This is a genomic window from Blautia sp. MCC283 (assembly GCF_018785565.1).
Classification (GTDB): Bacteria; Bacillota; Clostridia; order Lachnospirales; family Lachnospiraceae; genus Blautia_A.
Window position 1 is genome coordinate 1 of the sequence record NZ_WQQB01000013.1, and the last position, 57,671, is coordinate 57,671.

Consider the following 57,671-nt stretch of genomic DNA (forward strand, 5'->3'; position numbering starts at 1 on the left):
CCCGGTCACGCCGCTGCTTCTGATGCTTCAGGGAAAGTGGAAAACACAGATTCTCTATGAGCTGTGCATCCATGATACGGCCCGTTTCGGCACCTTAAAAAAGGAACTTCCGGGCATCACCAATACCATGCTGACCAACTCCCTGCGGGAACTGGAACGGGACGGTTTCATCAACCGGGTACAGTTCAATGAAATCCCGCCTCATGTAGAGTATTCGTTCACCGAGCGGGGCCGTGACCTGATGCCGATTTTTTATCAGATCATGCTTTGGGGGTTCAAACACGAAAAAGACAATGGTCGAAGTTTTCCATTGCTTTTAGGGATATATACCCTAATTGATGGCTGTGGTTTGTATGATTTTCTTTTCAATCTTTCTACCAAGTCATCTATGTTTTGTTCCAGATTCCTCTCGTATTCTCTCTTCGTAATCTCATCCATACCAACTGCCTTACTTCCGTCTAATTCTTTGTGACATTGCAGAAGCATTTCTTTATTGATTAGATGATACAACGATGTGAACTCTGGTCTCGGCGAACTTGCCGATATTTCTGCTATTCTTTCCAATTTTGTTTCCATCAATACCTCCGTCCCTGAGTACGGTTGATGTGTCCTCAGAAAGACCATTATTATGTAGCTTCCTTCCCTCCATTGGCATTACCCAACTTCTTCAGTACTATGAAGCTATCCGACTGCCTGCTGTTCTTTTGGCATTCTCCCTTTTGCAGTTGTTTGCCATACTTGCAATGACAAGAAACAACAGGCTCTCCCCAGTTGACTGAATAGTCACAATGTAAAACATAAAGTGCTCTTTGACCCCGCAGAAGCAAACCATTTCTTACCATGACGATTTGGTTTGTGTTGCTTTCCGCTGGAATTAAAACGTCAGCCTTCTAGATATCAAAATTTCGAGGCTCAATCACACTCTCTATTTTCTCGCTGTCTACGCTTAGCAACTACCATTACTGGCAGTCACCCAGGACTCGCTACTGGCGGTTGGTTAGACCTTACCAGACAGGCATTCCACCTGCTAGACTACTCGCCCTTGTCTGGGCGCACAATTCCGATTTGTTAAATTCATATCCGCATTATAGCATAAAAATAACGACACTGTATATCACTTTCGTAACATACAATGCCGTTACTTTTATTTTCTTCGATACACCAAACAAAACATATTCCTGTATACGATAATATCATATACAGAGTTCGACTTGTTCAGCTTTAGTGGGGAAAATGTAAAGTGAACTCCGCCTTTTGGCATAGGAATTGTTTTGTTAAATTAAATAATGAAAAAGAAAATAGTCATTTTGATAGAACATATTAACTATAAATAATCAGAATTTGAATAGTGAACTTTTTACACTGAAATATGTACGATTCTAATAATGACATGAACTTATGGGAACGTATTGCGGATACTTTGTGAACTTTATCCTGATACAATGATTATGCTGATGAAAGAAGGCATCCCTTGGAATATCAATCTCCATATCTCCGTAACTGGTATGTAACGTTTTCTGGGAATGTCCATTCCTGGAATTATCGGTTTCTTTATTTCGATAATCATATTTGGAATATCCCAGTTCTTCATCCAGTTCCTGATCAATGGCGCCTTCCAAAATGATAGACATCATATCCCGCATAATGGAATTAACATCTGTTCCATGAGATGGAATTTTCTATAAGGACACAGGAATCTGGCAGTTCTTAGTGTTACCAAATCCTTCTGTCGTACAGGCTTCATAAAAGGAATCAATATGCGACACTATTGCAATCGAGGTAATATTGACATAGAATTCCATGTATTATAGAATGGTATCTGTAAAAAGAAGGCATGAAGAAAGCAGCTTTAAACGGGCTGCTTTTTTTGTGTCTTCTTTTGTCTTTCCTGAGTACCGGAGGAAAAGGAGTTTTCTGGATGGAGCAGAGAAGACAAAAAATAAATAAGAACAGGAGGAAGTATATGGAGGATACCAAAAAAACAGTTTTGGCGGGAAACGGGGAAAAAGATGTTCCGCGTGCAGTCTACGATGGTGTTTTGACAATCGATGTAGACGCGCAGGTTGAAAGCATGGAGGAACAGGAAGAAGCCAGATGGCATCAGCTTTTGAATGCACATCGTACCAGAAAGATCCTGACGGGCCAGCTCGGGGGCATTGAAAAACTGGAGAGTGGATGGATGGTTGCTGTTACATACTTTAATGGCTTTCGGATCATTATCCCAATGAATGAAATGATGATCAACCTTCAGGGAGACGGGCGTGAAAACGCGGATACCTTAAACCGTCAGGTCCGTATTGCTAACAACATGCTCGGCTGTGATATTGATTTCATCATCAAAGATCTGGATAACAAGAGCCGGAGCGTTGTAGCATCCAGAAAAGATGCAATGCTTAAAAAGAGACAGACTTTTTACCTTGGGGAAGATACAGAAAAACCAATGCTCTATGAAGGCAGGATCGTAGAAGCAAGGGTGATCGCGGTAGCTCCCAAAGCAGTCCGCCTGGAAGTCTTTGGTGTAGAAGTATCTGTCCGGGCCAGGGACATGGCCTGGGAGTGGATGGTAGATGCCGGAGAAAAATTCCAGGTAGGTGATCTGGTGCTGGTCATGGTCAATAAGGTGGAAGCAAGCTCTGTTGACCAGATCATTATAGAAGTGGATGCAAAGAGTCCGACAGCCAATATCAATAAAGATAACCTCCGGAAATGCCATAAACAGGGAAAATATACAGGGATCATTACGGAAGTCTATAAGGGAACCTATTTTATCCGCCTTGATATCGGAGTCAATGCCGTGGCACATTCCTGCAATATGTCCGCACTTCCGGGAAAGAAAGATAAGATTGGATTTGTGGTGACCCGCATCAACGACAACTATGAAGTGGCAGAAGGCATTATCACAAGGCTTATCAAAAGAGCTTCCTGAAAATGTTTTTATGATTTTCAAAGAATTCTGTTGACACAGAAAAAGGAATTTCTTTAACATCGGAGATAAAGATGGAAAGGAGTGACGTCAGATGGCAAAAAAGAAGAAAAAACAGATGCGGGAAACCTTGTACTGTCCATATTGCAAAAGACCCGGGGTACTTAGGCCTGCAGCTTATGTCTATGGGGATAACAACCTGGATCCGGAGAAATACCTGTATGTATGCAGCGGCTATCCTTCCTGTGATTCATACATTGGGGCACACAAAAAAAGTATGCGTCCCATGGGAACCATGGCTGACAGCAATCTGCGTAATAAGCGGATCGAAGCACACAGAGCTTTGGATGCAATCTGGAAAAATGGTTATATGACCAAACACAGCACATATATCTGGCTTCAGAACCGTTTGAATCTCCGGGAAAAGGACACACATATCGGGAAATTTTCTTATTACCTGTGTGAACAGACCATCCGGGAATGTACAGACTATATAAAAAGCCGAGAGGAGAAAAAGAAATCCCCGGATAAAATAAGCGTGGCATGACGGAAAGGATGGATGCCCTTGAGACTACAGGCGACAGAAGATGATGTATATCATCTGATGGACCTTAAAGAACAGTATTTTATTATGACAGCAATATGCAGTGTGGCAGAGGGAATCAGCGCATACTTTTTCATATACCAGAAAAGATGCTGGGATCTTGTATATTTGTGTACTGCACTGGCACTTGCGATAATCCTGCTTCTTCGTCAGGCCATAAAAATCAGCCGGAGGATCATGGAGGCAGAAAACTGTTATATGGCACTTGAAGAGGACAGCCTGGCAGTCTGCCAGCCGGAAAAAAACGGAAAATATGAGTCCTGCAGGATCTTTTACGATGAGATGGATAAGATCGTAGAAGGAACCAGACGGGGAATTCCGGAATTTTATATCGTGATCCGAAAAGAAGGGAAAGAACAGAAAAGCTTTTTCCTTTTGGATGAAGAAGAACAGGAACGGGATGTTTTCTGTGTACGATCATTTGGCTTTGACAATCAGGGATTCATGGAGTTTTATCGGAAACTCAGGTGGATCGTACCGGGAAGAACAAGGATTATCGGGACCAAAACACAGGAAGTATGGAAACTGCGGCGGCCGAATATCGGAATCTGTACGGCAGCAGGCATGCTTTTGGGGTATGTACTTCCAAAACTCCTGGAAATGATGTATGGGTAACAAGTTATATGAAAGAAAACAGATCAGAAGCAGAGATTAGAAAGAGTGAAAATGACAAGGAGGAAATGTCATGAGATGGTATACAGCAATCGGAATGAAAAAAGATGATGCAGATGGAAGGTTTTGTGTCTGGGTAGATGGGGAAGAAAAAGTACTTACAGAAATGGAAACTATTTTGTGGGCTGCGCTCACCTGGTCTTTCTGTGAAGAGGATAAGGTCCACTCCCAGATGCATCGTCTTCTTGTATTTAGCCTTGGAGAAAAACAGGCACAGGAATGGGCGGACAAAGAGGATTTTCAGTTTTGTCTGAACCGTCTGGTAAAGCGGGGCCTGGTTGTGCTGACAGAAGGATGTACCAGAGAGGAAGCTGTATACAGCATTATCAGCCGGTCAGTCATGGCTCCCATGGCCTTTTCACGGACAGAACGCATGAAGCATTTTATGGAAGCCCTTTCCATGGGAAAAGGACTGAAGTTTTCACTGAGGGCTTTTAAAAAGCCGCTGCTTACAGAAGAGGAATACCAGCTACTTTCCTATCTTCAAAGAGAAGGGGATGTTTCCTGCCACCTGAAATGTTTAAAAGAAGAGGCAAAAAGCAGGGAACCCAATTTAACAGATTCCCTCCAGGAACAGATACAACGGGAATTTATAAGCCGTGTAGCGCAGCTTTACTATAAGAAACAGCTTGTGATCGACAACATAAGAAGGGAGGACTGCCTTGAAGCAAACGGAACATCCGTATTGGCACAGGCTGTATAGATGCTTGGAAGATTTTGGAACACGTTATCAGAATATACCGGATTTTTTTAAGGACAGGATCCAGCGATATGGTATCCTGTCTCTTTTTATCCTGCTTTTCGGATCATTTATGGGAACATGGATGAAAGACAAAACTTTTATTTTCTGGTCTTTCCTGCTTGGGATTATCGGGTTTATAAGAACATATCTTATTTTCCGCACCGCGGATAAAAAGACCTATGAAATCGTGGAAGGGCTGGTAACCGGGATAGACGGGAAAAATCCCTTTGCAAGATTACGGAAAATCCGGGTGAGTGATCCGGCCGGACGGCAGAGTGAACTTTTGCTGGATAAAAATGTAAAAGTTTTGGAGGGAAAACGCTATCGGTTTTATTTTGGCATAAATGAAAAGAAGCTGGTAGGAATCCGCCGGGTGGATGCAGCACTCAATAACGGGACTTTTTGGGGAAACGAAGAAATATAAGAGGAAGAGATCCATTGACAGTTTTGCTGATCTCTATTGTAGTTCTTCTCATGCCGCTTTTTGCTTATGTGGCGGTGGGAGCAACATGGCTCTCTACCATACTTCCATCTGCCGGAATTGGTATGCAGAACAATTTCCTTTATCAGTTTGCAAATTTCAATTATCTGAATATCGGTGGAATGAGTTTCCGGACACCGCATGGATTTCGGCAGGAATTGAATTATTTGTGTTTACATTCTTGGCGATTCATTCCTATTGCAGACATCAGGTAGCATAAAAGAAGTTCAAAATAGAATGAATTGATTATCTGCCGCACGACGGCAAAAGAAAAAGCAGACAATTTAGAACGGCGACTTTGATTTTCAGAGCCGCCGTTTCTTTGTGGCAACACAAACCTATGATGGATTTTCCAGAAATATTGTAGCTAATAGCATTGTTTATGCGTTGAAAATATCTGAAAAATTGATGATAGTAGAAATATAATATTAAAATAAAAAATAATATAAAAAATTGTTTTACTATAGAGAAATATATAGTATAATACAACCATAAGAAGTGATAAAAAAATAACAAGTTGACCTAGCCAAACATAATAAGTTTTACTGTTGTGTTTGGCTTTTTTTATTTGATAGCCAGAGTGGGAAGTGAGGTGTCTACAATGATAATCTGTGTTATCTTTGATTTGGGAATGGCAGTGATTATGTTTTTATTTGGAATCAGTTTTGTAAAATCAAATGGAAAGGCCGCTGCATTTTTGTCTGGCTATAATATGAAATCTACGGAAGAACGAAAACAGTATGATGAAAAAGAAATGTGCAGAGTATATGGAAATCGGATGATGTGGATGGCACTGCCATTTGTAGCCGGTGCAGCCATAGATTTATTATACAGTGGAATCGGATGTTTTGCAGCGTGTGTAATATGGACCGTTCAATTTGTTTTATTGATGAAAGAACGTATGAAACGAGAAAAAATAGAAAAGAACATTTAGGCAAAAATTATATTCGAAAGAAGATATACAAGCTATCCAGGAACAGGATAATTCTCGGGAACAAGAGGAACTTTAATTACTTAAAGGAGATGACGTGAATATGAGATGTCCATATTGTGAAGGAAAAATGCGAAAGGGTCAGTTGCATGCGGTTGGTCCAGGGGCAGGACTGGAGTGGAAAGAAGGCTCTGAGAGTTTGCGGTTAAATACGGATCCAGAGTTGGCAGCAAGGATATCTGGAGACCGCATAGCTGCCTATAATTGTGATTTTTGCAGAAAGATTATTGTCTCTTACGAATATTGAGATTTTCAATTCTTTGAAAAATATGCTTTAAGTAGAGATGGGAACCAATTGAATTCGAATACGATTAATTGCGAGGAATCAGGCGATGAAGATAAAACGTGGAGATATTTACTATATAGAGTTGTATCTGGAACCTGGAAAAATTTCTGACCACAATAAAAGAAGCAATGGAACATTGTCATTTACCGGAGTGGAACTAATGGATGCTATTGTGTCAGCTGGGATGCCAGATATATATTTGAACAAGGCGAACAAAAGAAATCGTAAAGAGGAGATATATTTCAAAATTAAACTGTTTGAAACATATGTTGCTTTATTGCCAAACGGAGAACTTTTATTCGATCCTGCAAGAAAAGTCTATTTGGATAGTACAGAAATTGGTGCAATTAATTATTGGATTGGAATGATACTTATCACTGTACTGGGAAAGAAAAAATATGGTTATGAGTATATGGTTCACTTATCGATGGTATTAAAACTCAGTTCACAGCCGCCCATAGAAAAATATCAATTTCTTTCAGCTAATGGTAAAACTACATACAAATCACCGGATCTAATAGCAATAAACAATTCGAACCGTTATTATGGTGTTTTCGAATCAAAAGGTTATAGCGCTTATGATTCAAATGCTATGGAACGTGGTTATATTCAAGCAAAATCAATAGATAAGATAAATGGAAAACCTCCAAAAAATTCTTTAGTTGTAATGACCGTAACAGGAAAGAGAATAGAGATAACGGAAAAAGACCCAGAGGGTGGAATGGAACAGATTGAAGTCAATTTAAGTTTCCTGCAAATATATCATTATTTGCCGATTGTTGAGTTGATTGTGGAATTAGGCCCAGAGGAACAGGAATACTGGACATTTGGTTCTCTCGTATATGAGGAAGAAAAGTATTCTATTGGAATTCCTACGGTTTTGTATAAGGAACTTCTGCCAATAGCAGAAGGTAAGGAAGAAAATTTACTGGATGAGTTTCTTGAAAAAATTTCTTCTAAGGAAACATATTTATTAGATATCGTTCCGGATGAGGCAAGGCAGCATATTCTTCATGTAAAATAGAAATATGGAACCTTAAATCTTTATCAACAAATTAATGTAGATGTGGGAGGAAAGGGATATGAAAAAAGAATATAAGGTACTTATTTGTATTCTGGCTTTGATATTCAGCATAGGTGCGACTTGCATAGGTTTTGGATTGATTGGGAGCTCTTCTATGAAATTTGGAATGAAATATGTGTGTGATTTCGTTTTTCTGATGCAAACAATAGCTACATGCTGGGTTGTTATAGAATTGCTCAAAAAGTAAGCTTATTAGAGGGCTTTGAGTAAGTACCAATATCTGACATATGAGAGGAAGGCACTGTTATGGATGGTATAAGCAGCAGGAAATTAACATGGGGAATTTGCATCGCTGGCATTGCGATTGCGATAATAAGCTTCTTTTTCTTACCGGAGATTATTCCCGTTCACTTTGCTGGGAATGGAGTCGCAGATGACTTTGGTAATAAGATAGAAATTTTTTTAATGCCGATACTCCTTCTGGCTGTTACAATCTTGAGTGGTATAAAAAGTGTAAAGTATGTTCTGATGCATTCGAAAACTTGGCTAACAGTTGGTCAATATAACCTGATGATTGATTGTGTTTTAGGAATTATTTTGATTGCAGAAATTTTTATGATTTATGCTTCGTTTGTTTAAAGGCTGATCTATAAATAAAGAAGCAAATATATGGCAGTTTCTGGTTCATTGGGCAGGCTGTTTTATATCAAAGTGTGAAGAGGAGCTGGTTTATGATGAAAAAAGTAATTCCAATTATTTTATTTACGGTATCAGCAATATTGCTTTCTGCATGTGGCAGAAAAGAAGAACTGTACGAGATTCCTGACCTGTCACAGTACAAGACAGATTATGTAGGAGATTCTTCGAATGTTATAAATATTGTAAGTGGGCAAGAGTATCCGGAAGGATATTCTTATGATAGCATACAGATACAGTCTGAAACGAAGCCTTATGGATTAACAGTATTTCTAAAAGTTGAGCCGTCTGCAGTTAAGATTGAAGATGAATTGCAAGCTAATGCGGATATGACATTTGATTTGATTGGTAATTTGGAAACGCTTGATTATAAAATAGCGGATAGTAAGGAAATCATTGCATCGTATGAACGGTAGATCATTCAGTGGTTAATATTTTGTCTGCTATTATATAGTAAGAAAAATAGGAAAGCGAAACATATATTTGGAGGACAGCAATGAGAAAATGTGAAAAGTGTGGAACAGTCATGAGAGCGGATTTAAGACTTAAAGTTAATAGCGGTGGCTATGGGATCGTTGTAGATGTAGATGAAAAACAAAAAACGACAACTATAGATGATGTTAAAGTTGCAGTCTGTCCAGAGTGTGGACATACAGAAATGTATTTAGAGGATTTAACTAAATTGAAGTAAAATTAGATATGATTGAAACAGGATAAAAAATTTTGATGGAATGCTTGTGGAGAAAATAAATATGAAAAAACTTAACTATACAGAAGATTTATTGAGAGTTATCTTCTTTTGGATAGGAATATTCTTTCTTGTTTCCGGTGTCTTAAGTTTTCTTGGGATATTAAAACCAGCAGTAAACTCAGGCATTCAGAATCCAGACATGTTGGGAACTGTGTTTTCTATAACGGGAGTGCTTTTGTGTATAATAAGTGCTGCTCTGGGAATTTATACTGCAAAGCTTGATAAATTACATTTACAATTAATCGAAAATGGTACAAAAGTGAAGGGCTTGGTAGAAAAAGTATATTTGCAAAAATACACAAGATATAGAAGACAGATTCCATACAGGATTTTATATAGTTTTACATATCATGATAAAGTGTATTATCACAAAAGCCGTTTGGTATGGGAAAATCCGGATCTTAAAAAAGGTGACTTGATTACCGTATATGTAAATAATCTTGGTAAATCAACAGTTTATAATTGCAATGAAGCGGTCTGATATCTAGCCTCTATATTTCGGAAAATACTGCACGATCTGTGGTTTACAGAAGAGCAGCTTCAAAGAATGCTGAGGATGAAAAATGCAAATCCATCAGATGTATGGAAATTCAGAGATTATTAATGGACAAATTGAAAGCTGAAAGGAAAACGGCCTATCCGTTTTCAGCATTGGCGGATCCGTCTGCTAATAAGTGGTTTACAAATCAAAAAAGTGGTAAGAGTATTTTCATAATTCTGTTCAATTTTGTCTATGTTTTCGATAATCCTGTTCATGTACAAATGCAACTAAATTAGAGTATAATAAGGGAAACCATTGAAACTGGGTTTCCGTATTGGACATTCCTGTGATGGCAGGAATGTCCTTTACATATAGCGGTAAATTCTGAAGTAGTTGGCATAGAAGTTCATGAGGTAGTTGACGTATGCTTTAAATCTTTTCATTTCGTTTTCCTCCTTTCTTTATCTTACAAGCACATTATAATATCAGAAGACGTATATTACTTGCCAAATGGGAAGAAAAAGTAGACAAAACTTGCAGGAGATTAATTGGAATGTACTGGTAAGAGCATCACAGACATTTGCCTGGATGCAGGAGTTGAGAGCCAAAGGACATTTAACAGGGTATTTCGTGAAAGATATAAAGTAACGTCAAGGGAATACCGGAATCTTTATCATGAACAATATATAAGTCAGACCCAGGATGAAATATCTGGAATGGAGAAATAGGATGGCATTTATAATCTGTATAGCAGCACTCATAATCATGATGTTTGTATTTACCAAAATGTTGTTAAGTTTTGGCAATAACAGCAGTGCGGCAGTTGAATCTGTTGATGCGACTGTAGTTGAAAAGAAGCAAGGAATCTATACCCATATGCAGTCTGAATCACATGTACCTTGGTTTCGCGTTGTATTTGAGATGACAGATGGAAGTTTGATGGAATTTCAAATGCAACAGGGAGATTTTCGTGAATTGGAAAAAGGCGATCGAGGTATGCTGACTTATCAGGGAAATCGGTATATATGTTACCAAAAATATAAATTTAAAAGTGAAGCACAGGAGGAAGAAAAATGTTAAGTGAAAGCATTGCAAAACTGGTACAGTATGGGATTACAACAGGTCTGACACCAGAATGTGAAAGAAATTACACAACAAATCTTCTGCTGGACGTTTTTCATGAGGATGACTATGAGAAACCGGACAGCATTGAGGAACCTGTTAATCTTGAAGCAACATTGGGCGAATTGCTGGACGAAGCTGTAAAAAGAGGACTGATCGAAGACAGTATTGTATACCGGGATCATTTGATACCAGATTAATGAACTGTCTGATGCCGCGTCCGGGCCAGGTGCAAAAAGAATTCTGGGATAAATATAAAGAAAGCCCAAAGGAAGCAACTGATTATTTTATAAACTGAGTCAGGATAGCAATTATATCCGCAGATATCGCGTAGAGAAGGATCAAAAGTGGAAGGTAGACAGTCCATACGGTGAGATTGATATTACCATCAATTTGTCCAAACCGGAAAAAGATCCAAAAGCAATTGCCGCGGCAAGGAATGTAAAATCCGGAAGCTATCCGAAATGTCTTCTTTGCCCGGAAAATGAAGGATATGCGGGACGTGTTAATCATCCGGCAAGGCAGAACCACAGGATTATTCCGATCATGATCAATGATACTCCTTGGGGCTTCCAGTATTCTCCGTATGTGTATTACAATGAGCATTGTATTGTATTTAACTGCCAGCATACGCCAATGAAAATTGAGAGAAATGCATTTATTAAACTGTTTGATTTTGTAAAACTGTTTCCACATTATTTCCTTGGATCTAATGCAGACCTGCCGATCGTAGGTGGTTCGATCCTAAGCCATGATCATTTCCAGGGTGGACATTATACATTTGCAATGGCAAAAGCACCAATTGAGCAGTATGTAATACTTCCGGGATTTGAAGATGTAGAGGCTGGAATTGTAAAATGGCCATTATCTGTGCTTCGTATTCGGCATAAAGATTCCAACCGTTTGGTAGATCTGGCAACACATGTGCTGGAAGTATGGAGAGGCTATACCGATGAAGAAGCATTTATTTATGCTGAGACCAATGGAGAACCACATAATACAATTACACCAATTGCACGTAAAGTAGGTGATACCTACGAACTGGATCTGACATTAAGGAACAACATCACAACAGAAGAACATCCGCTGGGAGTGTACCATCCGCATGCAGAATATCATCATATTAAGAAAGAAAATATCGGTCTGATCGAAGTTATGGAACTTGCAGTTCTTCCGGCCAGATTAAAAGGTGAGATGGAACTTTTGGAAGAGTATATTCTTGAAGGCAAAGATATTTCTTCAAATGAGCAGATTGAGAAACATGCAGAGTGGGTTAAGAAGTTCCTTCCGAAATATTCGGAAATCACAAAAGAAAACATCCATGGCATTCTTCAGAAAGAGATTGGAATCGTATTTACCCATGTTCTGGAAGATGCAGGAGTATACAAATGTACGACCGAGGGAAGAGAAGCATTCATGCGTTTTCTTGAAACATTATAAAAATTGAAATAAAAGGATTCTTTGGGAAATGGGAGGTAAGTGAAACCTCCCATTTTTTAAAAGGAAGATGATGAAAAAGGTGTGAAACTTTCCTAGGCTTTTCTTTTGGATGTAAGAAGAAGTAACAGTGGAACAAAAATAAAGATCCTCCATAGTGCAGGAATGGTGATATTGTTTCGGAATGTAAATGCACTGCCAGAAGAATCTGCCGGTATGTAAATGCGAAGATCTACAGTACAGGATGAACTTTCATCGCGTATATCTAAAGGAAGCTGAGAATGATATACTTTGCCTTCATGGGTGAATTTAACAGGCAGTGCCCAGTAATAATGACGCGGACTACCAAAATTATAAAGATAATATCCGTCTGCTTTGATTAAATTTGGATTTTCATGGTAAAGAAAATAGTTTTTATTGGCATAAAAGAATGTCCCGCCCATTAATAGAAGCCAGATCAGCACCAGTGCAGCTTTATTCAAAAAAGGACTATCAAATACTCTTTTCAAAAATCCCCTCCTGTCAGATAAGGACATTTTATCAAATGAACCAGGAAAATTCGATAGAAAGAAAAAATTTATTATTATGAGAACCGATTTGCTTGTATCTGCATCTAATTAGTGTAAAACAAACACGTGTACAATCCGGCCGGACAGAAGGAGAAAACAGAGAAGCGATTTTGTACAGAAGAAAATAAGTGAGATCTGATTAGGTGCTGTCATGAATCAGTCTAGGATGAAAAATCCCTGACCGGTCACGGCAGCCCTTTTTTTTCCTGTTTTCAGGGTTCTGTTCACAGAGAAAAAGGAAAGTGTCTGAAAGTACCCCAAAAGTGTTAAATGTGAGATAAATGATGATGCGGTGTTTCTATCCGTAAAAGAGCAGAGGGAAAATGTTTTGTAGAAATCAGCTTACTGTTTGTAAAAGAAAATGTTTTTTCCGGCAGCCTTGGTTATTTTTTATTAAATCGGAGATATTAAAATCAGACGATTTAAAAAATCTGTCTGAATGCTGTTTATCGTTAAAAACAGGGGGCATGGATGGGAAAAAGAAAAGAGATAACCGGTAAGGATAATGGAAAGCAAAAAATGTGGATAATGATCACTGTCATCATAGTGTTCTTTGCTATGGCTGGCTACGCAGGAATGTCTTATTATTATTCAGACAGATTTTTTCGGGGAACAACGATCAATGGAATTAACTGTTCTGGAAAAACATCGGAAGAGGCAGAACAGGCGGTTGCAAAAAAAGCAGAGGATTATCTGCTGGAAGTAAAGGCAAGAAATCTGAAATCGCAGAGTATCAATGGAAAATTGATCGGATATCGTTATGTTTCGGATGGCAGTATTTCCCAATATCTGGATGAACAAAAACCATATAAATGGGTTCGGGGATTTTGGAAAAAGCAAAATTATACAGCCAAGGAAAATATGACCTATGATAAAGTGAAGTTAAAAGAACAGATGGAAAAACTGGAATGTGTAAAAAAAGAGAATCAGACAGCACCAGAAGATGCTTATGTAGCTTATAAAGATTCGAAGTTTGAAATCGTACCGGAAACAGAAGGGAATACCCTGGATTTCAATGGAGCTTATCAGGCACTGTCAGAAGCGGTTACTGACAAAAAAAGAACCATTGACCTGAATAGCTGTCCGGCTGTTTATGTAAAAGCGGCAGTAATGAAAGATGATCCAGATCTTAAAAATTCATTGGAAGAATGCCAAAATCTGATCCGGACCAAAATCGTATATATATTTGGAGAAGAAACGGTAACATTGGAGGGAGACGAGATCAGAAACTGGCTCATTTTTGATGAGAGAGGACGGCTACAAAAAAATGAGGATGAACTGAGACAGTGTGTGGCAGAATATGTGGCAAAGCTGGCTGCCACACATGATACCGTAAATACAGAGAGGGAATTTTGTACAACAAGCGGACGTACTGTTCAGGTGTATAGTTCCGTTTATGGATGGAAGATCGATCAGGAAAAGGAAATAGAAACCATTATGCAGGAAATGATTGCAGGAGTACAGATAAACCGGGAACCGGTATACGCCATGCGGGCAAATGCACGGGGTATGAATGATATAGGCAACACGTATATTGAAGTGGACCTGTCTGCACAGCATTTATATTACTATCAGGATGGTTCTATCATTTTGGAATCGGATATTGTGTCAGGAGATATGCAGTATGCAGAACGGCAGACACCACCGGGGATTTTTCAACTGTATTACAAGAAAAGTCCATCTGTGCTGAAAGGAAAGATGTTGGAAAATGGGAAATATGAATATGAAAGACCAGTAACTTACTGGATGCCTTTTAATGGGGGGATTGGATTTCATGATGCTTCATGGCAACCATACTTTGGAGGAAATCGTTTCCGAGAAGGTGGTGGATCCCATGGATGCATTAATCTTCCGGCGGACAAAGCGGCAGAACTTTATAATAGGATAGACGAAAGTGTGCCGATTGTCTGTTTTTATTAAAAATGGGCAGGATATATAGTTTTATATAGAGGTTTGTTTATAAAATGGAAGATCTTAATTGGTCTTCTGTTTTTTTATAATTATCAGCAATAATTTTATGGAAGAAAAGTGTATATGTTCCGTCCAGATATGGAAAGAAGTCTTTGACTATTTTGACCGGGAATCGAAAAAAATCGAGATAAATGAGAACTATTCGATTGATGAAGATGCAAAGGAAACCTTGCAGGAGAAGAACAAGAGGATGCTGGTTACAGAAGCAAAACGAATGGCAGTGTATTAAAATTAGGTGGATGTAATTGAGGAAAAAATATGATATCATGTTAGTGACAAAACGAAAATTATGGAGGAATAGAGTGTGAAAAAATGCAAATATTGTGGCAAAAAACTCAATGATAATTTTGAATTTTGTAACAGTAAATGTGAAAATTGTTATGAAAAGATGATGGATAAAGACAGCCATAAAATCAAGTATTTTACATTAGGCATTATTTTGGGATTCTTAGTTATGTTTTATGGCATTATTTCTAACAATAATGTCTTTATAATAGGAATTGGGATTGTAGTAATGGGTATAGATGTTGTTTTATTGCCATTTACAACTCCTGAAACAATTAATTTTCTAGGATATCAAAAGTCAAAATTCGCAGGAAGAATATCAGGCATATTGATTATAGCAGTTGGAGTATGGATGTGTTTTATTCAATGATAAATCCCAGCCTGCAAAATTGAAAATAAATTGAAAGTCACGAAATCGGAGGAGTTAATGATTATGTGGAATGAATTAGGTTTAAGCGGGGGAACCGCAATTATTATTTTAATTGCGCTGTATTTCGTCATCAAATGGGCAGTGAAAAATGGAATCAAAGAAGCCTACAGTGCCATTACTGGAAAGAAAACGGATGAAGATGTCAGAAACGAAAAAGAATTGAAAGAACTCGGATTTGAGTTAGAAGATAAATAAAAGTTTGGAGAATTGAGAAAATCGGGATTTTGAGGAGATTCTTATTTATGAAAAAAGGGATAAACAAATCAATTTTATTTTACATTGCATCAGTTCTGTTTTTCATAGCGTCAGCTATTGGCTTTTCGAGTGGAAATGAAAAATCTATGGCTATAGTATGGTTATGTCTTGGTTTTTCATTTCTTTGCTTGGGTTCGACTCATAAGAAAAAGGAAAACAATACAGATGATAAATAATTTCCTGCTTGTATTGTTGGAAAATCGGGATTCATAGAGTTCTTTTGTGATTTGCAACTGCTGGTTGACAGATTTACAGCCCGGAATGGTGGAATGCAAACAGCAAAACTGTTATATTGAGCTCATAAAATCTGCAAAAGGAGAAAAAAATGATTTTAGCTGATAAGATTACAGAGGAAAGAAAAAAGAATGGATGGTCACAGGAAGAACTAGCCAATCAGTTGGGCGTATCCAGACAGGCAGTATCTAAGTGGGAAAGTGCAGGAGCTGTTCCAGATTTGCAAAGAATTTTACAGATGTCGGAGCTATTTTGTGTTAGTACAGATTACCTATTAAAAGATGAAATGAAAGCAGAAAATATCACCTATCACGAAAGTACTGAAAGCTATGCAGAACCGTTGAAAAAAGTAACTATGGAGAATGCAAATGAATTTCTTGACATGAAAAGAAATGGATCCAAAGTAGTGGCAAACGCAACAAGTATGTGTATCTCAAGTCCAATATTATTGATTGTTCTTGTGACAATGGCAGAAGATGACGTATTTCATGTTTCGGAATCTCTGGCAACAGTATTTGGATGTGTTTTTCTGCTTGGAATGGTTGCGACAGCCGTCTTTTTGTTTATTACATATGGAATGCGAGAATCACATATGGAACATTTTGAAAAAGAATGCTTTGAAACAGAGTATGGTGTATCTGGAATAGTACGAGAAAAAAAGATTCCTATGAACCGATTTTTATCAGAGGAACAGCTGTTGGGGTAGTGCTTTGTATACTGGCAGTGATTCCGACAATTATTGCCGGAGCCATGGAAACGTCTGACTATTGTTGCGGCCTTTCCGTTGGATTGCTGCTGTTCATACTTGCAATAGGAGTGAATCTGTTGGTTCGTGTTGGGATGGTAAAAAGCAGTTACGATACCCTTCTTCAGGAAGGCGAATATACAAAAGAAGAAAAACTGTTTAAGAAAAAGACTGACACGTTTTCTGGTGTATATTGGTGCTTGACTACAGCGATTTACCTTGCATGGAGCTTCTGGACGATGAGCTGGGATATTACATGGATTGTATGGCCGGTTGCTGGTGTTCTGTTTGCAGCATTGCTTGGTGTGGTAAAAATGGTGTTAAAGAATGACAGTGAAACTCAGCACTATATTTAAGATGGAGTTAAGTTTTTTTTCGCATATTATACGCATCCAGAACTTCCAGTTGACCGAGCTATTTAGAGCGAATGATGCTTCTTGTCCAAAGAGCAAGAAAAGGTAGATTAGAAAGTGTTTTTTACAGGCAGGTGATTAGATGAATGATCAATTCTTACAAGGAGTATTATTCGATTGGAATAGAATTGATAACGATAGTTATTTAAAGAGAATTAAGGCTTTTAAAGGGATTGCAAAACTTGTTTTCAATAAACCAATTACCTTTTTTGTCGGAGAAAATGGCAGTGGTAAATCGACTTTATTGGAGGCACTTGCTGTAGCACATGGTTTTAATCCGGAGGGTGTAACAAAGAATTATGTTTTTTCTACGCATGATACACATTCAGAATTGTGTGATGCGATAAGAATTTCCAAAGGCTATCGGAAGGAAAAGTGGGGTTAAATTGCTAACAGATTAGATAATAAAGGAATCGACGGATTCAAGTTTGTGAAATTAAGAAAATCTGGATTGTAGAGGAAAATATTACATGAAGAAATTAGTATTGGTATCATTAAAAACGTTTGCCTTTTTTGTAGGCTGGGCTATATGTGTTTCAATTTTGCCTATACCAGATACAAAAAGTGCGGCAGTCTGGAGATTTTGGGCAGAATTGATTCCATTATTGTCAGTTATTGGTTTTACAATTATTTTCTGGTTAATAGATAAAAGAAACATACGATTACATCTGACTGGAAAACCTGTTTATAATATCGTACTTGGGTGTATCACAGGAGCTATTTGGTTAGGAGTATCTGTTGTAATATTATCTTTAACAGGGGTCATACATATTAATGGCAGAAACCAAATTTCTATGCTTTGGTTATGGTTATTTTCAGCTTTTATCAATAGCGTTATGCAGGAAGTGTTAGTTCGTGGTTACTTATATCAGATGATAAAAAATAATTACAACATCGTTGTCGCTGTCCTTATATCTACCGGATTATTTACATTTGCACATGGTGGGGCTTTTGAGGCAGGAATACTTCCTGTACTAAACGTTATAACGATGAGTCTTTTCGTGACGGCAGTTTTGGAATACACGGAATCCTTAGTTGCTCCGATTGTAATCCATTTTTTATGGAATGGAGTTGGTGCAATTATTTTGGGTGGAGTATCATTAGCAGAAGATTATCCGCATTTGTTCAACATGGTAATTAGTGGAAATTCAATTTTGTCGGGTGGCAGCTGTAAAATTGAAGGTAGCATAGTTGTACTGTTTATGAACTTGATTTTAATGTTTGGATTCGTAATGGCAAAAAAGAAAAGGGACAAAAATCTATAATTTCAGTTTTATTGTACTTTTCTAATTCGAGACACACTGTGCCCTGAATTGAGCTGGTCACATTATCGTGCCCTGATGCGTATAAATGATGAGAAAACAAGAACAAATGCAATGTAGACTTGGGATATAAAAAACTATACTATAGAAAAGCGTTAGAGGTGGCAACGGGAATGAAAAATAAAATTTTGGTGATAGAAGATGACCGTGCAATTTCAGAATTGCTGTGCATGAACCTGGAGGCAGCAGGGTATGAGACTGTGGCAGCGTATGATGGGGAAGAAGCCCAGAGGCTGCTCTTATGGCAGGAGGACGCGGACCTGGCAGTAGTGGATATCATGCTGCCGGGAAAAGACGGGTTTGCATTGATGGAGGATTTTAAAAAGAAGGAGCTTCCGGTGCTCTACCTGACTGCAAAGGATGATGTGGCTTCCAAGGTGAAGGGATTAAAGCTGGGTGCGGAAGATTATATGGTAAAACCTTTTGAGATGCTGGAACTTCTGGTACGCATTGAGAAGGTACTGGAGAGGACGGGACGGGCCAAGAAAGTCTTAACGGTCCGGAACATCCTAGTGGACATGCAAAGCCATCAGGTCTACAAAGACGGGCTTCCGGTAAGCCTAAAGCCAATGGAATATGACCTCTTTGTGCTGCTCCTGCAAAATAAGAATATTGCGCTTGGAAGGGAAGAACTGTTAAAACGGGTCTGGGGAGAAGACTACCTGGGAGAAAGCAGGACGGTGGATGTCCATATCGGACAGCTCAGAAAAAAGCTGGAACTTTATGATGAGATCAGGACGATCCCGAAACTTGGATACCGTCTGGAGGAATAAGGATGAAGCTGTGGAAACGAACGGTACTTCTTATGCTGGTAACGCTATTATGTGCCCTGATCCCAGTGGGAACGCTAAGTCTTTATATCACAGGAAAACGAAGCCTCAATAATGCTGCAGAGACCTACGGAAGACAGCTGGAAAATGGCAAGATACTCCTGGAACAATTTTGGGATAACAGCAAATATGAGCAGATGTCCGAGACTGGAAAGAAGGCCTATATGGAATTTCAATTTCAACGATGCTGTGGGTCCGGCATGGCGCTGATCGATAAGAAAAGTAGTACCGCTATTGAAAACCTGACAGATTATAAAGTGGTTGGGATTGAAAATCTGGGTCTGAAGAATGAAAAAGATCCATATGCCTATAAGATACAGAAACTGGGGAAGAAATACCTTCTTCTTCAAAAAGTAGCCTTATCTAAACCAGAAGGATACGAAGTCCTCTCCGTCCGGGAAGTCACAGGACTCTTCACAGAGCTGAGGCAGACCGCTATCTGGTTTGCCGGAATCTATCTGGCAGTGTTTCTGATGGCAGGACTTTTTATTTATATGATGATGAAAAGAACCGTGGAACAGATGGAGAAGCTACAGGAAGTGGCAGAGAAACAGGAGCTGCTCATGGGGGCACTTTCCCATGAAATGCGTACCCCGTTAACGTCCATTATCGGGTATTCGGATACCCTGCGCCATGTAAAGCTGAAAGATGAACAGAAAGACCGGGCACTGGAACATATCAACCGGGAGGGAAAGCGCCTGGAGGCTCTTTCTGGGAAGATGCTGCAGATGCTGGGGCTTTATCAGAACCATGCCATACAGATGGAAATGACCATGGCAGGTGACCTTTTAAACCATGTCATAGACATGGAAAAAGAACAGGCAGAAAAGAAAGCGGTGCACCTCAAGATGGAATGTGAAGCCTTTTCCATGAAAATGGATCCGGCCTTGATGGAAAGCCTTCTGATAAACCTGATCGACAATGCCCTAAAGGCTACGGATGCCGGTGGAAGCATTTGGGTAAAGGCTTATGAGAAAGCTGGAAAAAAGATCTTTGAGGTGTCGGATACCGGAATGGGGATCCCGGAGGAAGAACTGGGAAAGATCACAGATGCATTCTATATGGTGGACAAATCACGAAGCCGAAAAGAAGGCGGATCCGGACTTGGGCTGGCACTCTGTGTGAAGGTGGCTGAAATCCATGGCGGATGCTTGAAAATCGAAAGCAGACAGAGAGAGGGGACCACGGTAAGAGCCATCTTCTGATTTACAATTTGTTTACATCTTGATGAATACATCGGCAAAGCAATATGGTACTCTTTTCTCATAAGAAGAGGGTACCTTTTTTAATACCGAAAGGAAAGGATGGAAAAAGGATGAAGAAAATAAAAATGTTTATGGGAGCCGTTCTGTGTATGAATCTTTTGACATTATCCGGATGTGACCGTATTGTCCAGTCTGCTGTTGTGGAAGAAAAGGATCAGACAGAACAGAAAAAAGAAGAGAAAAAGGAGACAGTTCAGAAAATCGTTGCCGAACAGGTTCAGGCACCGGAAACATACCAGACAACGATCCAAGCAGATCTAAGATCAGCGGACCGGGAGGATAAAGAAACCCCGATGAATTTTACCCTGACAGCGGATGCACCGGTAAAAGTCCCGGATGTAGATGCAATCTGTTTAAAAAAAGTAAAAAGGGTGGCGATTCCTGAAGAAGAACAGAATAAAATAAAAGACACATTCGGAAAAGGACAGCCCATGCAGGAAGAGAAGAATGAGAACGAACAGGCGGGGACATATACAGTAGATGGACTGACCTATCGGTATTCTTATACACAGAGTGAGCAGGTATCGGATGTGGAGGAACTCGGATTTGGGATAGCGAAGTTTATCTTTGACGATTGTGGAGACATGACCCTGGAATCGAGTGAGAAAAAAGAAAGGGAAGAACGCTTTCAAAATTATATAAAGGCAGGAACCGGGAAAGTATCTGAAAAGGAAGCAAAGGAGAAGGTTTCAGGTCTTGTGTCCGGAAACTGGGAGATATTTGAAAGTTCCTCAAAAGCACTTACTGAAGGAAGCACTACCTTGGAAAAAGATGATTTCATTTTTGAACGGATGATAGACGGGGTTCCGGTTAATTATGTGAGGGAAACCTCTCTGCCTGTTAATGAGCAGGCTCTTGAATGGGAAAACGAAGATGGAACACTTCATGAAGGACAGTCTGAAGGATGGGAAAATGAAGTACTGACGATGGACTTTTGCAGTGGGACACTTCAGAGTTTTCTGCACCGAAATCCCATAGAAGCATCGAATGCTTCCGATGAAAGGCTGTTCCTACTTCCTTTTGATGAGGTCAAGGATATCTTTGAAAAAACGATCACTTTGCAGGTCATGACAGAAGACAAGAATCGGCTGATCTCTGTCGATGGAGGAAGCCACTACCGTTATCCGTCCATTGATGCACAGAGTGCGGAGATAACCATAACAAAGGTACAGCTGGGTTATATGTGCATGCCAGACAGTGAAGGCAGTGATACCGAAGCAGTCCTGATCCCGGTGTGGGATTTTTATGGAACCTGGACATCCAAAGAGCCAGAGTACGAGTACGGAAATGGGGAAGATGGACCGGTCATGGGAGACGTGACGATGGATGATGCAGGCGTTCCACTCCTTACGATCGATGCACGGGATGGAAGCGTAATACAAAGGATTCAGGCTGGATGGGCGGCTTCTATGGGTTCCAAGGATATAAAATAGAGTGTGAATTTCAATTTCTAATCAATGATGACCGAAAGACCTGGAATTTCAGGTCTTTCTGCTTTACAGGAAAAAGAAAAATACGTTATACTTTTCCTATAGAAAAAGATTGGAGGAATATGTATGGCAGAAAAAATGGCAGAGCGGATCGCAGAGATTTTAAAAGGACCTAATTTTCAAACGGCAGAGAAAGCACTGACAGATTTCTGCGGAACGATGGATGGGGAATTCAGGAATCTTCTGGTGGATATTATTGTGGAACGATGGATTGATACGCCTAAAGACGTACCGTTTTCCTATGCCTGCAGCATTTGGAATCGGAAAGATATAAATAGAGAAGAGTATCAGGCATTGCTGGAGGAAATCCGAAGCTATCCCATCGCACCGATCAACAAGGCAAAGATATCGGATTTTTTATGGGTTGTGGAAAATGATTTTTCAAATGCTAAAATAGCAGAAACGGCTTATTGCGAACACTTGAAGAACACCGGTGCATTTGCAGATCATATCATGGCTATAAACCGGATCTTGTTTATCTCTAAAAAAATCCGAAGCAAGGAAATCAATGAAGAGGTGCGAAAGAATCTGCTGATAAAAGTATTAGAAGAGTATGATAACAGCAGCCACGCAAAAATTGGATATTTGATAAAAACTGCCATGGAGGAAAAAGTGGATACAGGATATCTGATCCCTTATGTGGAAAATATCTTGAAAACTTACGATGATAATAGCTGCGATGCACCGCTCATTGGTAAGTTTTGTGATCTGTTGGAAGAACTCTATTGCAGAAAAAATAACTGGCAGAAGAAAAAGTGTATTACTGAACCTAAACTGATTGCGATACGAAGACGTAAGATTCAGGCTGTCCGGATGGAGGCTGAATATGCCGGGGCCTCTTCCAAAGGAAATTTAATGAGAAAGATTCACAATTTGAAAGAGGTTATTCAGTTGTTAAAGACCATACAAGGTACGGAAGAAGAAAGAAAGGCACTGTTGCAGGAAATAGCACAGATAGAAGAAGCTTCCCTTTCGGAGATGATGGTATGGAGTGATAAACAGGATGCCAGCGGCATTGTAAAAGAACTGTTCCGCCAACTGGAAGATCTTGATAAAGAAGAGGCATTATGTTATTTTGCTTCATTTCTTCCGATTCCGGAAAGAGAAAGGGTAAAGAATCAGGTATTAAATAGGACTGGGATCCTGCACACGATATTTCCAGCGGCAATCCTTGGAAAAGGAGGAAAATTAATTGCTAAAAGCGGGCCTGTGAAAAAGCCTGATGGAACAATCGATGAAGGTGCGCTTAAGGATAATATGGAGCGGACAGCAGCCATGGAGATGGATTATTTTGCACAGATCCTGGTGAGCAATACGTTTGAATATATTCGTTCCAGATTTTTAATCGAAGAGAGTGATATAAAAAAGATTGTAGATGTAAGTTGTGCGATTCCGGAGGGGAGAAAAGAATCGTATACCAAGGGTCTCATGTTTGGCTTTTCTGGAGATTTCTTGACGGCGCTCAGTATCCTGATTCCACAGATAGAAAATGCAGTAAGATATCTGGCAGTGGAATGTGGAGAACCTGTTTATAACATGAATGAAGAAGGGATTGAAGAAATAAAATCAATGCACGCTGTCTTAGAATTGGAAGGAGTAAAAGAAAGTCTGGATGAAGACCTTATATTTGCTTTAAATACGATTTTTTGTTCAAAATTTGGATTTAACATGCGCAACAATGTGGCACATGGAATGCTGGATGATCAGGCATTCCAGAGCTTTAAAGCTTTGTATATCTGGTGGTTTGCACTGAAATTTTGCTATCTATTCTGCGGAAAATTACAGGAGGAGAATAGAAGCAAAATAAATAAAAAGCTGAAACAGCTGATGGAGAAGAAAGATAATATGGATGAGAATTAATATAAAATGGTTGGACGGATGGTATGGTTTCCTTAAAAAGTGTTCGGAAGTATCTGGCAAGCATAGCGTTTGGATATCAAAACGCACTTTGGGGACGGCCTCAACCCCCGGAATGTGTAGCACTGAGAGTAAATCTATAAATATAATATGAATTATAAAAACACTCCAACTTATTAGTAGTCAGAGTGTTTTTCATAAACATATATTTTTAAATAAAAAACACAATAAAAATCTGATTATCCACTAAAACACAGTATCTATCAGCATTTTCAAGGAAACAAACACATCAATTTACTACTTATTTACTACTAACGAATGAGCCTTGATACGCAAGTTTTCCTAGATATGCAAAGATATGGTACAGCACATCAGTATTGAAACAACAAAAAAATGAATAACTCATAGACTATGGAACGCCTAAAATGACGTTCCTTTTCTATGTCCAGCCGTTCTTATTGGACGGCTATTTTATTACCCAAAATGAAAGGAGCATTAGATTTATGAAAAAGACATTGAAACGATTGTGTACGGGCTTCTTAGCTCTTGCAACTGTCGTTACTGCTTTACCGACTACACCCGTTCATGCAGAAAGTAAGCAATACTGGACGGAGTCAAAAGAGCGTGTTGCTACTGATAAGAACGGCAACAAAGAGATTGAAGCTGGAAAAGAGGTAACAATCATTGATACCGTACAAAGATAGCAATAGAGCCAGTATTCGAAGCTGACTTTAGAGAATGTTCCTATGGATTCCGACCGAAAAGAAGTGCAAAACAAGGTTTTAAAAGAACTCTCTGTAGAGGAAATCTATAATTATTACGAACAAGCAAATATCAAAGAGAAGGAGTGGATCAAACAATTAGTTTTTGAATGCCAAATTGTTCAGGATATTGGTAGAAATATTAGGAAGATCAAAGTTGATAAAACAATATACATTTTAGAAAAACTGGGTTTTAAATGGGCACCTGTTGGAAAAAAAGAATTTATGTCAGCCTATAAAGAAATTAAGAAACTTTGACATTGTGCAATGACAAATATAGGTACGCAAATGATAATAAACTTTTAGAGGGATAATTTTGTATAAAGAATGTGAAATGAATAAAGCCGAGAGTATTAATCTATCTCGGCTTTAGTATTTTTCCAAATTTTTGAATCGTCGATATTCTAAGGGTGATAATCCAAGCTGTTTTTTAAATACAGCTGCAAATTTTCCTTGATTAGAATAGCCAACCTGTTCTGATATTTCGGCAATCGGACGCTTTGTGTTCGAAAGAAGCCTTGCGGCTTCGTTCATACGGATTTCCCGCAGCCAGGTGGATATATTCTGTCCATATACGCCTCTAAAATAATTTTTCAGGCTGGTTTCACTGACCGAAAATCGTTCTGCAATCTGTCTTACAGGGATGTGCTGGCGAAGGTCATCAGAAAGGATTTGTGCCGCCCTTTTTGCAATTTCAACCTGTGTTTCCGTGTAGAAGCCGCAAGTTTTCGGAGGCCGGATTTCCATGTTAAGAAGCCGGTGGAGAAGTTCAAGAGTATAGATTTGCAAAAGGAAGGCAGAGGGTCTTTCGGATAGCCGCCAGAGTTTTTGAAATATATTTTCCAGCTCGCTGTCCGCTTCGTTGATATATGTCTTATGGTTGCCACAATAACTTTTTTCCAGCGTAGGGAGGTCAAGTGAAAAAGATTTCAAAAGTTCACCGCAGGACTGTAAAAGAAGTGGCAGGTCAAAGTATATTTTTATGCCCTGATATTGCCGTGTGGGAAAGATATATTCTTTCTGTGCGGTCTGTTCACTGACACAAAAATCATTTTCCTTCAGGTAAATGTAGGAGCCGTCATCCAGAAGCAATTCACTTCTGCCCGAAACGCAATAGTTAATCAGCAAAGGCTTTAGATTTGAATTTTCATCCGACTCCGGCCATACGGGAGCGTTTACAAAAATAAAAGCCAAAGTCAGCCCCGGAAAGAGCGTATGGAATGTCATGCGTCCCTTGCCATCTGCCCGATCCAAAAGCAATGTGCTGCTATTTGGACTGTTTTTCAAGGTCACACCAGAAACAGCATCGCTGTTTTCTAAAATGTTGTATATCATGTTACGCAACTGCTTCGCCCCTTTCATCACGCAAAATCGCTGATATTATTATACCTGCGAGAAAACTCCCGGTCAATGGATATTCTGGCAGAGCGAAAAAACTCCTTGCTATACGGGCTTAAAATACCGATATGTGCATAGAAGCACAGCTGAATGTATGCTATCATTAGGACTAGTTAGCAAGAACTAACAAAGACGAAAGTAATCATGTTAGGAGGTTTCGCAATGAACAACAAATTGCAAGGAAAGGACTTAATCAACATCGGTATTTTTACGGCGATTTACTTTATCGTCATTTTCGCAGCGGCGTCTATCGGTTTTATCCCGATCTTTATTCCGCTTATCAGCGTGATCGTGCCGCTTGTCGGCGGTATTCCGATGATGTTGTTCTTCTCCAAAATTAAGAAATTCGGTATGCTTACCATCTGCGGAGTGCTGCTGGGTATCATTATGCTGCTGACCGGCATGGGCTGGTGGTGCATCCCTACCGGGCTGATCTTCGGGCTGATTTCCGATTTTATGATGAAAGCCTGTGACTACAAAAATGCCAAGCGCGAAGTGTTGATTCACGGCGTTTTTTCCATGTGGGTAATCGGCGCCTTTATTCCCATCGTTGTGACACGTGACGCTTACTACCAGAACCTGCTCCCCGGCTACGGTCAGGAATATGCCGACACGCTCATGGCCTATATGCCCGACTGGATTTTGCCGGTACTGCTTATTGCTGCTTTCGTCAGTGGTCTTGTCGGTGGCCTGATTGGACGAAAGATTTTCAAAAAGCACTTTGAGCGGGCGGGAATTGTGTAATGAGCCGCGAACTTCTTGCAAGTCAAAAAAACAATCGCGGAATTTTATTAGACCCCCGGACAAAACTGGCGGTACTGATTACCATAGCTGTCTTTATTTTAGGCGGTTCGTATGAAGGCATCATGCAGTATTACATCATCGTGTTGGCGGCGATCCCGCTGTTACTTTTGTCAACGGCCAGAAAATGGAAAGGCGCTGTTCTCTATATCCTGATTTTTGGAGGCAGTCTGTGCCTGGAAATGTTCGGTCTGTCACGACTGGCTGGCGTAGCAAACTACATCGCGGTAGCCATTGTTGGCATTCTGCTGAGGTTCACCCCCAGCGTGGTCATGGGATATTTTGTGGTAACGACAACCACGGTCAGCGAATTTGTTGCGGCGATGGAACGGCTCCACCTGCCGCAGCAGATCACCATTCCCATGTCTGTGATGTTTCGCTTCTTTCCCACGGTTGCGGAAGAATGGAGCGCCATTGGGGACGCCATGCGGATGCGTGGCGTCCGCTTTGGCGGTGGTAAAGCTGGTACGATTTTAGAGTATCGGATTGTTCCCATGATGATCTGCTCCGTCAAAATCGGAGAGGAACTGTCCCAGGCAGCCCTTACGCGGGGATTGGGAGGCCCGGTAAAACGGACGAATATCTGTAAGCTGGGTTTTCATGTGCAGGATGTTATTTTCCTGCTGATCTGTCTTGGAGCATTTGCAGCGCAAATCTATGTGCTTGCCGCAAGGGGGTGAAGGAAATGATTGAATGTCAAGATGTGTCCTTTTCTTATCCTGCCAGTACCCTTCCCGAAAGTGAGAGGCAGGCCGGTGGCGCTTTGAAACATATTTCCTGCACTATTGAGGACGGTTCTTTTGTCCTGCTCTGCGGGACTTCCGGCTGTGGGAAAACAACCATGACCCGGTTGTTTAACGGCTTGATCCCCCATTATCATGAGGGGACTTATACCGGCTCCGTCTATCTGGATGGAAAGGATACCCGTGACCTGTCACTGTTTGATATTTCTCTGAAAGTCGGTTCTGTATTTCAAAATCCGCGTTCTCAGTTTTTCAATGTGGACACGACCAGCGAACTGGCTTTCGGCCCAGAGAATCACGGCATAGCGGAAGATCTTGTGCGTGACCGTGTAAAGCGTGTAGCTGCACAGCTAAAGTTGGAGCCGCTGCTTGATAGAAGTATTTTTTCTTTGTCCGGCGGTGAAAAGCAAAAAATCGCCTGCGGATCGGCAGCGGCGATTGACCCGGATATTTATGTGCTTGATGAGCCATCATCCAACCTTGACGCATACGCTATCGCTGATTTCCGACAGCTACTCTTTACTTTGAAATCGCAGGGAAAGACCATCATCATCTCTGAACATCGGCTGTATTATCTGTCCGGCCTCTTTGACCGTGTCCTGTACCTGAAAGATGGAGAAATCGAAGGTGATTATACAGCAGAGGAATTTTGCGGCCTGTCGGCAAGACAGCGCGATGATATGGGATTGCGCCCTCTTGATCTTGCGGGGCTTTCAGAAGTTGAAGGCACGCCGCAGAGAATGAATGAGGCGGTTTGGACGATAAAGAATGTATCCTTCGCCTATAAGCATGAGCCGGAAACCTTGCATATAACGGAAACCTCTTACCCATCCGGCAGCGCCACGGCCATCATCGGACATAATGGTGCGGGAAAATCCACCTTTGCCCGGTGCCTCTGCGGGTTGGAAAAGCACTTCAAAGGAACGGTGCAGGATCAGAGCAAGAACTATTCCAGAAAAGAACGATTGAAACTCTGTTATATGGTCATGCAGGATGTAAACCACCAGCTCTTTACTGAAAGTGTTCTGGATGAAATTCTGCTCAGTATGAGAACCGAGGATAAGCAGAGGGCAAGAGAAATCTTGCAGGAGATGGACTTGCTTTCCTTTGAGGACTGCCACCCGATGGGGCTGTCCGGCGGTCAAAAGCAGCGTGTGGCGGTTGCCTCTGCGATTGCTTCGGGACGGCCTCTGATTTTATTTGATGAACCGACCAGCGGCCTTGACCTATTTCACATGAGACAGGTCGCTAATGTTGTCAATCAGGTGGCAAATGCCGGAAGAACTGCGCTTGTGGTAACGCATGACCCGGAATTTATTCTACGTTGCTGCAATTATGTCCTTCACTTAGAAAACGGGCAAATTCAGGAAAGTTATTCCATAGAGGACAGCGATGGCCGAAAACGCCTGCTAAAGTTTTTTCTGAGTGATATGAAGAAGGAGGTGTCCACAGAATGAAGGAGGAAAAGAAAGAGTCACCCATAGGCGTCTTATGGGGATGGGGCAAGCCCTATCATGGAAAATTCATCGGCAGTGTTATCCTTGCGGTATTAGGCGTGGCCTGCCAGATGGTGCCCTATTTCTGTGTGGCGCATATTGTCACAATGATGTTGTCTGGGGAACAGAATTTTTCCCGCTATGTGACCGCTGGCATTATTGCATTGTGCGGCTACTTTGGGAAAGTGCTGTTTTCCAGTCTTTCTACAACGATTTCCCACACGGCGACCTATTACACGCTGCGCGATCTGCGAGAGAATATCACCGCAAAGCTGGCCCGCGTCCCGATGGGGACGATTTTAGATACTCCGTCCGGCCAGTACAAAACGACGATTGTTGACCGGGTTGAAGGCATGGAATCGACCTTCGCACACCTGCTCCCGGAAATGACCGCAAATGTGCTGGTGCCTTTGGTGCTTGCCGTATATCTGTTCGTTATGGACTGGCGCATGGCGCTCCTGTCCTTTGTTACGCTGGTGGTGGGCCTTGCTGTCATGTCCGCCGGTATGAAGAATTATCCCGTCAAATGGGAGGGCGCGGTTAAAGCGGGAAAGCAGATGGCAAACGCCATTGTAGAATATATCGGCGGGATTGAGGTGGTAAAAGCGTTCAGCCAGTCCGCCGGTTCCTACAAAAAATATTCTGACGCGGTGAATTATAACGCCAACTATTATGTGGACTGGATGCGTGAAAACCAGAAAACCATGAGCGCCTACAACGCCATCCTGCCCTCAGTGCTAATCTGCGTGCTGCCCTGCGGCTTCGCGTTCTGGCTCTCCGGCAGTCTGGAGCTTTCCACCTTCCTGTCCATTGTGATTTTCTCGCTGGGGCTGATCGGGCCGATTATTGCGGCCTTTACCTTTACGGACGATTTGGCCGTACTGGGGACAAATGTGGAAGAAATCAGCCAGCTTCTGAACGCCGAAGAACTGAACCATAAAGAAACACCGGTCAAGCTGGAAGATACCGGCATTTCTCTTAGGTCTGTGTCGTTTTCCTATGACGGGACAACAGAGGTTTTGCATGATGTGAATCTCGCCATCCAGCACGGAACCATGACCGCCCTTGTAGGGCCGTCCGGCTCCGGCAAGTCTACGGTGGCGAAGCTGATTGCCGGGTATTGGGATGTTACATCCGGCAGCATTACCCTCGGCGGCCATGAGCTGAAGGATATGCCGCTGTCTGAAATCGCAGACCAGATTTCCTATGTATCTCAGGACAACTACCTGTTTAACCGCAGTATCCGGGAGAATATCCGCATGGGAAGACCCAGTGCCACGGACGCAGAGGTGGAGCAGGCAGCCAAACAAAGCGGCTGCGACGCCTTTATCCGCAAGATGGATAATGGCTATGATACGGTTGTCGGCAGCGCCGGTTCCCATCTTTCCGGCGGTGAACGCCAGCGGATTGCCATCGCCCGCGCCATGCTGAAAAATGCGCCGGTTGTCATTTTGGACGAGGCAACTGCCTATATCGACCCAGAGAATGAGGCGCTGGTGCAGAAAGCCATTTCCACTTTAACTGTCGGCAAGACCCTGATTGTGATCGCACACCGGCTGTCTACCATTGTTGGCGCAGATAACATCGTTGTGGTGAAGGATGGAACCATCCACGCACAGGGTACGCATGAGAAGCTGCTGGAAACCTGCCCCCTCTACCGGGATATGTGGCAGGCGCACATCGGCGCGAAAGACCAGATGTAAGGGGGTGTTGTCAGATGTATGGAACATTGAAAAAAATCTTTGCTTTTGCAGGCAGCAAAAAGGGGCTTCTAAAAAAATCCCTGTTATTCTCATTCCTGTCCGGGCTGTTTTCAGCCATGCAGTTTGCCGCCCTCTTTGTAGTGATCGGCGCGTTAGTATCTGACAACCGGGACGGAAAGTTTTTCTGCATTTCGCTGGGAATTATGGCCGTTTCCCTCATTGGGCGTATCATCACGACCTATTTTTCCACGATGGAGCAGACGGAAACCGGCTATTGCATGGTGGCGGAAAAGCGTATCCACATCGGAGATCGGCTGCGCTACATCCCGATGGGCTACTTCAACAAGAATAGTATCGGGAATATTACCGCCATTGTCACAACAACTTTGGGTGATGTAGAGAACTCAGCAGCCCGTGTCCTGGTGTCAGTGCTGGGCGGTTTTTTCAACTCGGTTGCCCTTGTCATCGTCCTGTTGGTATTTGACTGGCGGATCGGTCTTGTGGCCACTGCCGGTGTCCTGATATACCTTGCGGCGGCGGAACTGGCGCTTCGCAAATCAGCCGCGCTCAGCGGTGTACGCCAGCACACACAGGAGTCCCTTGTGGAGTCTGTGTTGGAGTACATTCAGGGGATGGGGATTGTTAAAGCATTTGGACTGGAACGGGACAGCACGCAGTCTATCGGCAGTGCAATTAAGGCGAGCTGCCGGGATAACCTGAAATTGACAAAGGCCAGTGTTCCCTATGACGCTATCAAACAGGCTGTTGTCCGAGTGTTCAGCGTCCTGTTACTTTTGGCCTCGGTCTGGTTCTGGCTGGACGGCTCCCTGCCGCTGGCCTACGGTCTGATTTTGGTGATTGCTTCTTTCATGGTGTTCAACGATTTGGAGAACGCCGGGAATATGGCCTCTTTGCTGCAAATGCTGGCGGCCTCGATGGATACGGCAAACTCCATTGATGACATGCCGGTAATGGACGAGAAAGGCGCTGATATTACGCCGAAGTCCAGCGAGATCGTGTTTAACAAGGTGGATTTTTCCTACGCAGACCGTAAGATATTAGATCAGGTCAGCTTTACCATTACAGAAAAAACGACTACGGCCATTGTCGGCCCTTCCGGGGCAGGAAAGACAACGATGTGCAACCTGATTGCCCGTTTTTGGGATGTGAATGCCGGGAAGATTACCATAGGCGGTACGGATGTACGAGATTTCAAGCTGGATAGCCTGATGAAGAATATCTCGATGGTGTTCCAGAGCGTGTACCTATTTGCAGATACGATTGAGAATAATATCAAGTTTGGCTGCCCGGATGCTACCCATGAACAAGTGGTTGAAGCGGCGAAAAAGGCTTGCTGCCATAACTTTATTTCTGCCCTGCCGGATGGCTATGACACCGTGATTGGCGAGGGAGGCGGTACTTTGTCCGGCGGCGAGAAACAGCGGATTTCCATCGCCCGCGCCATGCTGAAGGACGCACCTATCATCATTTTGGACGAGGCAACAAGCAGCGTTGACCCGGAGAATGAGGATGAATTGCAGCGGGCTATCGAGGCATTGACCCATGACAAGACCATCATCATGATTGCCCACCGTCTGAAAACCGTCCGCAACGCCGATCAGATCCTTGTACTGGACAACGCTCATATCGTCCAGCGCGGCACTCATGCGGAGCTGATCCAGCAAAAGGGCCTGTATGCCGATTTTGTATCGGCCAGACAGGAGGCCATCGGCTGGAATCTGGCTCAGTAAAGGAGGACTTATGAACCTTTATGCATCTGGAGAAGATTATTTAGAAGCAATTTTGGTTCTCTATAAAAAATTTGGAAGCGTCCGCTCGGTAGACATCGCTCGACACATGGGAGTATCAAAGCCAAGCGTATGCCATGCAGTTAATGTCTTATGTGATGGCGGTTTTCTTACAAAGGACGATAAGCACTTCATTTCTTTAACAGAGGAAGGGCGAAAGGTTGCGGAAAAAATTTATGAACGACATAAATTTTTTAAGGAGCAGCTTATATCTGCGGGAGTAAGACCTAATATAGCGGAAACGGAGGCCTGCCGTATTGAACACTGTATCAGTGACGAATCGTTTCTTAAACTAAAGGAACATCGAGAAAAAGGCAAGGGATGATGGCGAGAACTTACCTATAATAATATAGAAGGTCTTTTTATGATTTTCTACTTATTATTTTGCGTTTCACGTACAGAAAACGTATGTAATAAGTAGAAAAGAAAAAAGGAGAGAAAAGAAACTTCCCAATCTAAGACAGAATGGACAAAGATTTATAATGCACAGAATATAGTAGAGACAGAACAGCTCGTAGAAATGTTAAAGCAAAGTGAAATAGAAGCTTTTTCCCAGGAAGCAGGTGCGAATGTTGCAATGCATGGAGCACCTGGATTTGGAATATATGGTGTGAATATATTCGTGAAAACCGATGATGCAGAGAAGGCAGTACAGCTGATCAAGGAGATTAATAACCAAGAGAATGAAGAAATTTTTTGACATTGTCACATATGCGTGCTAATATGATTATAGAAAAAGTGTGCTGCCGATAAACGGTTAGTCCACATACTTAATTGATTGAAAATAACCGTTCACTTCACGCTGGAGCGGTTATTTTTTTGTCTTGTTATTATCTTTGCCGAATACCTTTGAGTAACGAGGGAGTGAGATATATGGAGCAATTATTGATTGTTGAAGATGATATTGGTTTGAATCAAGGTTTATGCAAAGCACTGAAAGTAGATGATCGGAAGATCATTTCCTGCCAAGACCTGAAAACGGCGAAGGAGCAGCTGCTTTGCGGCGGTGTATCCCTGATCCTGTTGGATATCAATCTGCCGGATGGCAGTGGGCTTGAATTGCTACAGGAGGTCAAGGAAAACACACCCGGGATTCCTGTTATTCTGCTGACTGCCAATGATACCGATCTGGACATCGTGGACGGACTGGAGAGGGGCGCTGATGATTACATTACCAAGCCCTTTTCTCTTTCGGTTTTGCGGGCAAGAGTGAATACCCAACTGCGAAAGCAAGCGTCAAGCCATAAAAATGCACCGATCCATATTGATCTATTTCACTTTGACTTTGAAGCAATGACCTTTTATGTGGGAGATTCAAAAGTGGAATTAAGTAAAACAGAGCAAAAATTACTGCGTCTTCTTGTTGAAAACCGCGGTCAGACCATGACGCGTGGAAACCTTATAGACAAGATCTGGACAGATGGCGCAGAATATGTGGATGAAAATGCTTTGTCTGTTACGATCAAGCGTCTGAGGGATAAGCTTGGGGCACAGAAATACATTAAAACCGTCTATGGAATCGGTTATAGCTGGGTGACAAAAGATGAATAAAAGCGGCATCGTGATCATACTGCTGTGTTTTCTGGCGGCGGCAGCTGTTGTATTATGGGAGCGGAGAAAGGTCAGAAAAACGATGGAAGAAATCGAAAGGATGCTGGACGTTGCCATGACCGGTTCTTTTTCTGAAATCACTTTTGATGAAAGCCAGCTGTCTGCTTTGGAAACAAAGTTTGCACACTATCTTTCTGCCGCAGAAGCATCTTCTCGAAATATGGCACAGGAAAAAGACAAAATCAAATCCTTGATTGCGGACATTTCCCACCAGACGAAAACGCCGATTGCAAACCTGCTGTTATACAGCGAGCTTTTGATGGAGGAAACTCTGCCTGCATCGGCAAAGGAAAACGTGGAAGCACTGTACAAACAATCGGAAAAGCTACGATTTCTGATTGATTCTCTCGTAAAACTTTCCAGACTGGAAAATGGGATCATTTCACTTTCCCCTCAGCAAGCATCACTTCAGCCGCTGCTTGAAAGCGTAGTAGAACAATATGCCGCCAAGGCTTCTGGAAAAGGATTATCCATATATCTGTACGATACAGATATTTCCGCTACATTTGACTTCAAATGGACAGCGGAAGCACTGGCTAATATTGTAGACAATGCCATCAAATATACGGAGCATGGAACAATCACGATTTCTACCGTAAGTTACGAAATGTTTACAAGGATCAATATATCGGATACCGGTTCAGGTATCCCGGAAAACGAGCAGGCAAAGATATTTTCCCGTTTTTATCGTTCAAATGCTGTTCAGGAACAAGAAGGGGTTGGCATTGGCTTATACCTTGCCCGACAGATTATATCCGGCGAGGGTGGTTATATCAAGGTTGCTTCCGTTCCGGGAAAAGGGAGTACGTTTTCCATATTTCTGCCGAAATAACAACAATTCTATCAAAACTGTTAGATTTCATTTTCTGCCGGAAAGAATGTGGAAAGAATCCTATGCGATAATCTGTATGTATCAAAGGATCATTTCCTTTCATACATACAGATTTTTTCATGGAGGTACTCGTTTATGGAGGTTTTACAGGCAAAAGACCTGAAAAAGATTTATGGCTCCGGCAATAACGCAGTTCATGCGTTGGATGGAGTTGATTTAAGTGTGAAGAAGGGAGAGTTTGTTGCAATTGTCGGCACATCCGGATCCGGAAAATCCACGCTGTTGCATATGCTGGGCGGGCTGGATCGCCCTACAAGCGGCACGGTCATGGTGGACGGACAGGATATTTTCTCCCTGAAGGAGGAAGCTCTGACTATTTTCCGCCGCAGAAAAATCGGTTTTGTATTTCAGAGCTACAATCTTGTTCCGGTGCTGAATGTATATGAAAATATCATTCTACCCACTGAACTGGATGGCGGAAAGGTAAACAAGGCTTTTGTGCAGCAGATCGTGCAGACGCTTGGACTGAACGACCGTCTGGATGCGCTGCCCAATCAGCTCTCAGGCGGTCAACAGCAGCGAGTAGCCATTGCCCGTGCGCTGGCAGCGGCACCCGCTATCATTCTGGCAGATGAACCCACCGGCAATCTGGATTCCAAAACCAGTCAGGATGTTCTGAGTCTGCTGAAGGTGAGCAGTCAAAAATTTGCCCAGACCATCGTGATGATCACCCACAACGAAGAAATTGCGCAGATGGCAGACCGCATTATCCGTATCGAAGATGGTCGGATCGTCTCCCAGAACTAACGGGAGGTGGCTACGATGAATGTCAAAAACAGAAAATGTATTCGAAAGCTCAGCTTAAAATCCCTTTATGCGAACCGCCGCCGCAATCTGATCGCCATTTTTGCCATTGCGCTGACAACGCTACTATTTACTTCCATGTTCACCATTGTCTTGTCGTTGAACGCCAGTTATGAAACCTACCAGTTTCGGCAGGTAGGTGGCTATGCACACGGTACCTTTAAAGATGTTTCCCCCGAGCAGGCGGAACGTATCGCTGCTCATCCAAAGGTGAAGGCTGCGGGGGCACGGAAGGTGATCGGCATCACTGTGGATGGCGTCTTTTCCAAAACGCCTGCAGAGATCAGCTACATGGATGCCAACTGCACCAAATGGAGCTATGCCACCCCTACTACCGGGCGGATGCCCGAAAGCGGTAAAGAAGTAGCCATGGATACGGCAGCGTTGCAGCTGCTTGGCGTAACGCCGGAGCTGGGCGCCGAGGTCACGGTTTCCTATTCCATCACGGACAAGGATCAAACCGCCTTTACTGTAACAGATACCTTTACGCTGGTGGGCTATTGGGAATATGATGAACTAATGCCTGTTCACTACATCAACATCAGCCGTGATTACGCAGATGACATCGAAGCGCAGGCAGTGAAAACAGGGTTACAGCCTTTCCGCACCGATTTGAATGTCATGCTGGCCTCCAGCACAAATATTCAAGGGCAGATGGAGCAGGTGGATACCGATCTTGGCTACACATGGGACAGCTATACCGATCCCAACAGCGTCCGGATCGGCGTCAACTGGGGATATACCTCATCCCAGCTGGAGTCACAGCTCGATCCAGAGCTGATGATCGCCATAGCAGCGTTTTTGCTGCTGGTGATTTTCACGGGGTATCTTATCATCTATAACATTTTTCAGATCTCTGTTGCAGGGGATATCCGGTTTTACGGACTTCTGAAAACCATTGGCACAACGCCCCGGCAGCTCAAACGTATCATTCGCCAGCAGGCACTTCTGCTTTGTCTGATCGGCATTCCGGCAGGACTGTTGCTGGGCTACGGCATCGGCGCTGTTCTGGTACCTGTTGTCTTGCGCTCCACCCAGTTGGATGCAGGCATCACCACCATCAGCACTTCGCCTGTGATCTTCCTTGGTTCCATGCTGTTTGCCCTGTTGACGGTGCTTTTGTCCTGTTCCAAGCCCGGAAAAATGGCAGCCAGGGTCTCTCCGGTAGAGGCTACCAAATATACGGATGCGATACAGACTAAGAAAAAACAGCGCAGCACCCGGGGAGCCAAGCTCCATCAGATGTCCTTTGCCAATCTGGAACGAAACAAGAAAAAGACGGTGCTGGTGGTGGTGTCTCTGGCACTGTCAGTGACACTGTTCAATGCGCTGTGTGCCTTTGTGGGAGGCTTCAGCATGGAGAAGTATGTATCCTCCATGACCTGCGCCGATTTTATCGTCAGCACTCCCGACTATTTCCGTTACAACCCGGCAGATGAATTCATCACGCCAGAACAGATCGAGGTGATCGCAGCAAACACAAAGGCCAGTCTTTCCGGCACGGGATATGCTGTGCGAAAAAATGCATACCTGTGGATGACGGAAGATGCTCTGCGGCAGGACTATGCAAGGTACGAAAGCGTCGAGCATTTGGACAGCCATATGAGCCGCATGGAGCACCGGGGCAATATGGTGATGGGAGATACCAGAATCGAGGCTCTGGATAACAGTCTGTTTGACAAGCTGCAAGTGTTCGACGGAGATATTTCTCCTATGCTGGAGCCGGACAATAACGCCATTGCCATTGCGGTTTCTTTGGATGATTACGGCAATCTGCCCAATCCTGAATACTACCCCAAGGTGGGAGACACGATCACGGCTACCTATGCGGATGATGTGAAATATATCGACAGCCGCACCGGGGAACTGTGCAACGAAGACACACCGGAGGAGTACCTTCAGGCAAAATTGTATGGGGCCAGAGATGTAGAGTACACGGTCTGCGCCTTGGTAGAACTTCCGAACTCCATGGGTTATCGTTATGGTGGTATTGGATATAACGCAGTTTTGCCTGTGGACACCGCACAGAGGGACAGCGGTGGTGCAGTCGTTCCGATGCTCTACCTGTTCGACACAGCGGACGAAGCTGACGAGGCCGAAGCAGAGCAATATCTGTCAAAGCTCACGGCCGGTGAGTTTTCGCCCTTGATGTATGAAAGCAAAGCCACGGTTCGCTCTGAGTTTGCTCAGTTCCGGCAGATGTTCCTTCTGATCGGTGGTATCCTCTGTGCTATCATTGGGCTGGTGGGACTCTTAAATTTCTTCAACGCCATGATGACCGGTATTCTTTCCCGCCGCCGGGAATTTGCGGTGCTTCAGGCTGTAGGAATGACGCCCCGACAGCTCAAAACCATGCTGATCTACGAGGGGTTGTTTTACGCAATGTCTTCCGTATCGGTGGCCTTTGTGCTTTCACTGGCGGTGGGACCTCTTGCGGGGAAAATGCTGGGCAGTATGTTCTGGTTCTTTGAGTATCGGTTCACCGTTCTGCCTGTCCTGCTGACAATTCCGGTATTTCTTCTGCTTGGGTGGCTGATTCCCTGCATGATGTATGATAATGCAGCGAAATGCAGCATTGTAGATCAGTTAAGGGATGCTCAATAATTGTTAAGCCAAAATTAGCCCTCTGTCAATGAAAAGGCTGAGGGCTGGAATTCAAATAATAATCAAAGTGACCATTACACTGGCCAGCGGCAAGAAACAGGTCATTTCCGTTACTGTGCAAAAAACAACAGTAAGAACAACAAAGATCACCGGACTGAAATCAAGCGTGACCGTTGCAAGAAATAAAAAACTTACGCTGAAACCGGTCATCGGCCCGATCACTTCCCAGGAGAAGGTTACCTACAGTTCTTCAAATAAGAAGATCACAACGGTAAGTTCCAGTGGTGTGATCACCGGAAAGAAAAAGGGAACAGCCTATATCACAGTGAAATCTGGAAAGATCCGTAAAAAAGTAAAAGTAGTTGTTAAATAAAAATGATTTAAGCAGGAGCTGCCTTTCATGAATACACATGGAATGGCAGCTCCTTTTTTCATTTTTTGCATGTAGTTTTATTTGCAGAAGTAGATTACGATATTAATAGTTGACCAAGAGAGAAGAATGTTTAGATAATATGTTATAGTGATAATGGAAGCATGGTAACAAAAAAAATTATAAAAATAGAAAAAAAGTGCAACCAAACAGAAAAAAATACGTTCTATATAATAGAAAACATTAATATGGCACACTGCAAATAACCTATCTGCATAAAAACACTAATATACAGGGGAGAAATGTGATATGGAAGATATACATATTATAAATTTATTTTTAGAAAGATCAGAAGATGCAATTCGCCAGGTAGAAGTAAAGTACGAAAAATTTTGCTTTAAGATTGCATGGAATATTTTATATAACACAGAAGATTCAGAAGAATGCGTAAATGATACGTGGCTGATAACGTGGAATAAGATTCCGCCCAAAACGCCAACAAAATTATCTGCATTTCTTGGAAAAATAACCAGAAATTTGGCATTGGACAATTTCAGAAAGAAAAATGCTTCAAAAAGAGCAGATACACATATGATGGATATTTGTGGTGAAGTGGAAAAACTGGAAAATACAATAAAGGATTATGTGGAAGAGGATATAAAGAAAAAGGAAATTTTGAATATTTTAGAAAAATTTTTAAGTGATTTAAAAGCAGGGGACAGGGATATTTTTGTCAGGCGATATTGGTATATGGATAATATTAAAGACATTGCAAAAAGACATGGATGCTCTGAGACTAAAATTAAATCCAGTCTTTTTCGAAGCAGAAACAAATTATGGGAAGAGGTGAAAGAAATCATATGAAAAAAGAAAACAATTTTTTGGATCTGATGGGAGAAATAGATGAAAAATTTGTTTACGAAGCTTCCCTGCCATGGAAAAAGCGAAATGTTAATTTGAAATTAAAATTAGCAAAGATTGCAGCAGGAGTTGTAATAGCATTATTGTTAGGAGGATTGGGACATCCGAATGAGATAAAGGCGGCCTGGGAACAGATTACTTCGTGGATTCAAACGGCATTGGGGATTAATGAAAATGTAGAATCATATATAGATAGTGTTGGAAAAACGATTACTAAAAATGGAATTTCTATTACGTTAGATGAAATTGCTGCTGATAAGGAGAATTTATGGGTGGCAATATCTGACAATATAAATGATTCAAAAGAAAAGGATACTATTCTACTAACAGAAGTGGAGATAAATGGAAAAGCGGCACAGTTAGATGGAACATATGCTCTGGAGAAAAAGGAGAACGGAACAGATGGTCAGGTTTGTCATTATAGGCTGGAAGATACAACTATTAAAGACAATACAGCAGATATAAAAATGAAAGTATGGTTATTTGATCCAACAGAAATGGATACTGCAGATACAGAAGATACGGATGACTATATTTTTGAATTTTCATCAAATTGGGTAGAACTGGAGAAGAATACCATAAATGTAAATGTGAATAAAAAAATAAAGATATCTCCAAATCAAAATCTGACGATTTCAAAAATGAGCTTAAACGATTTGGCAAGTACAATTTATGGAAATTTGGATAATAAAGAATATGAAGATTATTATTTAATAGGAACCGACGATAAAGGAAATCAGGGGCTTTATAGAATGACAAATTATGGATACGCAGAGACTGTGTTTGAAGAAAGCAGAAATAATACAAAATACAAAGGAATTTCGCCAGATGCTAAAACGGTGACATTAGAATTATATGTAAATAAAGAAGAAAAAAACAGAACAACATATAAAAAATATGAAACTGGAATAGAAGATACTTACGGAGAAGGCGAAGGACGTGTTTATGAAAGTGATGAAGATCCTCTGGATTTATATAGCCAAGTGGAAGGAAAAATAGAAATTAAAATCAGATGACAAAAGAATAATTTTATCGAAGAGAGGAACAGCCAATATCATCTGCCTTCAGATATTGGCTGTAATATATATGATACATAAAAAATACAAGCAGCAGATAACGATAAGATTCTTATATCAGTCAAGGAAGCCTGTGAACGCACAGGTCTTTCAGAGAAAACCATGAGAACTCTTATGAAGAATAATACCTTCATGGTACGAATTGGGCGAAGAACCCTGATTGATAAGAAAAAATTTCAGAAATGGATAGATCGGCAGTCTTGAAAGGTTTTTGGGGTTGTGTTAAAATTAAGTCCAGTGCCATGCATGATCATCTATTGTTATTAGAAAAAGGATGGTAATGTTATGGAAAAAATCTAAGAGGAAAAGAAATAGGTAAGGGAATCCGACAAAGAAAAGATGGGCGGTAAGAAGCCAGAATCACAATTAAGGGATCTGGCAACCGCCTTTTTCTATCTATGGAACAAATCTTCAGCAGGTGAAAAAGCAAAGAAACATGTATTTGGCGGAAGTTCTCCCAGGTATTCCAGGCTTTGATTCGAGTATGTCCGTTTCAAAATGGTATGAGAAATGGATGGAACTTTATAAGGTTCGGAATCTTAAAGCAACCACGATAAGAAATTATGAAGAAAAGTATGGAAAAGAAAGCTAATTTTACTGATAAAATGACAATTTAGGAAGAGGTTTAAATATTTGGAAAAAGCAAGAAACACTGAAGAAGAGAAAAAAATGGATCAAAAGTGGGTCAAAAAAGAATATAAGGCATCTGAAACCCGCATAAACACTGGGTTTCCGGCTGATACCAGTACATTATCACCGATGATGAAAGAATACGTAAAGACCAAAGAAGAATACAGCGACTGTATCCTTTTTTACCGTCTGGGCGATTTTTATGAAATGTTCTTTGATGATGCGCTGACTGCATCCAAGGAACTGGAGATCACACTTACAGGAAAAGACTGCGGATTGGAAGAGAGAGCGCCCATGTGTGGCGTTCCTTTTCATGCTGCGGAAACTTATATCAACCGATTGATAGAAAAAGGTTATAAAGTTGCCATCTGTGAACAGGTAGAAGATCCGAAAAAAGCCAAGGGTCTTGTAAAACGTGAAGTTGTTCGTATTGTCACACCGGGAACCACACTGGATGCCATGTCACTGGACGAATCCAAAAACAATTATCTGATGTCCATTGTCTCCATCGGAGATCATTTTGGCTGTGCTATTGCAGATATCACAACCGGTGACTGCTTTCTTACAGAGCTGGATAAGCCTCAGAAACTTCTGGATGAGATCAATAAATTCACACCTGCAGAGATCATCTGCAACGATGCGTTTCTTTTAAGTGGTGTGGATGTGGAGGATCTGAAAGGACGTCTTGGAATCTGCGTATTCGCCCTGGATCCCTGGTACTTTGACGATCAGCTGTGTCAGAAAACTCTAAAAGAACATTTCCATGTGGGAAATCTGGAGGGGTTAGGAATTGGTGACTACGACAGCGGGATCATCGCTTCCGGTGCTCTGTTCCTGTATCTGAAAGAAACACAGAAAACAGCACTTTCCCATATGGCAAGTATCCGCCCTTACTCTGCCGAGAAATACATGCTTATCGACAGCTCCAGCCGTCGTAATCTGGAGCTTGTGGAAACCATGCGCGAAAAACAGAAAAGAGGTTCTCTTCTCTGGGTACTGGACAAGACCAAAACAGCTATGGGAGCCAGAACACTTCGGTCTTATGTGGAACAGCCTCTGATCGATGCAGATGAAATCGAAAAGAGACTGGGTGCTCTGGAAGAACTGAATGAAAAACCCATGGAACGGGATGAGATCCGGGAATATTTAAACCCGATCTATGATCTGGAACGTCTGATCAGCCGTATCAGTTACAAATCCGCTAATCCGAGAGATCTGGTTTCTTTTGCCTCTTCTCTGGAAATGCTTCCTTATATAAAACAGGTCCTGGCAGAATTCAAATCTCCACTGCTTACTAAGATCAACGAAGATATGGATCCTCTGACAGACATTACCTCGCTGATCCGGAACTCTATCACCGATGATCCGCCTCTTGCCCAGAAAGACGGTGGCATTATCCGGGAAGGATATAATGAAGATGTAGATAAATTCCGCCGTTCCCGGACAGATGGAAAGAAATGGCTTTCTGAGCTGGAGGCAAGAGAGAGGGAACGTACCGGTATCAAAAGCCTGAAGATCAAGTACAATCGTGTATTTGGTTATTCTCTGGAAGTTACCAATACTTTCAAAGATCTTGTGCCGGAGGATTATATCCGCAAACAGACCCTTACCAATGCAGAGCGTTATATCACTCAGGAACTGAAAGATCTGGAAGATCTGATCCTTGGAGCTGAGGATAAGCTTTATGCGTTGGAATTTGAACTGTTTTCCAGTATCCGTGATCAGGTTGGAGCGGAAGTTGTCCGTATCCAGCGCACTGCAAAAGCAGTGGCTGCACTGGATGTTTTCGCTTCTCTTGCACTGGTTGCCCAGAGGAATAATTTCGTCCGGCCAAAGATCAATGAGACAGGCCTCATTGATATCCGAAACGGCCGTCATCCGGTTGTGGAGCAGATGATCGAAAATGATATGTTCATTCCAAACGATACGTATCTTGACAACCACAAAAAACGGATCTCCATTATCACAGGACCAAACATGGCCGGAAAATCCACATATATGCGCCAGACAGCCCTGATCGTACTGATGGCACAGATTGGAAGTTTTGTTCCGGCAGACAGTGCAAACATCGGTGTGGTTGACCGGATCTTCACCCGTGTAGGTGCATCTGATGACCTTGCAAGCGGACAAAGTACCTTTATGGTGGAAATGACGGAGGTTGCCAATATTCTTCGCAATGCCACTTCCCGTAGCCTTCTGATCCTGGATGAGATCGGACGTGGAACCAGTACTTTTGACGGCCTCTCCATTGCCTGGGCAGTGATCGAACATATCAGCAATACCAAGCTCTGCGGTGCCAAAACCTTATTTGCGACCCATTATCATGAGCTTACCGAACTGGAGGGAAAACTTTCCGGTGTCAACAATTACTGTATTGCTGTCAAAGAAAAGGGTGACGATATCGTATTTCTTCGTAAGATCGTAAAAGGTGGCGCTGACAAGAGTTATGGTATCCAGGTGGCCAAGCTTGCCGGTGTTCCGGATTCCGTGATCCAGCGTGCCAAGGAACTTGTGGAAGAGCTCAGTGACGCAGATATCACCGCAGCGGTAAAAGACCTGACTGCTCCGAAAAAGAAGCAGAAGATCACCTATGATCAGGTGGATATGGCACAGATGTCACTCTTTGACACGGTGCAGGATAATGATATCATCGAAGAGATCAAAGGCCTGGAGATTGGCAACCTGACTCCAATGGAGGCCCTGAATATTCTCTATAATCTGCAGAACAAAATAAAGAACCGGTGGTGATACCTTGAGAAAAATTGCAGTTTTAGACCAGAATACCATTGATAAGATCGCAGCAGGTGAAGTTGTGGAGCGGCCTTCTTCTGTTGTAAAAGAACTTGTGGAAAATGCTATTGACGCAGGAGCTACCGCCATCACAGTAGAGATCACAGATGGTGGAAAAAAGCTGATCCGTATCACAGATAACGGCTCCGGAATGGAAGCAGAACAGGTTCCCCTTGCTTTTCTACGTCATGCTACAAGCAAGATTGAAAAAGTGGAAGACCTGACACATATTGCCTCCCTGGGCTTTCGTGGCGAGGCTCTTTCCAGTATTGCCGCAGTTTCCCAGGTAGAACTGATCACAAAAACTCCTTCTGCCATCAGCGGTACCCGCTATGTGATCGAAGGTGGAAAAGAACAGTCTTTGGAGGAGATGGGCGCACCGGAGGGAACCACCTTCCTGATCCGGAACCTTTTTTACAACACACCTGCAAGAAGCAAATTTCTGAAATCCGACATGACAGAAGCCGGTTACATCAATACGCTGATGGAACAGCTGGCGCTTTCCCATCCGGAAATTTCCTTTAAATATATCCAGAATCGTCAGGTGAAACTTTCCAGTTCCGGAAATTACAGCGTAAAGGATGTGATCTACAGCGTTTACGGACGGGAGATCGCCAAAGCACTTCTGGAAGTCTCCTATGAAAATGATTTTATGAAGATCGAAGGCTTTGTGGGAAAACCGGAGATTTCCAGAGGAAACCGCACTTTTGAGAATTATTATATCAATGGCCGGTATGTAAAAAACAAGATCATTACCAAGGCTATTGAGGATGGGTATAAAGGACTGGTCATGCAGCATAAATTTCCATTTGTTTCCCTTCGGATCGAAATGGATGGTAATGACCTGGACGTTAATGTACATCCGGCAAAAAGAGAAGTGCGTTTTGCCAGAGAAACCGAAGTTTATACGGCTATCTATGAAACTGTTCGTAAGGTACTGACTCACAGAGAACTAATCCCGCAGGTATCTGTGGGAAAAGACGAACCGACATCTCACAACGAGCAGATGAAGCCAGGAAATGTTCCGGAACCTTTCGAGGTAAAAAGACGGCAGGAGATGTACGGACACCAGAACCGGACGGCGAATATAGCTTCCCATATTGCACCGACAGCTTCTGAAGTACGTACATCGCCGGTTTCATCGATACCTTATAATAAGTTGACAAATAGTACAGCCTCCTATGGCTCAGCTGAAACAGCTCACAGTTCTTCAGATTCTTTTACAGATAAATACAGGCATATGGGTTCTCTGCGGGAAAATCCCGTATATAGATCTCAGCCCTTTACAAAAGAAGAAGAGGAAATGTTTTCCGGCACACTGAAGGACGGAAAAAAAGAGACTTCCGCTGTAGAAACAGCTGATCCAGAAGTGATATCTGAAAAACCTGCCGAATCGACATCTCCTGAGATAAACAGCGAGCCGATCAAATCCCTGGAACAGAAAACGCAAAAACAGCTGGAACTTTTCGAAGAACGGCTTCTTGCCCCGGAATCCAGAAGCCGCCACAGGCTGATCGGACAGCTGTTTGACACCTACTGGCTGGTACAGTTCGAAGATAATTTTTATATCATTGACCAGCATGCGGCCCATGAAAAAGTATATTATGAGCGGTTCGTAAAGCTGTTCCAGTCTCAGAACATCCAGTCTCAGTACGTAAGCCCTCCGCTGATCGTTTCACTCAGCCTTGAGGAAGAAAACCTGTTAAAAGCAAACGAAAAATATTTTCGGGATTTCGGTTTTGAGATCGAACCTTTTGGGGGAAGAGAGTACAGTATCAGTGCGGTGCCATCCAGTCTTCTGGGAATGACAGAGGAAGAGCTGTTTCTGGAAATGCTGGACCATCTCACTGCAGACGGCTCCAAAGATGCATTTGAACTGTTTACCGCAAGGCTTGCAACTATGGCCTGCAAAGCTGCTGTAAAAGGCAATCATTCCATGTCACCCCAGGAAGCCGACAAGCTGATCGATGAACTTCTGACACTGGAAAATCCTTATAACTGTCCTCATGGAAGACCAACCATCATTGCCATGAGTAAGACAGAGATTGAAAAAAAATTTAAACGTATCGTGTAAGATACCTATCATAAACGGAGAAAATCTATGAAAAAACCTCTTATCGTCCTTACCGGACCTACTGCCGTGGGAAAAACAAAACTTTCCATTGCCCTTGCAAAAGCAGTAAACGGAGAGATCATCTCCGCAGATTCCATGCAGGTTTACCGCCATATGGATATTGGTTCCGCCAAGATCACACCGGAAGAAATGGATGGCGTCCCTCATCATCTGGTGGATGTGTTGGAGCCCACAGAAGATTTTAATATTGTCCTTTTCCAGCAGATGGCAAAAGAAGCCATGGAAAAAATTTATGATAAAGGCCGGATCCCGATCCTGGTAGGCGGCACGGGATTTTATATTCAGGCCGTAACCAGAGATATTGATTTTACCAGTTCCAACCAGGATGACCATTACCGCAGGGAGCTGGAAGAGCTGGTAGAACAAAAAGGCCCTTCATTTCTTCATGATATGCTTGCACAGGTTGATCCCAAGTCAGCCCAGGACATCCATGAGAACAATGTCAAGCGAGTGATACGCGCCCTGGAATTTTATAAACAGAACGGTACCAGGATCTCCGAACATAATGAAGAGCAGAAAGAACATACCAGCCCCTATGCCCTGGCATACTTTGTCCTGAACGCACCCCGCCCCCTTCTCTACGAACGCATAGACACAAGAGTGGATGAGATGTTGAAAAACGGGCTTGTAGAAGAAGTAAAAAAGCTCCGGGAAATGGGCTGCCACAGAGGAATGGTTTCGATGCAGGGACTGGGCTATAAAGAAATCCTGGACTGGATGGACGGAGAATACCCTTACGAGGAAGCCGTTCGCATCCTGAAACGTGACACCAGACATTTCGCCAAACGCCAGCTTACCTGGTTCCGAAGAGAAGGCGAGGTAACCTGGGTAGATAAAGATAACTTTGATTACGATGACAGCCGGATCCTTTCCTACATGCTTTCTGTATGCAGAGAAAAAGGGATCCTGCCTGCCAAATAAAATAAAAAAGGAAAAATGATCATGAAAGAATTATATGCACAGCTTGGAATCTCTTCCGCAGTTTACGATTTCGGTAAAACTGTAGAAGATTCCCTGAAAGAACGTTTTGAAAAATTTGATAAAACTGCAGAGTATAACCAGATGAAGGTTATCCATGCCATGCAGAAAAACCGTGTCAGTGAGGCATGTTTCGGAGCTTCCTCCGGTTATGGCTACAATGACCTTGGACGCGAGACCCTGGAGCAGGTCTATGCGGATACATTCCACACAGAAGCCTGCCTGGTCCGCCCGCAGATCACCTGCGGAACCCACGCACTTGCCATTGCACTGTTTGGAAACTTACGCCCGGGCGATGAGCTTCTTTCCCCTGTAGGCAAACCATATGATACTCTGGAAGAAGTCATCGGGATCCGTCCGTCCAACGGTTCTCTTACAGAATATGGTGTAAAATACCGTCAGGTAGACCTTCTTGAGGATGGTACCTTTGATTACGAAAATATCAAAAAGGCAGTCAATGAAAAAACAAAACTGGTAACCATTCAGCGTTCCAAAGGCTATCAGACTCGTCCTTCCTTCTCTGTAAAACAGATCGGTGAGCTGATCGCTTTTGTAAAGAAGATCAAACCGGATGTGATCTGCATGGTAGATAACTGCTACGGTGAGTTCGTAGATACCATAGAGCCAAGTGATGTAGGTGCAGATATCATGGTGGGTTCCCTGATCAAAAATCCAGGCGGCGGTCTTGCCCCTATCGGCGGATATATCGCCGGAAGAAAAGACTGTGTGGAAAACGCTTCCTACCGTATGACCTGCCCGGGACTGGGCATGGAAGTGGGGGCAACCCTTGGTGTAAACCGTTCTCTGTACCAGGGATTTTTCCTTGCACCGATGGTTACCAAAGGAGCTTTAAAAGGCGCCGTTTTTGCAGCAAACATTTACGAAAAACTTGGTTTCCCGGTGGTACCGAACAGCACAGAACCACGTCAGGATATCATCCAGGCAGTCACCCTTGGAACACCGGAAGGTCTTGTAGCATTCTGCCAGGGTATCCAGGCTGCAGCACCGGTAGACAGTTTTGTGACACCGGAACCGTGGGATATGCCAGGGTATGACAGTCAGGTCATCATGGCTGCAGGTGCTTTCATCCAGGGTTCTTCCATCGAGCTTTCTGCCGATGGTCCTATGAAACCACCTTATGCTGTTTATTTCCAGGGTGGTCTTACCTGGGAGCATGCTAAACTTGGAATCCTGAAATCTCTTCAGTATATGGTTGATAAGGAACTTGTGAAATTATGAAAAAATCCGAAGGACAGGACTTAAAAAAGCAGGTCTTTGTCGTAGGAGCAGGTGCTTCCGGCCTTATGGCGGCTATTCAGGCTGCCATAAACGGAGCAGCGGTTACGGTTCTGGAACAGAATGACCGTCCCGGAAGAAAAATCTGTGCTACAGGAAATGGACGCTGTAATATGACAAATCTGAACCAGGATGAAAACGCTTACCGGGGATCCCATCCGGAATTTGTCAAAGATGCCTTGGCACAGTTTCCTGTGGAAAAGACTCTGGAATTTTTTCAGGAACTGGGAATCTGTACCACAGACCGCGACGGATGGATCTATCCCCGGAGCAGCCAGGCGCAGAGTGTGGTAGATGTTCTTACCATGAAAGCACGCAGCCTGAAAGTAAAACTGAAAACCAATCAGACTGTTACCGGCGTGTCTTTCACAAACGGACAGTGGAAGATCCATACTGACGGATGGACCTACAATGGTGATGCCGTGATTCTTGCAAACGGTTCCCGCGCCTCTTCCGTTGCAGGTTCCAGTGAAAGTGGATACAAAATCGCAGAAAGTCTCGGACATCATCTGATCGAACCTCTTCCAGCTCTGACAGCTTTGAAATGTAAGGGAAATTCTTTTTCCGGCTGGAGTGGTGTGCGGACAGAAGGTAAGATAACCCTTTATATAGATGGCATTCCGGCAGCCTCTCAGCAGGGAGAACTGCAGCTTACCGATTACGGTGTATCCGGGATCCCGGTATTTCAGATTTCCCGCTACGCCATCCGAGCGGTTCACGAAAACAAAAACGCAGAGCTTTCCATAAATTTTTTTCCGGAACTGAACCAGAAAGAACTGGAAGAATACCTGGAACAGAGAAAAACAGCCTGCCCTTATAAAACAGAAAAAGAACTTCTCATCGGACTTTTTCCGGAAAAACTGATCCGTGTCTTATGTGCACAGAAGGATCTGATCCATGGGATCAATGATTTTCGCCTTCCGGTAAAAGACAGCCTTTCTTTTGAACAGGCACAGGTTTGTTCCGGCGGCGTGGATACTTCTGAAGTTCAAAGTAAAACCATGGAATCCAGACTTCATAAAGGCCTTTATTTTGCCGGAGAACTCCTTGATATTGACGGCACCTGCGGTGGATACAACCTGCAGTGGGCATGGTCAAGTGGAGCTACCGCCGGTATCTGGGCAGCAAAGGAGGAATAACAATGATCCGGATCACACAGTTGAAGCTTCCCATCACCCATACAGAAGAGCAGCTTCACAGAAAAATAGCGAAAACACTTCGCCTTGGAAATCAGCCGTTCACTTATGAGATCCGAAAACAATCTCTGGATGCCCGGCATAAAGAGGACAAAAAATTTGTCTATACTGTAGACATTAAAGTGGATAATGAATCCCGTGTTTTAAAAAAGGTTCACGATAAAAACATTATGTTAACCGCAGAGAAAAAGTATCATTTTCCGACACCTGGTTCTGAAACATTGTCCCATCGACCGGTAGTGATCGGAAGCGGACCGGCCGGATTATTCTGCGCCTGGTATCTGGCAAAAGCCGGATACTGTCCATTGGTACTGGAACGTGGAGAAGAAGCAGATAAACGCCAGGAAACTGTAGAAAATTTCTGGAAGAACGGCATCCTGGATCCGGATTCCAATGTGCAGTTCGGAGAAGGCGGTGCGGGAACTTTTTCCGACGGAAAGCTGAATACTCTGGTAAAAGATACCTACGGAAGAGGAAAAGAAGTCCTTTCCAGATTTGTAGAAGCAGGAGCTCCATCTGAAATCCTTTACCAGCAGAAACCCCACCTTGGTACGGATCAGCTTGTGGGAATCGTTCAGTTTATGCGCCATCAGATTGAAGAAATGGGCGGGGAATTCCGATTCCGTTCCACAGTGACTGATCTGGTGGTCCGTGACCAGAAACTTGCGGCTGTCATCGTCAATGAAAAAGAAGAAATACCGGCAGAAATCTGCGTTCTTGCTCCCGGCCACAGTGCCAGAGATACTTTTGCCATGCTGAACAAGCACAATCTTTCCATGGAGCCAAAATCTTTCGCAGTAGGAGTACGAGTGGAACATCCACAGACCATGATCAACCAGGATCTTTACGGAGAGCCGGAAAATGATTACCTGGGCGCAGCCAGCTACAAAGTTACCCATACACTGGAAAACGGACGTGGCGTTTATTCTTTTTGCATGTGTCCCGGTGGCTATGTGGTAAATGCTTCTTCTGAGGAAGGCATGCTGGCAGTAAATGGGATGAGTTACCAGGCACGTGACAGCCGTAATGCCAACAGTGCCATCATCGTTACAGTAAATCCTTCTGATTTTCCGGAGGAAGGCGTTCTTGGAGGAATCGCACTCCAACGAAAGCTGGAACGTGCTGCCTGGGAAGCCGGAAACGGAAAAGTTCCGGTACAGCTTTTCAAAGATTACTGTGCGCATAAGAAAAGTATCAAACTTGGAGATGTGAGCCCCTGTATCAAAGGAGCCTATACACTTACCGATGTCCGCAGCATTTTCCCGAAAGAGATCGGGGATTCCATTGAAGCCGGAATCCATGCTTTTGGAAAAAAACTTTCCGGTTTTGACCGGCCGGATGCATTGCTGGAAGGAGTAGAAAGCCGTACATCTTCTCCTGTCCGGATTGTGCGGGAACCAAAAAAACTCACTTCCAATATAGAAGGAATCTACCCCTGCGGAGAGGGCGCTGGTTACGCCGGTGGCATTACATCTGCAGCAATGGACGGAATTAAAGTGGCAGAAGCAGTAGCTTCCATTTATGCCCTGCCTGTAAATAAAATGTGAAAAAAGTGGAAATTTCCGGGATAGAGTGTACATTCCTGCTTTTTTATGCTAAAATAACTTCTGCGATTTTGCATACCCTTCTTCGAGAGCGAAAAGGGAAATCATATGAAAGATACTATAATGGAAATGCCAGATTATCAGCGCCCGTATGAAAAATGTCTTCGGGAGGGAGAACAGTCTTTAAGCGATCGTGAGCTTCTTGCTGTGATCCTGCGCTGTGGCGTACAGGGATTAAGTTCTCTGACACTGGCTGATAAAATCCTTAATTTATCGGAACAAACAGGTCATTCCGGACTTTTGGGTCTGTTTCATGCTTCTGTACCGGAGCTGATGAAGATCCATGGGATTGGCAAGGTAAAAGCCATACAGCTGAAATGCATCGGGGAGCTTTCCAAACGTATGGCAACTGCTGCAGCGAAGCCGGAACTGTCTTTTCAGCATCCTGTCACAATTGCAAAGTATTATATGGAACAGCTTCGTCACGAAGAACAGGAATTATTGTACTGTATGATGCTGGACGGACATAATCATCTCACAGGAGAGCAGCTTTTAAGCCGTGGGACTGCCACCGCCACACTGATCACTCCAAGAGAAGTTTTTGTAGAAGCTGTAAAATATCATGCTGTAAATTTGATCCTTGTGCATAATCATCCAGGCGGTGATCCTTCCCCCAGTCAGGCCGATCTGGAAGTCACCAGACGGGTTTTCGAATCTGGTGAGCTTCTTGGAATCCATCTGTTGGATCATATTATCATTGGAGATCACAGGTACATCAGTTTCCGGGAAAAGGGGATTTTTGATGAGTATATTAAGTGAAGGGGCAGATTTATGCTTTTTAGAAATAATTACGGGGTAGACCTGGGGAGCAGCTCTGTAAAAGTCTATTCTTTTTTCAGAAATAAAACTTACATAGAAAAAAACATGGTTGCCTACCGGGGGCGTCGAATCCTTGCTATTGGAAATGAGGCCTATGAAATGTTTGAAAAATCACCTTCGGATATTTCTGTAGATTCTCCCATGGCTTTTGGAATGCTTGCGAATCTCGAATTACAGGAAATCGTACTTTACAGCATGTTGAAAAAGATCGATCATACATCCGGCCTTGGTGCGGATATGTTTTTTTCGGTTCCTCTTGATATGACGGCCATTGAAAAAAGAGCCTACTATCATCTGGTCAATGGACACTGGCTTAGAAAAAACCGGGTTTTCATGGTAGAATCTCCGATTGCAGATGCGGTAGCCATGAACATCAATCTTGAAAAAAATGAAGGCAGTATGGTTGTAAACATTGGTGCACAGAGTACAGAATTTTCAATCCTTACAGATGGCAAGATCATCATAAGCCGTAAGATCCCTCTTGGAGGCCGGCAGATGAATGAATCCATCTGCAGTGAGATTCGTAAACATTACAATCTGCAGATCGGAACACGTACGGCCAAACGCCTGAAAGTAGTCATGGGACGGCTTAACGACCAGAAAAAGGAAGCCCGGAAAGTTGTAGGAATCGACAGCGTTTCCGGACTTCCCAGAGAAGAAGTTGTTTCCGCCTATGTTGTTAATGAGGGAATCACCAATTGCGTAAATCAGATCGCGGCAGAAATGAAAACATTTCTGGAACGTACACCACCACAGATTGCCTATCATATTGCAAAAGAGGGAATTTACCTTACCGGTGGCAGTACTCGACTTCCATATATCGACAACTATCTGGCAAGTTATACAGGATTTGCCTTTAATCTTTCTGATCTGTACGAAACTTCTGCTGTACATGGACTGGAAAAGATCATTCACGACAGAGAACTGCGCAGATGGGCACAGCCTGTAAAGCAGAAAAAACTGTAAAGGGGCATATATAATGAAAAACATCCGAAAAAAAGTGCGTTTTCATTTTAATTTAAAAAGCAAACATCTTCTGGTAATCATGACACTTTTCTGTGGAAGCTGTATTGTTGCTACCGCAGCTTCCGGAACAACTTCAGCACCTTTGCAGAATGTGGCCGGATTTCTGGTTGTTCCCTTTGAAAAGGGCATTTCCGGTGTCAGTAATATGTTCGGAGATGTAAAAAACAGTCTTCGTGATAAGCAGGACGTACTTCAGGAAAACGAGGAACTTAAAAATCAGATCAACAGTCTTACCGAACAGAATAATATCCTGATCCAGGATCAGACAGAACTTACCAGGCTGAAAGAACTTTATAATCTTGATCAGGAATACACTGATTATCCAAAAGTTGCGGCAAGGATCATCTCCAAAGATCCAGGCAACTGGTACGATACATTTATGATCAATAAAGGTACTAATGATGGAATCCGTGTTGACAACAACGTAATTGCAGGAAAAGGACTTGTCGGGATCGTCACGGAAGTTGGCCCATCATGGGCTACCGTTCGTTCCATTATTGATGACAGCAGTAATGTCAGTGCCATGGCTGTCAGCACTTCTGATAATTGCGTTGTTACCGGAGATCTGGAGCTGATCGATGAGGGAAAACTGAGTTTTGAACAGCTCTATGACCAGGATAACAAAGTAACCGTGGGAGAACGTATTGTCACTTCAAATATCAGCGAAAAATACGTGGAAGGATTGTTTATCGGTTATGTCAGCGAAATCCAACAGGATCCCAATAACTTGACAAAAACAGGTACGATCGTTACACCCGTTGATTTCGGCCATCTGAAAGATGTGTTTGTCATTACCGTCAATAAACAGGACGCAATAGACAAAACGGAGGATGCGTCCAATGAAAAATAAAATAGTATTATTTATTACCATTATTGTCTGTTTTTTCCTGCAATGTACAATAATGGATTACATTTCCATTGGTTCCATTACGCCAAACCTGCCTTTGATCCTGTGTGTAGCCATGGGATTGATGCGCGGAAGAAAAGTCGGACTTTGGACAGGATTTTTTTCAGGACTTTTTATTGATCTTTTTTACGGATCACTGTTTGGTTTCTATGCGCTGATTTATATGTATGCAGGATATATCAGCGGCTACGCATTCCGCAGCTTTTATGATGATGATCTGAAAGTTCCGCTTTTTCTTGTAGCAGGAACAGATCTTCTTTATAATCTGTCTGTATACGGCCTTCAGTTTCTTCTCCGGGGCCGACTTGGATTTTTGACCTACATATACAGAATTATTATCCCCGAGATTGTTTATACGGTTTTTCTCACAATTATCGTATATCGGATATTTTACTGGATCAACTACCACTTAATGGATACTGTAAGGAAAGAAAGTGAGTCTATTTGGGAATTAAAATAAAAAAAATCATCAAAAAAATCCGTCTGAAACGTACTACTGTTCTTGTGATCGTATTTGTTTTTCTTTCATCTGTTCTTGTTCGGCAGCTTTTCAGCCTGCAGATCATACAGGGAGAAGACTATATCAGTAAATTTCAGACACGTACCACAAAAACACGTGTGATCAAAAGTACACGAGGAAATATCTATGACCGAAACGGCACTGTTGTAGCTTCCAATGTTCTTGCCTATTCTGTTACTTTTGAAGATAGTGGAACATATAACAGCACACGTGAAAAAAATCTGGCATTAAATGGTATCGCATACCAGGTATTGCAGATTCTCTCCAAAAACGGGGACAGTTTGGCCGACAATTTTCATATTATTGTTAATGATCACGGTGATTATGCTTTCGATGTGGAGGAAGGTTTTACTCTGAACCGTTTTCGTGCAGATGTTTATGGTGAAGCACAGATTGATAATCTGAGTGATGAGCAGAAAAACGCAACTGCAGCACAAATGATGGATTATCTTACAGGAAGCAATGGATTTTCCATTGTACTCTACGGAAAAGATGCCTATACTGACGAAGAGCTGGCAGCGCATTCTCTCCCCAAAGAGCTTACCAAACAGGAAATCCTTGAAATTGCGATCATGCGCTATCAGCTGAATACGAACAGTTTCAAAAAATATATGCCGGTAACGATTGCAACGAATGTCAGCGAAAAATCAGTTGCTGCCATAAAAGAAAATCAATCCGCACTTCAGGGAATTGATATTGTGGAAGATTCCACAAGGCAATATGTGGAAGATGAGAGTATGGCACCGATTCTTGGCTATACCGGTCAGGCTTCTTCTGAAGAACTGGAAACTCTTCGGAAAGATAATCCGGATTATTCCAATGATGCCATTGTCGGAAAAGCCGGGATTGAACAGTATATGGAACTTCAGCTTCAGGGAAAAGACGGTGAAGAAACCGTTACAGTTGATAATCTTGGAAAAGTTCTTGATATTGATAATTCCAAAACTGTTGAGCCAATAGCCGGAAACGATGTGTATCTCACCATTGATTCTGACTGGCAGAAGAGTATTTACCAGATTCTTGAGCAGCGTGTAGCCGGTATTGTTCTTTCCAAACTGACCCCTGATAAGAGTTTTGATTATGAAGCAGAGAAAGACGCAAGTAAAATCACAATTCCAATCTACTCTGTATATAATGCTCTTATTGCCAACAGCGTTATTGATATCAATAAATTCAGTAACGATGATGCATCCGATACAGAAAAAAATTTGTATGCCAAATTTCAGCAAAAACAGCAACAGGTTTTTGATACAATAAGTAACAGGCTGACAGGAGATAATCCTCCGGCATATAAAGACGAAGACTCACAAATGCAGGAATATCTTACCTATATCTGTGATGATCTTTTAACAAACACATTAAACATACTGAAAAGTGATTCCATTGATACCTCTGATGAAACATATAAAGCATGGAAAAATGATGAGAGCATCAGTTTGAAAGATTATCTGAATTATGCTGCCAGTCAGAACTGGATTGATATTTCTCAGATTTCCACTTCTAATGAATATCTGGATTCTGAAGAAATCTATCAGGCACTGACAAATTATATTATCGACTATCTGAAGACAGATACCGGATTCTCCAAGCTTCTGTACAAATATATGCTTCAGGAAGACACCATCAGTGGTGAAGAACTTTGTGTTGTTCTGTATGAACAGGGAGTTCTTTCCAAAGAAGATGAGCTGTATCAGACAATGCTTTCCGGAGGTCTGGATGCATATACCTTTATGTATCGAAAGATTGCCAGTCTTGAGATCACTCCAGCTCAGCTTGCACTGGCACCATGTTCTGCTTCTGCTGTTATTACTGATACTACAAGTGGAGATGTTCTTGCCTGCGTTTCCTATCCTGGTTATGATAATAACAGACTGACCAATAATATGGATACTGATTATTATGCCAAATTATCAACTGATCTTTCTAGTCCGTTTTTTAATAAGGCAACTCAGCAGAGAACGGCTCCAGGTTCTACATTGAAGATATTATCTACCGTTGCAGGCATGTCAGAAGGTGTTATCGATGACGGTACTTATATTGAATGTACAGGAAGTTTCGATCTTGTAACACCACCGATCAACTGCTGGAATAAACAGGGGCACGGAGCTCTGGATATCCGTGGAGCGATCGAGCAGTCCTGTAACGTATTTTTCAGTACGATCGGTTTTGAACTTGGAAAAGATTCCGAAGGAAACTTTTCTGAAGCAAGAAGTCTTGGTATGCTTCAGAAGTATGCATCCCTTATGGGACTCGACAAAAAAACTGGCATTGAAATTTCTGAAGCTTCTCCTCAGATTTCAGACAAAAACGCAGTTCCTTCCTATATGGGACAGGGTACGAATATGTTTACCACCAGCCAGCTTGCAAGATATGCTTCAACGATCGCTACATCCGGTACGATCTACAAGCTTTCTCTGCTGGACCGTGTAACAGATTCCAAGGGCAAACTGATCAAGGAATATCCTTCTGAAACAGAGGGACAGCTGGACATTTCCAGCAATATATGGGATGATATCCATGATGGTATGTACCGTGTAGTGCAGACTCATGATCAGTTTAACAGACTTGGTGTGGAAGTTGCCGGAAAAACCGGTACTGCCGAAATTGATTACTATCATCCAAATAATGCTCTTTTCGTGGGATATGCTCCGGTTTCCGAACCGAAATACGCAATATCCGTTCGAATCGCAAACGGATATGCATCCGGTAATGCCTGCCTTGCAGCTAATGATATTTTTAAATACATTTTCGGACTTGCAGATGAAAGCACCATTCTCACTGGTTATGCCGCAAGCGACACCAGTAATGTATCGAATGACTAAACAAACTTTATGAGGATACCAGAAGTGTGGAACATTTTAATGGGAGGAATCAGAAAATATGAGTGAGGTCATTGTCATTACATCC

General features: G+C 42.5%; 58 protein-coding genes and 5 pseudogenes (1 of these 63 running past the window's edge). 60 read left to right on the plus strand and 3 right to left on the minus strand.

Annotated features, from left to right (window positions below; genetic code table 11):
- Positions 1–472 (plus strand): winged helix-turn-helix transcriptional regulator (locus GPK81_RS18620; protein WP_330627504.1); only part of this gene is annotated, 472 nt, incomplete at its 5' end.
- Positions 473–1,466: 994 nt separating this feature from the next.
- Here the strand turns inward: GPK81_RS18620 and GPK81_RS03610 are convergent.
- Positions 1,467–1,676, minus strand: a pseudogene (locus GPK81_RS03610) (transposase); the annotation flags it as partial.
- Between the two features lie 287 nt (positions 1,677–1,963).
- Here GPK81_RS03610 and GPK81_RS03615 point away from each other — a divergent pair.
- The 18 genes and pseudogenes from GPK81_RS03615 to galT all read left to right on the plus strand — a co-directional run bounded on the left by GPK81_RS03615 (position 1,964) and on the right by galT (position 12,213).
- Positions 1,964–2,926, plus strand: coding sequence for a S1 RNA-binding domain-containing protein (locus tag GPK81_RS03615; RefSeq protein ID WP_110925766.1), 963 nt, complete (start codon positions 1,964–1,966; stop codon positions 2,924–2,926).
- A gap of 91 nt (positions 2,927–3,017) precedes the next feature.
- Complete coding sequence (locus tag GPK81_RS03620) at positions 3,018–3,470, plus strand: zinc-finger-containing protein (protein WP_055066318.1); 453 nt, start codon at positions 3,018–3,020, stop codon at positions 3,468–3,470.
- 18 nt (positions 3,471–3,488) lie between these two features.
- On the plus strand, positions 3,489–4,142 hold the full coding sequence (locus GPK81_RS03625; protein ID WP_173899946.1) for a hypothetical protein: 654 nt from the start codon (positions 3,489–3,491) through the stop codon (positions 4,140–4,142).
- 70 nt (positions 4,143–4,212) lie between these two features.
- Positions 4,213–4,902 carry a hypothetical protein gene (locus tag GPK81_RS03630; RefSeq protein WP_114001685.1) on the plus strand — a complete coding sequence of 230 codons (690 nt, stop codon included), beginning with the start codon at positions 4,213–4,215 and terminating at the stop codon, positions 4,900–4,902.
- A complete protein-coding gene (locus GPK81_RS03635; RefSeq protein ID WP_195656589.1) occupies positions 4,862–5,365 on the plus strand; it encodes a hypothetical protein in 504 nt (167 codons plus the stop codon). Before GPK81_RS03630 ends, GPK81_RS03635 begins: the two co-directional genes overlap by 41 nt.
- Positions 5,366–5,379: 14 nt before the next feature.
- Positions 5,380–5,637 (plus strand): hypothetical protein, encoded by a 258-nt coding sequence (locus GPK81_RS03640; RefSeq protein WP_252196593.1) that lies wholly within the window; start codon positions 5,380–5,382, stop codon positions 5,635–5,637.
- Positions 5,638–6,023: 386 nt separating this feature from the next.
- Positions 6,024–6,356 carry a DUF3784 domain-containing protein gene (locus GPK81_RS03645; RefSeq protein ID WP_059085790.1) on the plus strand — a complete coding sequence of 111 codons (333 nt, stop codon included), beginning with the start codon at positions 6,024–6,026 and terminating at the stop codon, positions 6,354–6,356.
- A 100-nt stretch (positions 6,357–6,456) separates the two neighbouring features.
- A complete protein-coding gene (locus GPK81_RS18625) occupies positions 6,457–6,660 on the plus strand; it encodes a PF20097 family protein (protein ID WP_420314364.1) in 204 nt (67 codons plus the stop codon).
- A gap of 85 nt (positions 6,661–6,745) precedes the next feature.
- A complete protein-coding gene (locus GPK81_RS03650) occupies positions 6,746–7,723 on the plus strand; it encodes a hypothetical protein (protein WP_215706559.1) in 978 nt (325 codons plus the stop codon).
- Positions 7,724–7,781: 58 nt separating this feature from the next.
- The gene (locus GPK81_RS03655) at positions 7,782–7,970 is read left to right on the plus strand and encodes a hypothetical protein (RefSeq protein WP_055056116.1); all 189 of its coding nucleotides are present in this window, start codon (positions 7,782–7,784) and stop codon (positions 7,968–7,970) included.
- A 59-nt stretch (positions 7,971–8,029) separates the two neighbouring features.
- Positions 8,030–8,362 (plus strand): DUF1648 domain-containing protein, encoded by a 333-nt coding sequence (locus GPK81_RS03660; protein ID WP_215706560.1) that lies wholly within the window; start codon positions 8,030–8,032, stop codon positions 8,360–8,362.
- A 92-nt stretch (positions 8,363–8,454) separates the two neighbouring features.
- Complete coding sequence (locus GPK81_RS03665) at positions 8,455–8,835, plus strand: DUF4825 domain-containing protein (protein ID WP_119199756.1); 381 nt, start codon at positions 8,455–8,457, stop codon at positions 8,833–8,835.
- Positions 8,836–8,915: 80 nt separating this feature from the next.
- A complete protein-coding gene (locus GPK81_RS03670) occupies positions 8,916–9,110 on the plus strand; it encodes a nucleic acid-binding protein (protein WP_215706561.1) in 195 nt (64 codons plus the stop codon).
- Between the two features lie 61 nt (positions 9,111–9,171).
- Positions 9,172–9,651, plus strand: a complete 480-nt coding sequence (locus tag GPK81_RS03675; protein ID WP_215706562.1) for a DUF3592 domain-containing protein — start codon at positions 9,172–9,174, stop codon at positions 9,649–9,651.
- A 27-nt stretch (positions 9,652–9,678) separates the two neighbouring features.
- Positions 9,679–9,774, plus strand: a complete 96-nt coding sequence (locus GPK81_RS18630; protein WP_179963059.1) for a hypothetical protein — start codon at positions 9,679–9,681, stop codon at positions 9,772–9,774.
- A gap of 425 nt (positions 9,775–10,199) precedes the next feature.
- Complete coding sequence (locus GPK81_RS18465) at positions 10,200–10,379, plus strand: helix-turn-helix domain-containing protein (protein WP_092072164.1); 180 nt, start codon at positions 10,200–10,202, stop codon at positions 10,377–10,379.
- A gap of 1 nt (position 10,380) precedes the next feature.
- On the plus strand, positions 10,381–10,731 hold the full coding sequence (locus GPK81_RS03690; RefSeq protein ID WP_158526443.1) for a DUF2500 domain-containing protein: 351 nt from the start codon (positions 10,381–10,383) through the stop codon (positions 10,729–10,731).
- A pseudogene (galT, locus tag GPK81_RS03695) lies at positions 10,725–12,213 on the plus strand (UDP-glucose--hexose-1-phosphate uridylyltransferase). Before GPK81_RS03690 ends, galT begins: the two are co-directional and overlap by 7 nt.
- Before the next feature lie 92 nt (positions 12,214–12,305).
- On the opposite strand, the gene GPK81_RS03700 reads toward galT, so the two are convergent.
- Positions 12,306–12,719, minus strand: coding sequence for a hypothetical protein (locus GPK81_RS03700; RefSeq protein WP_118050892.1), 414 nt, complete (start codon positions 12,717–12,719; stop codon positions 12,306–12,308).
- 531 nt (positions 12,720–13,250) lie between these two features.
- On the opposite strand from GPK81_RS03700, the gene GPK81_RS03705 reads away from it, so the two are divergent.
- The 14 genes and pseudogenes from GPK81_RS03705 to GPK81_RS03770 all read left to right on the plus strand — a co-directional run bounded on the left by GPK81_RS03705 (position 13,251) and on the right by GPK81_RS03770 (position 24,895).
- Complete coding sequence (locus tag GPK81_RS03705) at positions 13,251–14,699, plus strand: L,D-transpeptidase family protein (protein WP_173744214.1); 1,449 nt, start codon at positions 13,251–13,253, stop codon at positions 14,697–14,699.
- Between the two features lie 97 nt (positions 14,700–14,796).
- The gene (locus GPK81_RS03710; RefSeq protein ID WP_173775443.1) at positions 14,797–14,979 is read left to right on the plus strand and encodes a hypothetical protein; all 183 of its coding nucleotides are present in this window, start codon (positions 14,797–14,799) and stop codon (positions 14,977–14,979) included.
- Positions 14,980–15,054: 75 nt separating this feature from the next.
- Positions 15,055–15,405: a DUF2116 family Zn-ribbon domain-containing protein gene (locus GPK81_RS03715; RefSeq protein ID WP_117996831.1), complete on the plus strand. Its 351-nt coding sequence runs from the start codon at positions 15,055–15,057 to the stop codon at positions 15,403–15,405.
- A gap of 63 nt (positions 15,406–15,468) precedes the next feature.
- Complete coding sequence (locus GPK81_RS03720) at positions 15,469–15,660, plus strand: DUF6019 family protein (RefSeq protein WP_117996829.1); 192 nt, start codon at positions 15,469–15,471, stop codon at positions 15,658–15,660.
- A 47-nt stretch (positions 15,661–15,707) separates the two neighbouring features.
- Complete coding sequence (locus GPK81_RS03725; RefSeq protein ID WP_215706563.1) at positions 15,708–15,896, plus strand: hypothetical protein; 189 nt, start codon at positions 15,708–15,710, stop codon at positions 15,894–15,896.
- Positions 15,897–16,045: 149 nt separating this feature from the next.
- Positions 16,046–17,055, plus strand: a pseudogene (locus tag GPK81_RS18470) (helix-turn-helix domain-containing protein).
- A 139-nt stretch (positions 17,056–17,194) separates the two neighbouring features.
- Positions 17,195–17,494, plus strand: a pseudogene (locus GPK81_RS03735) (AAA family ATPase); the annotation flags it as partial.
- 88 nt (positions 17,495–17,582) lie between these two features.
- Positions 17,583–18,377 carry a CPBP family intramembrane glutamic endopeptidase gene (locus GPK81_RS03740; protein ID WP_117942130.1) on the plus strand — a complete coding sequence of 265 codons (795 nt, stop codon included), beginning with the start codon at positions 17,583–17,585 and terminating at the stop codon, positions 18,375–18,377.
- A 170-nt stretch (positions 18,378–18,547) separates the two neighbouring features.
- Positions 18,548–19,207, plus strand: coding sequence for a response regulator transcription factor (locus tag GPK81_RS03745; protein WP_118039749.1), 660 nt, complete (start codon positions 18,548–18,550; stop codon positions 19,205–19,207).
- A gap of 2 nt (positions 19,208–19,209) precedes the next feature.
- Positions 19,210–20,469 (plus strand): sensor histidine kinase, encoded by a 1,260-nt coding sequence (locus tag GPK81_RS03750; RefSeq protein WP_215706564.1) that lies wholly within the window; start codon positions 19,210–19,212, stop codon positions 20,467–20,469.
- 110 nt (positions 20,470–20,579) lie between these two features.
- A complete protein-coding gene (locus GPK81_RS03755; protein WP_215706565.1) occupies positions 20,580–21,962 on the plus strand; it encodes a DUF6034 family protein in 1,383 nt (460 codons plus the stop codon).
- Between the two features lie 123 nt (positions 21,963–22,085).
- On the plus strand, positions 22,086–23,879 hold the full coding sequence (locus tag GPK81_RS03760) for a DUF4209 domain-containing protein (protein WP_215706566.1): 1,794 nt from the start codon (positions 22,086–22,088) through the stop codon (positions 23,877–23,879).
- A gap of 422 nt (positions 23,880–24,301) precedes the next feature.
- Positions 24,302–24,505, plus strand: a pseudogene (locus tag GPK81_RS18475) (hypothetical protein); the annotation flags it as partial.
- A gap of 117 nt (positions 24,506–24,622) precedes the next feature.
- Positions 24,623–24,895, plus strand: a complete 273-nt coding sequence (locus GPK81_RS03770; protein ID WP_117738843.1) for a hypothetical protein — start codon at positions 24,623–24,625, stop codon at positions 24,893–24,895.
- 111 nt (positions 24,896–25,006) lie between these two features.
- On the opposite strand, the gene GPK81_RS03775 is transcribed toward GPK81_RS03770, so the two are convergent.
- Positions 25,007–25,999, minus strand: coding sequence for a helix-turn-helix domain-containing protein (locus GPK81_RS03775; RefSeq protein ID WP_330627515.1), 993 nt, complete (start codon positions 25,997–25,999; stop codon positions 25,007–25,009).
- Between the two features lie 198 nt (positions 26,000–26,197).
- On the opposite strand from GPK81_RS03775, the gene GPK81_RS03780 reads away from it, so the two are divergent.
- The 27 genes from GPK81_RS03780 to minD all read left to right on the plus strand — a co-directional run.
- Complete coding sequence (locus GPK81_RS03780) at positions 26,198–26,779, plus strand: MptD family putative ECF transporter S component (RefSeq protein WP_044930260.1); 582 nt, start codon at positions 26,198–26,200, stop codon at positions 26,777–26,779.
- A complete protein-coding gene (locus GPK81_RS03785) occupies positions 26,779–27,516 on the plus strand; it encodes an energy-coupling factor transporter transmembrane component T (RefSeq protein ID WP_117738841.1) in 738 nt (245 codons plus the stop codon). The genes GPK81_RS03780 and GPK81_RS03785 overlap by 1 nt, the downstream gene beginning before the upstream one ends.
- Positions 27,517–27,521: 5 nt before the next feature.
- Positions 27,522–29,036, plus strand: coding sequence for an ABC transporter ATP-binding protein (locus GPK81_RS03790; protein WP_215706600.1), 1,515 nt, complete (start codon positions 27,522–27,524; stop codon positions 29,034–29,036).
- Positions 29,033–30,778: an ABC transporter ATP-binding protein gene (locus tag GPK81_RS03795; protein ID WP_215706567.1), complete on the plus strand. Its 1,746-nt coding sequence runs from the start codon at positions 29,033–29,035 to the stop codon at positions 30,776–30,778. Before GPK81_RS03790 ends, GPK81_RS03795 begins: the two co-directional genes overlap by 4 nt.
- Positions 30,779–30,792: 14 nt before the next feature.
- Positions 30,793–32,529, plus strand: a complete 1,737-nt coding sequence (locus GPK81_RS03800; RefSeq protein WP_215706568.1) for an ABC transporter ATP-binding protein — start codon at positions 30,793–30,795, stop codon at positions 32,527–32,529.
- Positions 32,530–32,539: 10 nt separating this feature from the next.
- Positions 32,540–32,911: a metal-dependent transcriptional regulator gene (locus GPK81_RS03805; RefSeq protein WP_117738837.1), complete on the plus strand. Its 372-nt coding sequence runs from the start codon at positions 32,540–32,542 to the stop codon at positions 32,909–32,911.
- 195 nt (positions 32,912–33,106) lie between these two features.
- Positions 33,107–33,286 (plus strand): DUF2007 domain-containing protein, encoded by a 180-nt coding sequence (locus GPK81_RS03810; RefSeq protein ID WP_225876922.1) that lies wholly within the window; start codon positions 33,107–33,109, stop codon positions 33,284–33,286.
- A gap of 173 nt (positions 33,287–33,459) precedes the next feature.
- Complete coding sequence (locus GPK81_RS03815; RefSeq protein WP_215706569.1) at positions 33,460–34,137, plus strand: response regulator transcription factor; 678 nt, start codon at positions 33,460–33,462, stop codon at positions 34,135–34,137.
- Positions 34,130–35,029, plus strand: coding sequence for a sensor histidine kinase (locus tag GPK81_RS03820; RefSeq protein ID WP_215706570.1), 900 nt, complete (start codon positions 34,130–34,132; stop codon positions 35,027–35,029). The genes GPK81_RS03815 and GPK81_RS03820 overlap by 8 nt, the downstream gene beginning before the upstream one ends.
- A 135-nt stretch (positions 35,030–35,164) precedes the next feature.
- Positions 35,165–35,836 carry an ABC transporter ATP-binding protein gene (locus GPK81_RS03825; protein ID WP_215706571.1) on the plus strand — a complete coding sequence of 224 codons (672 nt, stop codon included), beginning with the start codon at positions 35,165–35,167 and terminating at the stop codon, positions 35,834–35,836.
- 15 nt (positions 35,837–35,851) lie between these two features.
- On the plus strand, positions 35,852–38,497 hold the full coding sequence (locus GPK81_RS03830; RefSeq protein ID WP_215706572.1) for an ABC transporter permease: 2,646 nt from the start codon (positions 35,852–35,854) through the stop codon (positions 38,495–38,497).
- Positions 38,498–38,612: 115 nt separating this feature from the next.
- Entirely contained in the window at positions 38,613–38,870 is a 258-nt protein-coding gene (locus GPK81_RS03835) for an Ig-like domain-containing protein (protein ID WP_330627519.1), read from the plus strand.
- Positions 38,871–39,176: 306 nt separating this feature from the next.
- Entirely contained in the window at positions 39,177–39,731 is a 555-nt protein-coding gene (locus GPK81_RS03840) for an RNA polymerase sigma factor (protein WP_118511542.1), read from the plus strand.
- Entirely contained in the window at positions 39,704–40,804 is a 1,101-nt protein-coding gene (locus GPK81_RS03845) for a DUF4179 domain-containing protein (RefSeq protein ID WP_215706574.1), read from the plus strand. The genes GPK81_RS03840 and GPK81_RS03845 overlap by 28 nt, the downstream gene beginning before the upstream one ends.
- 114 nt (positions 40,805–40,918) lie before the next feature.
- The gene (locus GPK81_RS18635) at positions 40,919–41,068 is read left to right on the plus strand and encodes a helix-turn-helix domain-containing protein (protein ID WP_227195108.1); all 150 of its coding nucleotides are present in this window, start codon (positions 40,919–40,921) and stop codon (positions 41,066–41,068) included.
- Between the two features lie 555 nt (positions 41,069–41,623).
- Positions 41,624–44,242 (plus strand): DNA mismatch repair protein MutS, encoded by a 2,619-nt coding sequence (gene mutS, locus GPK81_RS03855; RefSeq protein ID WP_215706601.1) that lies wholly within the window; start codon positions 41,624–41,626, stop codon positions 44,240–44,242.
- A gap of 4 nt (positions 44,243–44,246) precedes the next feature.
- Positions 44,247–46,358, plus strand: a complete 2,112-nt coding sequence (gene mutL, locus GPK81_RS03860) for a DNA mismatch repair endonuclease MutL (protein ID WP_215706575.1) — start codon at positions 44,247–44,249, stop codon at positions 46,356–46,358.
- Positions 46,359–46,385: 27 nt separating this feature from the next.
- Positions 46,386–47,339: a tRNA (adenosine(37)-N6)-dimethylallyltransferase MiaA gene (miaA, locus tag GPK81_RS03865; RefSeq protein ID WP_148446910.1), complete on the plus strand. Its 954-nt coding sequence runs from the start codon at positions 46,386–46,388 to the stop codon at positions 47,337–47,339.
- 21 nt (positions 47,340–47,360) lie between these two features.
- Positions 47,361–48,635: a methionine gamma-lyase family protein gene (locus GPK81_RS03870; RefSeq protein ID WP_021977999.1), complete on the plus strand. Its 1,275-nt coding sequence runs from the start codon at positions 47,361–47,363 to the stop codon at positions 48,633–48,635.
- Positions 48,632–49,831 (plus strand): NAD(P)/FAD-dependent oxidoreductase, encoded by a 1,200-nt coding sequence (locus GPK81_RS03875; RefSeq protein WP_173761634.1) that lies wholly within the window; start codon positions 48,632–48,634, stop codon positions 49,829–49,831. Before GPK81_RS03870 ends, GPK81_RS03875 begins: the two co-directional genes overlap by 4 nt.
- A 2-nt stretch (positions 49,832–49,833) precedes the next feature.
- Complete coding sequence (locus GPK81_RS03880; RefSeq protein ID WP_215706576.1) at positions 49,834–51,435, plus strand: NAD(P)/FAD-dependent oxidoreductase; 1,602 nt, start codon at positions 49,834–49,836, stop codon at positions 51,433–51,435.
- Between the two features lie 105 nt (positions 51,436–51,540).
- Positions 51,541–52,251: a RadC family protein gene (gene radC, locus GPK81_RS03885; RefSeq protein ID WP_021978002.1), complete on the plus strand. Its 711-nt coding sequence runs from the start codon at positions 51,541–51,543 to the stop codon at positions 52,249–52,251.
- A 12-nt stretch (positions 52,252–52,263) separates the two neighbouring features.
- Positions 52,264–53,277 carry a rod shape-determining protein gene (locus tag GPK81_RS03890; RefSeq protein ID WP_021978003.1) on the plus strand — a complete coding sequence of 338 codons (1,014 nt, stop codon included), beginning with the start codon at positions 52,264–52,266 and terminating at the stop codon, positions 53,275–53,277.
- Between the two features lie 13 nt (positions 53,278–53,290).
- Positions 53,291–54,187: a rod shape-determining protein MreC gene (mreC, locus tag GPK81_RS03895; protein ID WP_177968452.1), complete on the plus strand. Its 897-nt coding sequence runs from the start codon at positions 53,291–53,293 to the stop codon at positions 54,185–54,187.
- On the plus strand, positions 54,177–54,704 hold the full coding sequence (gene mreD / locus GPK81_RS03900; RefSeq protein WP_215706577.1) for a rod shape-determining protein MreD: 528 nt from the start codon (positions 54,177–54,179) through the stop codon (positions 54,702–54,704). The genes mreC and mreD overlap by 11 nt, the downstream gene beginning before the upstream one ends.
- The gene (locus GPK81_RS03905) at positions 54,689–57,586 is read left to right on the plus strand and encodes a penicillin-binding transpeptidase domain-containing protein (protein WP_118070011.1); all 2,898 of its coding nucleotides are present in this window, start codon (positions 54,689–54,691) and stop codon (positions 57,584–57,586) included. The genes mreD and GPK81_RS03905 overlap by 16 nt, the downstream gene beginning before the upstream one ends.
- Positions 57,587–57,644: 58 nt before the next feature.
- Positions 57,645–57,671, plus strand: the 5' end (the start) of a protein-coding gene (gene minD, locus GPK81_RS03910; RefSeq protein ID WP_022427288.1) for a septum site-determining protein MinD. The gene runs 762 nt beyond the window's last position; 27 of the gene's 789 nt are visible here — the first part of the coding sequence; it begins with the start codon at positions 57,645–57,647; the stop codon falls past the right edge of the window.

Bases quoted from the DNA above. Each gene is read 5' to 3' on its own strand.
- GPK81_RS03615 (WP_110925766.1), top strand. From the start codon at position 1,964: ATGGAGGATACCAAAAAAACAGTTTTGGCGGGAAACGGGGAAAAAGAT.
- GPK81_RS03620 (WP_055066318.1), top strand. From the start codon at position 3,018: ATGGCAAAAAAGAAGAAAAAACAGATGCGGGAAACCTTGTACTGTCCA.
- GPK81_RS03630 (WP_114001685.1), top strand. From the start codon at position 4,213: ATGAGATGGTATACAGCAATCGGAATGAAAAAAGATGATGCAGATGGA.
- GPK81_RS03645 (WP_059085790.1), top strand. From the start codon at position 6,024: ATGATAATCTGTGTTATCTTTGATTTGGGAATGGCAGTGATTATGTTT.
- GPK81_RS18625 (WP_420314364.1), top strand. From the start codon at position 6,457: ATGAGATGTCCATATTGTGAAGGAAAAATGCGAAAGGGTCAGTTGCAT.
- GPK81_RS03650 (WP_215706559.1), top strand. From the start codon at position 6,746: ATGAAGATAAAACGTGGAGATATTTACTATATAGAGTTGTATCTGGAA.
- GPK81_RS03655 (WP_055056116.1), top strand. From the start codon at position 7,782: ATGAAAAAAGAATATAAGGTACTTATTTGTATTCTGGCTTTGATATTC.
- GPK81_RS03660 (WP_215706560.1), top strand. From the start codon at position 8,030: ATGGATGGTATAAGCAGCAGGAAATTAACATGGGGAATTTGCATCGCT.
- GPK81_RS03665 (WP_119199756.1), top strand. From the start codon at position 8,455: ATGATGAAAAAAGTAATTCCAATTATTTTATTTACGGTATCAGCAATA.
- GPK81_RS03670 (WP_215706561.1), top strand. From the start codon at position 8,916: ATGAGAAAATGTGAAAAGTGTGGAACAGTCATGAGAGCGGATTTAAGA.
- GPK81_RS03675 (WP_215706562.1), top strand. From the start codon at position 9,172: ATGAAAAAACTTAACTATACAGAAGATTTATTGAGAGTTATCTTCTTT.
- GPK81_RS03690 (WP_158526443.1), top strand. From the start codon at position 10,381: ATGGCATTTATAATCTGTATAGCAGCACTCATAATCATGATGTTTGTA.
- GPK81_RS03705 (WP_173744214.1), top strand. From the start codon at position 13,251: ATGGGAAAAAGAAAAGAGATAACCGGTAAGGATAATGGAAAGCAAAAA.
- GPK81_RS03710 (WP_173775443.1), top strand. From the start codon at position 14,797: ATGGAAGAAAAGTGTATATGTTCCGTCCAGATATGGAAAGAAGTCTTT.
- GPK81_RS03720 (WP_117996829.1), top strand. From the start codon at position 15,469: ATGTGGAATGAATTAGGTTTAAGCGGGGGAACCGCAATTATTATTTTA.
- GPK81_RS03725 (WP_215706563.1), top strand. From the start codon at position 15,708: ATGAAAAAAGGGATAAACAAATCAATTTTATTTTACATTGCATCAGTT.
- GPK81_RS03740 (WP_117942130.1), top strand. From the start codon at position 17,583: ATGAAGAAATTAGTATTGGTATCATTAAAAACGTTTGCCTTTTTTGTA.
- GPK81_RS03745 (WP_118039749.1), top strand. From the start codon at position 18,548: ATGAAAAATAAAATTTTGGTGATAGAAGATGACCGTGCAATTTCAGAA.
- GPK81_RS03750 (WP_215706564.1), top strand. From the start codon at position 19,210: ATGAAGCTGTGGAAACGAACGGTACTTCTTATGCTGGTAACGCTATTA.
- GPK81_RS03755 (WP_215706565.1), top strand. From the start codon at position 20,580: ATGAAGAAAATAAAAATGTTTATGGGAGCCGTTCTGTGTATGAATCTT.
- GPK81_RS03760 (WP_215706566.1), top strand. From the start codon at position 22,086: ATGGCAGAAAAAATGGCAGAGCGGATCGCAGAGATTTTAAAAGGACCT.
- GPK81_RS03770 (WP_117738843.1), top strand. From the start codon at position 24,623: ATGGATTCCGACCGAAAAGAAGTGCAAAACAAGGTTTTAAAAGAACTC.
- GPK81_RS03775 (WP_330627515.1), bottom strand. From the start codon at position 25,999: ATGAAAGGGGCGAAGCAGTTGCGTAACATGATATACAACATTTTAGAA.
- GPK81_RS03780 (WP_044930260.1), top strand. From the start codon at position 26,198: ATGAACAACAAATTGCAAGGAAAGGACTTAATCAACATCGGTATTTTT.
- GPK81_RS03785 (WP_117738841.1), top strand. From the start codon at position 26,779: ATGAGCCGCGAACTTCTTGCAAGTCAAAAAAACAATCGCGGAATTTTA.
- GPK81_RS03790 (WP_215706600.1), top strand. From the start codon at position 27,522: ATGATTGAATGTCAAGATGTGTCCTTTTCTTATCCTGCCAGTACCCTT.
- GPK81_RS03795 (WP_215706567.1), top strand. From the start codon at position 29,033: ATGAAGGAGGAAAAGAAAGAGTCACCCATAGGCGTCTTATGGGGATGG.
- GPK81_RS03800 (WP_215706568.1), top strand. From the start codon at position 30,793: ATGTATGGAACATTGAAAAAAATCTTTGCTTTTGCAGGCAGCAAAAAG.
- GPK81_RS03805 (WP_117738837.1), top strand. From the start codon at position 32,540: ATGAACCTTTATGCATCTGGAGAAGATTATTTAGAAGCAATTTTGGTT.
- GPK81_RS03810 (WP_225876922.1), top strand. From the start codon at position 33,107: ATGTTAAAGCAAAGTGAAATAGAAGCTTTTTCCCAGGAAGCAGGTGCG.
- GPK81_RS03815 (WP_215706569.1), top strand. From the start codon at position 33,460: ATGGAGCAATTATTGATTGTTGAAGATGATATTGGTTTGAATCAAGGT.
- GPK81_RS03820 (WP_215706570.1), top strand. From the start codon at position 34,130: ATGAATAAAAGCGGCATCGTGATCATACTGCTGTGTTTTCTGGCGGCG.
- GPK81_RS03825 (WP_215706571.1), top strand. From the start codon at position 35,165: ATGGAGGTTTTACAGGCAAAAGACCTGAAAAAGATTTATGGCTCCGGC.
- GPK81_RS03830 (WP_215706572.1), top strand. From the start codon at position 35,852: ATGAATGTCAAAAACAGAAAATGTATTCGAAAGCTCAGCTTAAAATCC.
- GPK81_RS03840 (WP_118511542.1), top strand. From the start codon at position 39,177: ATGGAAGATATACATATTATAAATTTATTTTTAGAAAGATCAGAAGAT.
- GPK81_RS03845 (WP_215706574.1), top strand. From the start codon at position 39,704: ATGGGAAGAGGTGAAAGAAATCATATGAAAAAAGAAAACAATTTTTTG.
- mutS (WP_215706601.1), top strand. From the start codon at position 41,624: ATGATGAAAGAATACGTAAAGACCAAAGAAGAATACAGCGACTGTATC.
- miaA (WP_148446910.1), top strand. From the start codon at position 46,386: ATGAAAAAACCTCTTATCGTCCTTACCGGACCTACTGCCGTGGGAAAA.
- GPK81_RS03870 (WP_021977999.1), top strand. From the start codon at position 47,361: ATGAAAGAATTATATGCACAGCTTGGAATCTCTTCCGCAGTTTACGAT.
- GPK81_RS03875 (WP_173761634.1), top strand. From the start codon at position 48,632: ATGAAAAAATCCGAAGGACAGGACTTAAAAAAGCAGGTCTTTGTCGTA.
- GPK81_RS03880 (WP_215706576.1), top strand. From the start codon at position 49,834: ATGATCCGGATCACACAGTTGAAGCTTCCCATCACCCATACAGAAGAG.
- radC (WP_021978002.1), top strand. From the start codon at position 51,541: ATGAAAGATACTATAATGGAAATGCCAGATTATCAGCGCCCGTATGAA.
- GPK81_RS03890 (WP_021978003.1), top strand. From the start codon at position 52,264: ATGCTTTTTAGAAATAATTACGGGGTAGACCTGGGGAGCAGCTCTGTA.
- mreC (WP_177968452.1), top strand. From the start codon at position 53,291: ATGAAAAACATCCGAAAAAAAGTGCGTTTTCATTTTAATTTAAAAAGC.
- mreD (WP_215706577.1), top strand. From the start codon at position 54,177: ATGAAAAATAAAATAGTATTATTTATTACCATTATTGTCTGTTTTTTC.